The organism is Streptomyces sp. NPDC059002, from assembly GCF_042740435.1.
Classification (GTDB): domain Bacteria; phylum Actinomycetota; class Actinomycetes; order Streptomycetales; family Streptomycetaceae; genus Streptomyces.
Genome location: NZ_JBHYJI010000018.1, coordinates 1 through 53,075, shown reverse-complemented (window position 1 = coordinate 53,075; position 53,075 = coordinate 1). Strand labels below are relative to the sequence as shown.

Here is a 53,075-nt window from a genome sequence, read left to right as displayed (position 1 = left end):
CGTCAGTCCGCAGCCGTCGTCAGACCGCACCGCCATCGGGCGCAGTCGCCGTCAGGCGCAGTGACCGCCAGCCCGCAGCCACTGCCGGGCCGCGCCGCTGCCGGGGCGCGACGCCGTCAGCCCGCACCGCCGCTAAGCCGCAGTCGCCGTCGGTCCGCACCTGCCGCCAGACCACGCCGCTGCTAAGCCGCAGTCGTCGTCAGTCCGCAGCCGTCGTCAGACCGCACCGCCATCGGGCGCAGTCGCCGTCAGGCCTCAGCCGCCGCTGAGTCCAGTTGCCATCAGCCCGCAGTCGTCGTCAGACCGCACCGCCGTCGAGCGCAGTCGCCGTCGACCGCAGTCGCCCTCAGCCCGCACCGCCATCGGCCGCAGTCGCCCTCAGCCCGCGCAGTCGTCGAGCGCAGTCGTCGTCAGCCCAAAGCTGCTGCGAGTCCGCGCCGCCGCCAGGCCTCAGCCGCCGTCAGGCGCAGCCGCCAGCCCGCAGCCACTGCCGGGCCGCGCCGCTGCAGGGGCGCGTCGCCGTCAGTCCGCAGCTGCCGCTAGGCCGCGCCGCCGCTAAGCCGCAGCCGCCGTCAGTCGCAGCCGTTCGCGAGGGCCGCGCCGCCGCCAGCCCGCAGCCGCCGCCAGGCACCCCCTCACCGCCCACCCCGCACCCGATCCAGCAGCAGTACCGCCACGTCGTCCGTCAGGTCGCCGCCGTTGAGGTCGCGTACTTCGTTGACCGCGGCTTCGAGGAGTTCGTCGCCCTGGAGGCCCGTGGCGATCTGGCGGCGGATCATTTCCACCATGCCCTCTTGGCCGAGGCGCTGATTGCCCTGGCCGATGCGGCCCTCGATCAGGCCGTCCGTGTAGAGCATGAGGCTCCATTTCCCGCCGAGTTCCACCTGCCTGCGCGGCCAGCGGGCGCGGGGCAGGAGTCCGAGGGCGGGGCCGCTGTCCTCGTACGGCAGGAGTTCCGCGAGCCGCCCCTCGCGGGCGATCAGCGGCGAGGGGTGTCCGGCCAGGCAGAGCCCGGCCCTGCGGCCGTCGGGCGCGATGTCGACCGTGCAGAGCGTCGCGAAGATCTCGTCGTCCGCGCGTTCGTGCTCCAGGACCTTCTGGAGCGTGGAGAGCAGTTCGTCGCCGCACAGGCCCGCGAAGGTCAGCGCCCGCCAGGCGATCCGCAGCTCGACGCCGAGCGCGGCCTCGTCGGGGCCGTGGCCGCAGACGTCGCCGATCATGACGTGCACGGAGCCGTCGGGGGTGCGCACGGTGTCGTAGAAGTCGCCGCCGAGCAGCGCACGCGAGCGCCCGGGCCGGTAGCAGGCGGCGAACCGCAGCGGCGAGCCCTCCAGGAGCGGCGTCGGGAGCAGCCCGCGCTCCAGGCGGGCGTTCTCCTGGGCGCGCAGCCGCGACTCGGTGAGCTGGCGCTGGGCGGCGTCCGCGCGCTTGCGTTCCACCGCGTACCGGATGGCGCGGCTCAGGAGCCGCCCGTCCAGCTCGTCGCGGAAGAGATAGTCCTGCGCGCCGACCCGCACGGCCTCGGCGCCCCGCTCGGCGTCGCCGTCGCCGGTGAGCGCGAGGACGGCGTGCCGGGGCGCGAGGCGCAGCACGTGCCGGAGGGCGCCCAGCTCGTCCTCGTCCGTCTCGGCGGAGCCGGGCGCGGTGAGGGCCAGGTCGAGCAGGATGCAGTGCACGTCGTCGGTGAGCAGCCGCTCGGCCTCGGTGAGGTTGCGGGCGGTGCGGATGCGGATGGGCTTGCCCGCGGAGTCGAGCAGTTCGGGAACGCTCAGGGATCCCGCGGGATCGTCCTCGATCACCAGGAGGGTGAGTCCGGAGCCGGAGCCGGAGCCGGAGACGGAGCCATTGCCGCTGCCGTTGCCTTGGCCGGTCGTGTCATGGGCGGGCGCCGCCGCATCGTGCGGGGGCGCCGCATGAGCCTGACCGCCTTCCGCGGCCGGGACTGCTCTCTGCCGCGGTATGGGTACGGGCATCGCTTGGTTCCTTCCCTCCCCCCGAGGGCGTGGTGCCACGCAGGTCGTCGCAGCACCGACGGGGACCTTAGCGGTAGCCGCGCCTCCATTGGAATGCCGCGCGGCAAACGGCCACCGTCATATGCCGCATCAAGGAACGCAATTGGGCACGGCACGGTCCCGTCAGGGATGACGAACATCACGTCGTGAGGGTTGAGCGGCCGACCGGGGCGTGCGCTGGGTCACATGGGCGCGGGCGCCCCGATCGCGCGGGGCTACTTGTCGGGCCGTACGACCCCGAGGATCTGCATGGATCCCGCTCCCGCGATGGTCACGTCGCGGCCGGGACGGGGCGCGTGCACGATCGCGCCGTCGCCCAGATACATCCCGACGTGGCTCGCGTCCGAGTGGTAAATGATCAGGTCACCGGGGCGCATGTTCTTGATGTCGACGCGCGGCAGCTGCTTCCACTGCTCCTGCGACGTCCGCGGAATGCCCTTGCCGGCCGCGGCCCAGGCCTTGGAGGTGAGCCCCGAGCAGTCGTACGACCCCGGGCCCTCGGCGCCCCACACATACGGCTTGCCGATCTGCGCGGTGGCGAACTCGATGGCCTTCTTGCCCTGCGGGGACGCCTTGCCGTTGATGTCCTTCAGGACGCCCGAACTCACCCACGCCGACTGCTTCTTGAGGGCGGCCGCCTCCTCCAGCTTGCGCAGCCGCTCCCGCTCGTCCTTCTCCAGGCGCGACTCGAGCTTCTCGGCGTCCGCGATCTTCTTCTTGATCTTCTTCTTCGACGCGGCCTTCGCCTTGCGGTTGGCCTCCAGCTCCTTCCAGCGCGATGTGGCGTCCTTGGCGTAGATCCGCAGGTCTTCCTCGGTCCGCTCCAGCTCGGTCAGCATCCCCTTGGTGGCCTTCTGGCCCTGGCGCATGCGGCCCGCGCCGTCCAGGAACTGGCTCGGACTGTCGCTGAGCATCAGCCGGGCCTCGGGCGGCATGCCGCCGCTGCGGTACTGGGCGCGGGCCTCGGCGCCCGCGCGGGACTTCAACTCCCGCAGTTTCGCCTGGGCCTTGGTGATGTCCTTGGCCAGCTTCACGATCTGCTTCGACTGCTTGTCGGCCTGCTCCTCGGCGGCGTTGTACGCATCCGTGGCCACGCCCGCGTCGTGGTAGAGGTCCTCGATCTCCTTGCGCACCCGCTCCAGGGACTTGCTGTCGCCGGGCGTCGGCTTCTCCGGCGGGCGCTTGGCGGCACTGCCCGCCGACTGCGCGAAGGCCGTCCCCGGTGCGGCGAGCACCGTCGCCGCGCAGATCAGCGCCACGGCCGTCGCCGTCGAGTATCGCTTGCCAGTCACGCCCCGCCACCCCCAAAGCTGATTTACCGTCAGTAACTTGCGGTCGCTTTCGGGATGGTGCCACGTCGGCGCCCAATGCGACAGAGCCCGACGACAACTCCGATCCCCCCACCCTTCCCCTGTGACGTACGGCATGCGGAGATCGTTCCCCGCAGGTCACAGCGATGCGTTCCATGCGGGCCCGGTGGAATCACGGCAGCCGCCGGGGCACATGTGTTCAACACCCGGGTGGCGCAGGGGAGTAGAGAGGGTCGAGGGGGAGACTCGGTCCGCCCGCGGCGAGGGGGAGACTCGGTCCGCCCGCGGCGAGCGGGGCGACTCACCCCACCCGCGGCGAGGGGACGACTCACCCCACCCGCGGCGCCAACGCCCCCCACCGCACCGTCACTTCCCCCTGCCGCCACCGCGAAGTCCCGTCAAGGACCGGCCAGTCGGCGGTCAGATCCCGCACCGCCCTGATCCACCGCTGCCGCGCCCCGTACGAGGCGTACGGCGCCGCGGCCGCCCAGGCCCGGTCGAAGTCCCGCAGGAACGCGTGCACCGGCTCGCCCGGCACGTTCCGGTGGATCAGCGCCTTCGGCAGCCGCTCGGCGAGGTCGGAAGGGCGCTCCAGCGAGCCGAGCCGCGTCGCGAACGTCACCGTGCGCGGCCCCTCGGGCCCGAGCGCGACCCATACGTGCCGCCGCCCGATCTCGTCGCAGGTGCCCTCGACGAGCAGTCCGCCGGGCGCCAGCCGCCCGCACAGCCGTTCCCATACGGCGGCGACCTGCTCCTCGTCGTACTGCCGCAGCACGTTCGCGGCGCGGATCAGCGCGGGCCTGCCCGGCAGCGGCACCTCGAAGCCGCCGTGCCGGAAGGAGAGCCCCTCGCGCTCGTACGGCCCGGCCGCCGCGACCCGCGCCGGATCGATCTCGACACCGACCACGCGCGCGTGCGGCGCGACGGTGCGCAGCCGGAGCAGCAGCTCGACGGCGGTCCAGGGGGAGGCGCCGTAGCCGAGGTCGACGGCGACGGGGTCGGCGGAGCGCCGCAGCTCCGCGCCGTGGACGGCGGCGATCCAGCGGTCCATGCGGCGCAGCCGGTTGGGATTGGTGGTTCCGCGCGTCACCGATCCCACGGGGCGGGACGAGATGCGTGGGGCCATGGGGGAAAGGGTATGCGCGCGTGGCGGTTGAGAAGTGCTGGGTAACGCTTTGGCAAAAAGGGGCGGAAAGGAAATGGAGGCGAGGCTTCCGGTGTTCCCCCTCTGGAGGACCCGTACGCCCTCCGTGTAGTCATGCCCGTACGCAAGGAGGACCGCCACGTGAGCCAGTACGTGTCCAGGCTCGGGCGTCGCTCCCCGGCGGCACCCTCACGGCTCCGTATACCCGGCACCCACCGGCGCCCGCGCCGCGTCGCCATGCTCAGCGTGCACACCTCGCCGCTCCACCAGCCCGGCACGGGCGACGCGGGCGGCATGAACGTCTACATCGTCGAGCTCGCCAAGCGCCTCGCCGCGATCAACGTCGAGGTCGAGATCTTCACCCGCGCCACCACCGGCGCACTCCCGCCCACCGTGGAACTGGCGCCGGGCGTCCTCGTGCGCCACGTCGACGCGGGCCCCTACGAAGGCCTCGCCAAGGAAGAGCTGCCCGCCCAGCTCTGCGCCTTCACGCACGGCGTCATGCAGGCCTGGGCAGGCCACCGCCCCGGCTACTACGACCTGGTCCACTCCCACTACTGGCTCTCCGGCCACGTCGGCTGGCTCGCCGCCGAACGCTGGGGCGCCCCCCTCGTCCACGCCATGCACACCATGGCCAAGGTCAAGAATGCCGCGCTGGCCGCCGGCGACACCCCCGAACCCGCCGCCCGCGTCATCGGCGAGACCCAGATCGTGCGCGCCGCCGACCGCCTCATCGCCAACACCTCCGAAGAGGCCGACGAGCTCGTACGCCACTACGAAGCCGACCCCGGCAAGGTCGCCGTCGTCCACCCCGGCGTGAACCTCGACCGGTTCCGCCCGGCCGACGGACGCGCCGCGGCCCGCCGCCGCCTCGGCCTCCCGCAGGACGCCCTGATCCCGCTCTTCGCGGGCCGCATCCAGCCCCTCAAGGCCCCGGACGTGCTGCTCCGCGCGGTCGCCGTCCTCCTCGACGAGCGCCCCGCGCTGCGCTCCAACATCGTCGTCCCCATCGTCGGCGGCCCCAGCGGCAGCGGCCTCGCCAAGCCCGAGGGCCTGCAGAAGCTGGCCGCGAAGCTGGGCATCGCCGACGTGGTCCGCTTCCAGCCGCCGGTGGGCCAGGAGCAGCTTGCGGACTGGTTCAGGGCGGCATCGGTCCTCGTCATGCCCTCCTACAGCGAGTCGTTCGGCCTGGTGGCCATCGAGGCGCAGGCCGCGGGCACCCCGGTGCTCGCCGCTTCGGTGGGCGGTCTGCCCGTCGCCGTGCGCGACGAGGTCACCGGCTTCCTGATCTCCGGCCACGAACCGGCCCACTACGCGCGCGTGCTGCGCGATTTCGCCGACCACCCCCACCTCGTGGACCGGATGGGGACGGCCGCGGCCCGGCACGCGCAGTCCTTCGGCTGGGACACCGCGGCGTCCGCCACGGCGGACGTCTACACCGGAGCCATGCACGACTTCCGCCGTCACGTACGCTCGCACCATGGCTGAGCGGGCAGACACCCCAGACACGGCGTCCACCATCGAGCGGACCCTGGACGACGCCGAGCTCGAATGGGAGTCCCCCGAGCCCGGCTCGTACGTGGTGAAGCTCCCCGGCACCCGCAAGCTCTCCACGACGCTCTCCATGATCGTCGGCAAGCACTCGCTCTCCCTGAACGCCTTCGTGATCCGTCACCCCGACGAGAACCACGAGGCCGTGCACCGCTGGCTCCTGGAGCGCAACCTCCGCCTGTACGGCGTGAGTTACGCGATCGACTCGCTGGGCGACATCTACCTCGCGGGCAAACTCCCCCTCACCGCGGTCACCCCCACCGAACTGGACCGCCTCCTCGGCGCGGTCCTCTCCGCCTCGGACGACTCCTTCAACACCCTCCTGGAACTCGGCTTCGCATCGGCGATCCGCAAGGAATACGAGTGGCGCGTCTCGCGCGGCGAATCCACACGAAACCTGGAAGCGTTCACCCACCTGACTCAGCCACGAGGCTAGCCCCGCGCGGTCCGCGGGGCGGGGCTACCGGGCTGGCCCCCGGCGGGCAGAGGCAGCGGCTGACCGCGCGGTCCGCGGGGCAGGGGCAGGGGCAGGGGCAGCGGCTGGTCCCACGTTCCGCGGGGCAGGGGCAGGGGCAGCGGCTGGTCCCACGTTCCGCCGAACACGGACGCCCTGACCAGCGCCCCACCCGGCCCCACCACTCCGCGGCGGCGTTCCCCGCGCACCTGCCCCCTTCTTCGGGGCTGCGCGCCGCTACTGGCCGCACTCGCCCTGGACCCATTGCTCCACGGTGGCTTTCCCGCCCGCTCGTGCCCGTTTCTTCGGGGCTGCGCGCTGCAATTGGCCGCACTCGCTCCGGTCCGATCGCCTCGCGCCGGCTTTCCCGCCCGCTCGTGCCCGCTTCTTCGGGGCTGCGCGCTGCAATTGGCCGCACTCGCCCCGGTCCGATCGCCTCGCGCCGGCTTTCCCGCCCACTCGTGCCCGCTTCTTCGGGGCTGCGCGCCGCAACTGACCGCGCCCACCCCGGACGCACCGCCCCGCGCCAACTTCCCCGTCGGCCAGCCCTCCCGTCCGCTCCTACTGGACGGCCCGGTGCAGAGCAATCGGGTGGGTGGGTGGGAAGGCATCCGCCGCGAAGCGGCGGTCCAGAAACCCCCAACGCGCACCCTTCCGCCGAACGCACCGCCATGCCATGCTCCCGCCCACCGCAAGCATGAACTCAGTTCACATACATGCACGGCGAAAGGCGGCGACACATGCCTCACCCCACCAGACGCGACGTACTGGCCGGCGCGATAGCCGTCACGGCGACCGCCACCATCACCGGCACCGGCACCGGCGGCACCACCGGCACCGCACACGCAGCCCAGCCCCGCACCCAGCCCCGCACCCAGCCCCGGACCCAACCCCTCACCCAGCCCCGCACCCAACCCCCCACCCTCTGGCGAGAGTTCACCGCGACCCCCTACACCCACCCCCAAATCCCCTACGTGGCCCGCGCGGGAGCCGACTCCGGCGCCCGCCACTTCCCCCGCCGCAAGTCCGAGTTCGACGCCACCCACTACGGAGCAAGCCCGGACGGCACGTCCGACGCGGCCCCCGCGATCAACCGCGCCCTCACCGCCGCCGGAACATCCGGCGGCGGCACGGTCCTGATCCCACCCGGCACCTACCGCATCGACGACATCATCCGGATCGCCCACGACAACGTCACCCTGCGCGGCGCGGGCAGCACCCGCACCACCCTCCTCGCCACGAAGAACCTCACCGAACTGATCGGCCCCTACGGCTCCCGCTACGGCGGCGACAAGTCCAGCTGGTCCTGGGCCGGAGGCCTCATCTGGCTCTGCCCGCAGGCCCGTTGGGACACCCTCACCACCGCCATCAAGGCCAAGGCGTGGCCCTTCGAAGGCTGGACCGGCAACAAGCGCGACGAGTGGGAGACCCTCACCACCGTCGCCCCCGCCCGCCGCGGCTCCTGGTCGGCGGAGGTCACCGACGCCTCCCGCCTCCGCAAGGGCGACCTCGTCCTGCTCCGCCTCGCCGACGACGCCGACCACACGCTCCTCGAACACATGGCGGGCGGCGGCCCCGGCCCCGAGGCGTACACCTGGGACGACAAGACCAAGCTCACCTCGTACGTCCCCTACGAGTGGCCCGTACGGATCGCCGCCGTCGACCGCGCCAAGCGCCGGGTCGCCTTCGAACGGCCGCTCCCCCTCGACGTACGCCCGGAATGGGACCCCCGACTCACCACCCACGTAAGGGAATTGACCGGTTCCGGAGTCGAGGCCCTGACCCTCGAAGCGATCGAGACCCCGCAGTCCCCGCACCTCCTCGACAAGGGTTACAACGGCGTCACGTTCCAGTGCGCGTACGACTGCTGGGCCGACGACGTCGTCGTACGCCACGTGGACAACGGCTTCGGCCTGGTCGGCGCCTCCGCCTGCACCCTGCGCCGCACCCGCGTGGCAGGCCGCGGCTCGCACCACCCGTACTTCTGCCGCGAGGGCTCGCACGACAACCTCATCGAGGACTTCGCGATCGAGGAGCGCACCACACCCGCCCCCGCGGGCACCCAGCTCCACGGCATCAACGTCGAGGGCCTCTCCTCGTACAACGTCTGGTCGCGCGGCCGCATGGAGATGGGCACCTTCGACTCGCACCGCGGCATGCCGTTCGCGAACGTACGCACGGACATCACCGTCGACAACAACGGCCGGCACGGCGGCGACGCGAGCGCGGGCCCCCTCTTCGGAGCCCGCTTCACGCACTGGAACATCCGCGTCACCAACGAGCGCGCGGGCCTGATGAAGATCGACGAACTCGCGCCCTACAGCGCGACGGTGGGCATCAACAGGGTCCGCGAGTTCGACCAGATCGACGTCCCCGACTTCACCGGCGAGCTCCACGCGCGCGTGGAGCTGTACGGAACTACGGACGCGGTGCGGCCACGGAATCTGTACGAGGCGCAGCGGAACCTGAGCCACTGACGCCGGAGTCGTCCTCGACAGCCACCGCCTCACCCCCGACAGCCTCCACCTCAGCCTCCGCCTGGGCCCCCACCTTGGAGACCTCCCCGTCCCCCTCCGGAAGCCCCCGCATCAACCCCCAGTACCCCAGCGCGGCCACCATCCCGAGCACCGCGCACACGCCCCACAGCCACTCCGCGCCGAACCGGTCGATCATGAAGCCGGACATCAGGGGCGCCACCAGGGCGGCCACCGACCACGACAGCGTGTACATGCCCTGGTAGCGCCCGCGTCCATGGACGGGGGAGAGCCGCACCACGAGCCCGGTCTGCGTGGGCGCGTTGACGATCTCGGCGAGCGTCCACACGCACACCGTCAGGGCGAACACCCCGACCGACCCGGCGAACGCGGTGAGCCCGAAGCCGTACCCCGCGACCACCGAGGAGATCACCAACAGCCGCCGCGGATCCCGGTGTTCGATGAACCGCGTGACGGGAATCTGCAGGGCCACGATCAGCACGCCGTTCACGGCGATCGCGAGGCCGTAGTCGGCGGGCGTGAACCCCGCCTCGCCCATGGCGACGGGCAGCCCCACGGACCCCTGCTGGAAGATCAGCGCGACGAGGAACGACAGCCCCACCACACCCATGAACCGCCCGTCCCGCAGCACGGTCCCGAGCCCGACCGCGGGCTCCGTCGCCTTCTCCAGGGCGCTGCGCACGGGCCGCGACTCGGGCAGCTTCACGAAGACGACGATCGCGCAGACCATGGTCATGGCGGCCTCGATCAGGAAGCCCGCGAGATAGCTGTACGAGGCGATGAACCCGGCGCCCGTCGACGAGATCGCGAACCCCAGGTTGATCGCCCAGTAGTTGAGCGAGAACGCCCGCACCCGGTCCTCGGGCTTCACGATGTCCGCCATCATCGCCTGCACGGCGGGCCGGGACGCGTTGCTCGCCATGCCCACCATGAAGGCGACGCCCGCGATGGCGACCGGGTGCTCCATGAACCCGAGCACCGCCACGGAGACGGCCGTCGAGGACTGCGCGATCAGCAGCGTGGGCCGCCGCCCTAGCCGGTCGGTCATCACACCGGCGCCGATCGAGGAGACGACACCGCCGAGCCCGTGCAGAGCGGCGACGAGCCCCGCGTACGAGGCCGAGTAGCCCCGTTCCAAGGTCAGGTACAAGGCCATGAAAGTCGCGACGAAGGCCCCGAGCCGATTGACCAGAGTGCTCGTCCACAGCCACCAGAAGGCGCGGGGAAGACCCGACACGCTCTCGTGCAGGGCGCGTCTCATGGCGGTGATCGACATCGGTGTTCCCCCGGTACGTACGTGAAGATGTAAGTGTCTCAACCAGCAGGCACAACTTACGGGTCGTACGTCCCGCCCCGCCACTCAATTGACGAGAGCCGTCAACTGTCCCTCCGCTGCCCCTCCCGCGCCCGCGCGCGCGAGGCCCCCCGGGGTTCGATTACGCTCGGAGTCATGGCCGACGCACCGTACAAGCTGATCCTCCTCCGCCACGGCGAGAGCGAATGGAACGCGAAGAACCTGTTCACCGGCTGGGTGGACGTCAACCTCAACGAGAAGGGCGAGAAGGAGGCGGTCCGCGGCGGTGAGCTGCTCAAGGACGCCGGCCTGCTCCCCGACGTGGTCCACACGTCGCTCCAGAAGCGCGCGATCCGCACGGCCCAGCTGGCCCTCGAATCCGCGGACCGCCACTGGATCCCGGTCCACCGCAGCTGGCGCCTGAACGAGCGCCACTACGGCGCCCTCCAGGGCAAGGACAAGGCCCAGACCCTGGCCGAGTTCGGCGAGGAGCAGTTCATGCTCTGGCGCCGCTCGTACGACACCCCGCCCCCGGCCCTCGACCGCGACGCGGAGTACTCCCAGTTCTCCGACCCCCGCTACGCGACCCTCCCGCCCGAGCTGCGCCCCCAGACGGAATGCCTCAAGGACGTCGTCGTCCGCATGCTCCCGTACTGGTTCGACGGCATCGTCCCCGACCTCCTCACCGGCAAGACGGTCCTGGTAGCAGCCCACGGCAACTCGCTCCGCGCCCTCGTCAAGCACCTCGACGGCATCTCCGACGCCGACATCGCGGGCCTGAACATCCCCACCGGCATCCCGCTCTCCTACGAACTGGACGCCAACTTCAAGCCCCTCACCCCGGGCGGCACCTACCTCGACCCGGACGCCGCGAAGGCGGCGATCGAGGCGGTCAAGAACCAGGGCAAGAAGAAGTAGCTATCGCGATCATGCCTCTGAGTCGTGCATGCGGCGCGGCTCAGCGGCATTTTCATGTCTTGGGCTCACCGAGGGCCCGGTCCCGAGCCTTGCGGCCAGAACGCTGGCCCGAGAGCCATCCGGGCAAGTCCTGGCTACTCGAAATGAGGCGGGCGTGCACCTCCAGCGTCAGTGCTCTGCCGGAGAGCGTCTGATTGGAGCTCCAGGAGTCCCGCAGCAAGTGAATAGGCCGCGCCGTACCTGTCACGGACGGGAGAGTCGCCACAGGTCGGTCTGTGCTCGCGCCTGTGACGGCGGCATCTCACGGACCAGGTGGTAGAGGTTCTCAAAGTACTCCTGCCAGCGGTTTGGGTCCGGCAGGGCGTGCTGCGCCCGCTTGGCTCGTTCCACTCTCACTAGTGGCTCCATCTGTTCCCACACAGAGATCACTGATCCACCCAGGTATCCGGAGACGGGTTCGATGTCCACCACACCGTGCGTGATCAGAGCGCCGAGATTGTCGTAGTACCAGGCCAGCTCACGTATCAGGTTCCGCTCGGTCTCCGGGAGCGCCTCCATCCCATTGGACAGATCCCAGGTGGGCAGTTGCTCGAACACGACTTGCCGAGCCCGGGCCAAGCGCACGCTGCGATGTTCACGGAAAAGGTCCACCACGACCGGGAGCGTGTTCGCGTGTTCCGTCAGCCGCAGCTGCCGTACGGACACGAGGCCGGAAACACCCAGCGCCATCACCGACACCACCAACGCCGCAATTTCCATCACGCCGCCCCTCGACGCAGCTCGTTTGCCCCTCCGTACCCCTGATAGTGAGCCTCTTAAGCCAGAGAGCCCCGCGTGTGGACAGAGCTGGCAAGGGAAACCCATGCGTGGTCCAGGGCGATGGCAAGCGCCTCGTGTTCCCTCGGCCAAGCCGGGCCCACTTGGGGCTCTTCGAGGGGTATCGATGATGACCCCATACGGTCAACAGCATCCGTCCACAGGCCAGTTGAGGTACGCCCCCTTGCCAGGGATGACGTCGCCCGGCCGAGTGATCAGGTGGCCGGGAGTTGGTAGGACAGGACGTATGCGTCCGCCGCCATGACGGTGTCGCAGACCTCTACCGCCCGACCCTCTGTGTCGTACGCGGTGCGGATCAGGTGAATGACCGGCACCCCGGAAGCCAGCCGCAGCGTCCGCACTTCAGCGGGCGAAGGCATTCGGGCGCGGATCTCCTCGTCGAAGTGGTCGAGGTGGTGGCCGAGTTCTTCGAGGCGGGCGTAGATGCCGCCGGGGCCGGGGTTGGGCTCGGCGATCTGCGTAGCCCGTGCGATGTCGAGCGGAAGGTAGGAGGTGGCGAATTCTACCGGCCGCCCGTCGAGCAGATACCGACGCCTGCGGGTGAGAACCCGCCGCGTGGAACCGAGCCGTGTGGCGATGTCCTGGTCGGCCTTCTCCTCCTTGACCTCCAGACTGTCCACCTCAGGGTGGCCGCCAGCGGCGTCGGCCTCGACGAGGAAGGCGGACTTGCCCTGCTCACGGTGGCGCCGGGCGAACCGGTCGGAGGCGAGGCGTCGTACAGGCGGCCGGGGACGTACGAAGACACCCCTGCCGTGCTCGGCGTGGACCAGACCTTCTCCTTGGAGTACGGAGAAGGAGTTCCGGACGGTCATCCGGGAGACCCCGTAGTGCTCGACGAGTTCGGCCTCGGAGGGCAGCTTCTCGCCCTCCGTGAACCGTCCGCGGTCGATGGCCTCGCGCAGCTGGTCGGCGATCTGCCGGAAGACCGCACGGTCACTGGTGGGATCCACGGCGCCGAGCCGCCCCGGAAGTGAGCTCACGAGTACTCCTTTAGATATCTAGACAAGTGCATGAGTCGCGTTGCTACGGTGTGGAGCCTAGCCATCCGAGGGCATGTCGAGGGAGCCGAGAAGGACCGTGAGCACCGACCGTCCGCACTCCGTGAGCGTTGCCGGAGTCATCGTCGACGACCAGGACAGGGCCCTCCTCATCAAGCGCCGCGACAACGGCCACTGGGAACCCCCGGGCGGCATCCTCGAACGCGAGGAAACCATCCCCGAAGCCCTGCAACGCGAAGTCCTCGAAGAAACCGGCATCAAGATCACACTTCCCGCGACCCTCACCGGCATCTACAAGAACATGACGGGCTTGATCGTCTCCATGGTCTTCCGCTGCGAGACTGCCGACGGCACGCCCACCACCGGCGACGAGACCCGCGCCCTGCGCTGGGCCACCCGCGACGAAGTCACCGAACTCGCCGACGAGGCCTACGCGATCCGTGTCCTTGACGCACTCGACGCCACTTCCCCGCCAGCGATCCGTGCCCACGACGGCGTGAAACTCGTCTAGCTCGAACCCGCTGCACATGGCGGCCCACCAGCACAAAGGAACTTGTATGCACGAGTATACGAGCACCGCCCGAGTCTGGGGCCTCACTTGCCCAGGTTTCCCTGAAGAGGTCAGCAGAGCCCGCCGCTGGACCCGCGACATCCTCGCGGGCTCGCCCCTGGCCGAGGACGCCGAACTGATCGTGAGCGAACTGAGCGCGAACGCGATCCTCCACACGGCGAGCGGCAAGAAGTCCGGCAGCTTCCACCTGGCAGTAGCGGTCTCACCACAGGTGGTTGCCCTGTCGGTCACAGACGACGGCGGCACGGAGACGGCCCCGAAGACCGGGCACCCGGGCGAGGAGGCGGCACACGGCAGAGGCCTGGGCATCGTCGGCTTCATCGCCCACCGGGTCGTGGTCCACGACAGCCTCGGCGGCCACACGGTCACGGCGGAACTCTTCGTGGAGGCACCACCAGGAGAGCCGCCATGCTGAGCGACGAACTCACCCACGGATTCTGGTGCGAATGCTGGACGGAGGACGTGCCGACGAAGGGCCGGCCAACGCTCACGACATGCTTCAGCGCACACTCCCCGGCTCAGGCCGATGGCAGGCTGTCGATCACCCTGCAGTGCATCGCAGCACTCAACTCACCAACAGCACTGGAGAATTGGGACAACCTCTACGAGGCCCGCATCAACACAAGAAGAGCCCTACTCCGAGCCGAGCCCTGCACGGCATCGATCACCGACGCCCGCACCCGCATCACATGGACGCTCCGCCCAGTGCGCTTCCTGCCGCTAGCGATCCACAACGAGGCCGAACACCCAGCCTGCGTAGACGACTTGGACGACTTCAAGCCCCACACAACCGACTGAGTTACAACTTTCTCTACTGGTTTCAAGGCGGCTCGCTCCGCTCCCCGCGCGCGGCCCGGCTCCCCGGGCCGCCGCTCCTGTCTCCGCCCCGCTCCGGCCCGGACCACCAGGCCGCGCGACACGAGCTAGCAGCCAACTGACCTCAGAGAATGGGTACATCGTGGGCTGGGGCGGCCGGCTCCACGGCTTTACGCAGCCACTTTGGGGCGAGCCTCTAAGATCATGGCCCCAACGTCGTGCTTTACCGGGCAAGTCCACGACTGCCCGACACGCCGGAACCATACGGGGCCATGATCCCCGCCCCAAAGCAGCTCCGAGCCAAGGCCGCTCAATTGACTTCTTCTTGCCCACGGGCGGATCCACTGAAGGTAGTCCGAACGCTGCTTAATTATCAAGTGGAACGGCACCGGATATTTTTGCTAGTCGTCTACCTTGTTCCCGATGGAACGCGCAGTGCGCTCCCAGGCGTCAATGCTTGCCATCGCCTTGCGCATATTAGCGATAGCGTTACCAATTTTTTTTCCAGGTCCCCGAAGCTGTCGACTGAGAGAACCCATCCCTTCGGCGGCTTCGCCGAAGGAGTTCAGCCCCTCCATTCCGTCCCGAGATGATTCCGCCATGGCAATCAGTTGATCTAGGAAGTCATCGGAGCCTTCAGGGCGATCTTCAGGTGTCGAACTTTGAATTACTTGCAGCATGGCCAGAACACCATCATTGATGGATTCCATATGACTGGCGAAGTCGTTGGATGATGTCTCCAGTTTTTCGACTGGGTCCTTGATCTCGGATGCGTATTTGGCTACGAGTGCAAGGCGCGTGCTATTTGCGGCGCCTGATTGAGATGCCTTCGTCATCTCGGAACCTGCCGATTCGGTGACCATTCCGATTTCTTCGATGGCTTCCGTAATTCGATTGGCATCCTCAGTCATTGAGGTCATGCCGGTTTCGACTTCATCCATTCTCTCCAAGAGGCCAGGTGTTTCCTCCTCGACCTCACCCTCCATGGCGACTTCTAGGCTCGGGAGGGTGACATCCGACTTCCCGCTCCGCACCTCCTGGAGGACCCGAGTGGCCGTCAGCGGGTCCTGGCCATCGTGCATCCCTGCCTGCAGTGCTCTCTCAAGTTGCGTTCGAGCGTCAATCAATCCACGAGGAGATCGAGAGAATTGGATTGTGCGGATAGTATTCACATCGAAAGGCAGCTGGCCGAACTCGCCAATCTGGATGGTGAGTTTCCCTGTTGTGTGCCGAAGTCCAAGCTCGTACAGTACATTGGGGTTACCCCCGCTGACGTCGGCAATCACCACGTCATCTTCGTAGATGTGGCGAAATACCTGTTCTGTAATCTCTCCCGCCACGGCGATCTGATCGGCTCGAATGGGGTCGATTCCAACCTGTTGGCAGGCGGCCTGGATGACCTCTTCGAATACCTGAAGGGAATCTTCGTAGACCTGTCGGCCCAGGTCTCCGATTGGTGCGAACTTGTTCCCGATGGGGCCGATCACGAAACACCTGGTCATTGAACTCTAGCTCCGCCCATCATTGATCACGTTTTACCCAAGTCTTCATGAAGTCAATTAATCTTTCTGCCTGCTTGTAGGTGTCCTCGGCCTCTTTCCTTCGGCAGCGCGCGGGCGAATATTGCGCTTTCGATTTCAATTTCAAAATCTTTTGTAGATGGCGTGACACGGATGTGCCTGCAACTCCGCATCTGCGTAGTAGCGAGAGGGCTTCATCATGACTTTTCCCAGTGGAGTACCTTCCTAGCATCTCGATGCATAGGACGTCGGAGCCATTAATGGCTGCCGAGACTGAAAGGCTAACGGCGGCGTCAAAAAATTCGCATGCCAGTGCGGTGTCAGCAACGGTCAGAAACTCTTCTGCCTTCTGGAGCTTCGCCAGCCCGTCTGACTGCATAGAAGGAGGTTACCGGGACTGAGCCCGAGATGGGGTGAGAAGAGGGAAAACGTGCGCATGCTTGGGATCAGGCTGCGGACCGGGACCCCTGGAGGGCCGGCGACGGGCAGTAGGTTCAGCATGCGAGTCCATCCACTCCGGTCGACTCCGGGGGCGCCTGACATGGGATCAGCAAGGAGCATCCCAGGTCCGTGTCAGATCTAGAGGGAGTCCAGGGCGGACGCCGCATCCGTCCGGCCGTAAGCCATAGCGGTAGACGCCGGTAGATTACCCAAGCTTCCCAAGCCGAGAGCGTGAGTTGTCGACTCGGTACGGGGTCAATGGCTCTTCTCGGACGCCACTTCAGCTTAAGTGCCAGGTCAGCGCTGTCCTGGAAGCCGAAGGCCAAGGTGTCGAGGCGACGGAGATCGACGGCCGCGATCGACTGGACGAAGAGGCCGAGCACCGAGCACGATATATGCCGTTCCTCGGCTCCAGTTCGTTCCGCTGACTTCGTGTCAGGAACCAGATGCCTCCACGAGTGACTCGGCGCCGTTGCCATGCCCGTTGCCGGTCTTGAGGCGCGACATCAGCGAGGCCTGGCAATCGAAGATGATGCGCGTCGCCTGGGTGCTGGCCAGTATTGTTGAGCCCTCGATCCAGCTCTCCCATAATCCCGGGGCTGTCTCGGGTCCGTTCGAGGACGCTCAGCAGTGATCAACTGCGACCAGCGACACAGGTACTGCAGAGCACCGCACGGGCCATGGAAACGCTGCCCTCCCCGAGCCCCCAATAAGAACCAGGGCAAGAAGAAGTAGCCCCCACCGAACAACACACCCACCCCCTGACCCGCACGCCTGGTGCGGGTCAGGGGGTGGCTGCTTCTGTGACGCCCTGGGCGAGCTGGCCCGTGGTCTCCAAGATCCACTGCCCAAACCCCGTAGGAGCGATCAGTACGCCGAAGACCAGCACGATGACCACGGTCAGTTGTTCGTCGGTTCGTTTTCTGGCCTGGGTGCGCCTGCGCAGGCGCAGGACGATGATCACAGCCAGTAGAACCGCCACATTGATCGTCAGGATCACCGCGACCAGCCCTCCCATCAGGCGCGACGGAACGTTCTGGCCTTCCTGTGTAGCGTGAACGCACTGTTCAGGAAGGCCAGTTGTCGCTGGTTGGCGGCAAAACGTTCATCCCGGGCCGGAACGGCCATCTGGCTCAGCGCGTGAAGTTCAGGTACTTCCACGCCCCGTGTGTCGTCGAGTTGACGGTGTCGCCGGACGAGGCGTTCACGTAGGAGGAGCGGATGCGGGCGCGGATGCCTGATTGGCCGGGGGCGTCGAGGCGGACCGCGGAGTAGCCGTCGGGGGCGAGTTTGAAGTACTCGGAGCCGGCGGAGTGCCACTTGCGGTCGGGGCCGTAGACCTGGACCTCGAAGCGCTGCTTGCGGCCCTTGTAGTAGGTCATCGTGGTGGTGAGGACCGGCTCGGTGTTCTTGTGGAAGTAGTGGTACTTGGTGGAGCCGATCTTGGCCGTCTTGTAGTGCTGGGAGACGGCGCTGGAGATCTTGACCTTGGCGTACGCCGTGGACTTGGCCTTCTTGGAGGCGTGGCGGGCGTCTCCGGAGAAGACGACCGTGACCGTCGTGTCCCGCTTCATGTCGACCGTCGCCGACAGGTCGCCGCGGGAGTTGACCTTGCCCTTCTTGATGAGCTTGTTGGGCTTGTCGCCGCCGTAGGGGTCGGCCCAGATCTCGACGGTGCGGTTCTTGTACGTGCTGCCGAGGTGCGCGGTGAAGGAGACGTCGGCGCCGTAGGAGTAGACGTTGCCGTTCTTGTTCAGGGTCAGCTTCGTCGCGGAGCGGGAGACCTCGACCGTGTCCGACGCCGACGTCGCGGCGTGCGTGGCGTCACCGGCGTACGCGACCTTGTACGTCACCTTGCCGCCCGCGGGCGGGGTGTCCTTGAAGGAGAAGGATCCGTCCGCCTTGGTCTTCGCCGGGGGCAGAGCCTTGCCGGGGGAGGGGGATTCGATGTCCGTGCGGGTGACCGTCAGGGGGGTTCCGGCGGGCAGTCCCGCCCCGGTGAGCTTGCCCTTGACGGTGAGCGACTTGGCCCGCGACGCCTTCTCGGGGGCGGTGACCGTGAGCTTCGGCAGGGACTTGGCGGGGTCGTTCAGGACCCGCAGCGAGTAGACGCCCTCGCTGTTGGAGGAGACCGCGAAGAGCCTGCTGCCGTCCGGCGCCCATGCGAGGCCGCCCTCGGCGAGGGTGTCGCCGCCGCTGGTGTTGCCGGTGTTCGGGAACTCGTACTCCCGCACCTTGGCCCACTGGCCCTGCCGGTAGATGTGCACGTCGGGGCGGTACCAGGAGTCGGTGCCCGCCGCCACGGTGCCGTCGGGCGCGATGTCCACGGCGGCGCCGTAGTCCCCGGAGTCGTAACGGCCCAGGGGCGACAGGTCCTTGGTGGAGTACACCGGGTGGTAGTACGGGGAGCCGCTGGCCGTCACGACCTGCGTCCCGTCGGGGGAGACCGCGATGTCGTCGAAGGAGCCGCCCTCCACCGACTTGCTGGCGACCGTCGTCGGCTTCGGCCCCGACACGTCGTACACGGTCAGGGTGTCGTTGCTGGTGTCCTGCTCACCGGCGACCAGGACCCCCGAGTCGGGGTCGGAGCCGAGCTTGGGGGCGGAGTAGAAGCTCGCGTCGCCGTCCTGGCCGAGCGCGACGACCGGCTCGGCGCCGGAGAGGTCGAGCGAGCCGATGCCGCCCGCGGCGGCGGGCCCGTAGCCGAACCACAGCTTGCCGCTCGCGAGTGCCAGCGTGCGCGGCTTCTCCGCGCCGTCCAGCGCGTAGCTCGCGCTCTGTGTGTACGTGGACGTCTCCACGGAGACGATCCGGTTGAGCCCGGAGACCGCCGCGTACACCTGGCGGGAGTCCGGCGAAAGCGCCAGCCCGTCGACGTCCGGCAGCCCGTCGACGGTCGCCTTGACGGTGCCCGTGTAGTCCGTGACGACGATCTTGCCGCCACGCGGATCGGACACGTAGACGCGCCGGTGCTCCCCGTCCACCAGCACGTCACCCGTCGACTTCACGTTCAGGAGCTTGGCCGAGTCGGCGGCGGCCGGACCCGACGTCACCGCGACGAGAGCCGCGGAACTGAAGAGGACCGCGAGCGCCGTCGCGGTCGAGATGGTGCGCGTACGCACGATATGTGACCCCCACATATGAAGAACCCAGGTCAGACGCCCGGGACTTGAACCCCCGTCACAGCACGCTCACATTAAGGCATTCCTGTGAAGGGCGTGGAAGGGGTTTTGCGTGGGGCGCACGGGCGTCGCGGGGTCGCGTGGTGCGCCGCGGCACTCCCCCTTCCCCCGCGCGCGTGTGCGCCGTTGACGCGCCCCTCGATGCTGGGCATGGAATGGGCATCAGGCAGTACGCCAGTACGCCTTCGAGGAGGAGACCATGGCCGTGTCCCCCATGCCCGAATCCGTCCCCGAGCCGCCGGCCGACGTGCAGCACCTGCCCGTGCTCGCCCTGCTCGGCTCCTGCGGCTGCGGCCCCGGCTGCCAGTGCGGCTGCCAGTCCGGTGGTTCCTGCCAGTGCGGTGGCGGCTGCGGCTGACCCCGGACACAGGTGTGCCCCGCACGCCGAGGATCGTGGTCGTGCGGGGCACACGCGCGTGTGAAGCCTGCTCAGGAAGGACCTAGGCCCCTTCCACGGGCGCCCCCGTCGGCTGGATCTCGTCCGCGTGCTCGCCCGTGACCAGGTACACGACCCGCTTGGCGACCGACACCGCGTGGTCCGCGAAGCGCTCGTAGTAGCGGCCGAGCAGCGTGACGTCGACGGCCGTCTCGATGCCGTGCTTCCAGCGGTCGTCCATCAGGTGCTGGAAGAGCGTGCGGTGCAGCTGGTCCATCTCGTCGTCGTCCTGCTCCAGCTGGAGCGCGAGGTCGACGTCCTTGGTGATGATGACCTCCGCCGCCTTCGCCATCAGGCGCTGCGCGAGCTGGCCCATCTCCAGGATCGTGGCGTGCAGGTCCCGCGGCACCGCCGAGTCGGGGAAGCGCAGCCGGGCCAGCTTGGCGACGTGCTGGGCGAGGTCGCCGGAGCGCTCCAGGTCGGCGCTCATCCGCAGGGAGGTGACGACGATGCGCAGGTCCGTGGCGACCGGCTGCTGCCGCGCGAGCAGGGCTATCGCGCGCGCCTCCAGGTCGTGCTGCAGGTCGTCGACCTTCTGGTCGGCGGCGATCACGCTCTCCGCCATCTTCAGATCGGCGTCGAGCATGGCCGTCGTGGCGCGCCCGATCGCGGACCCGACAAGGCGGGCCATTTCGACCAGGCCCTCGCCGATCGAGTCAAGTTCCTCGTGGTACGCGTCCCGCATGTGGCTGTCCCTCTCTAGTACGTCTCAGGGGGCTGGCCCCTACGCTCCCACGGTGTGGCCCGGACGCGTCCGTTTCCGGCACCCCAAATGAACCACCACCGTCATCAAGGTGAACTGTGGGCGACGGGGGACGGCGGTCCCGCCGGAGCCCGACCCGGCCCGATCGGAGGAAATGAACCGGATCCGTCCCCTCGGTGAACTCTGGGCGACGAGTGTTCGAGGCGGCACTCGTATGGCTGTGACCGGCGCTCAATGGGCGCATAACCTGGATGCATGGACGTGAACGCGGCGGTCGCCGCAGCGGCAGCGATCGCCGGGGTGTGCACCGGCGTGATCGCCATGCTGGCGTTTCGCTGGAGCGAGCGCGACCAGAAACGCCCCACCCGGACCTCCCTGCACACGGACCCCGTCCTGCCGCCCGGCGTCGACACCGTCCTCTCCGTACTGCGCTCCTCCGCCGTCGTCCTCGACGAGGCGGACAGCGTGGTCAAGGCGAGCTCCGCGGCGTACGCGCTGGGCCTGGTCCGCGGCGGCAAGCTCGCCGTGGACCCGATGCTGCAGATGGCCCGCGACACCCGCCGCGACGGAGAGATACGCCAGGTCGAACTGGACCTGCCCCGGCGCGGCACCGGCCGCGGCGAGGCCCTCGCGGTCTCCGCGCGCGTGGCGCCGCTCGGCTCCCGGCTCGTGCTCCTCCTCGTCGAGGACCTCACGGAGGCCCGCCGCATCGAGGCGGTCCGCCGTGACTTCGTCGCGAACGTGAGCCACGAGCTGAAGACCCCGGTGGGCGCCCTGAGTCTCCTCTCCGAAGCCGTCATGGACGCCTCCGACGACCCCGAGGCCGTCGAGCGCTTCGCGGGCCGCATGCAGATCGAGGCGACCCGCCTGACCAGCCTCGTACAGGAGCTGATCGACCTCTCCCGGGTGCAGAACGACGATCCCCTGGAGGACGCCGAACCCGTCCGTGTCGACGAACTGGTGGCGGAGGCGATCGACCGCAGCCGTCACCAGGCATCCCACAAGCAGATCACCATGGCCGCCGGAGGCACCGCGGACCTCCAGATCTGGGGCAACCGCGGCCAGCTCGCAGCGGCGCTCGGCAACCTCGTCGAGAACGCCGTGAACTACAGCCCCGCCCGCACCCGAGTGGGCATAGCCGCCCGCCGGGTCACCGTGCCCGGCGGAGACCTCATCGAGGTCGCGGTCACCGACCAGGGCATCGGCATCTCCGACAAGGACAAGGAGCGCATCTTCGAGCGCTTCTACCGCGTCGACCCGGCCCGCTCCCGGGCCACCGGCGGTACCGGCCTCGGCCTCGCCATCGTCAAGCACGTGGCCGCCTCGCACGGCGGGGAGGTCACCGTGTGGAGCTCCGAGGGTCAGGGCTCCACCTTCACCCTGCGGCTGCCCGAGGCGGCCGCGCACCGCGACCGCGGACCAGGTCACGGCGGCGGGGCCGGTGCCGATGACACCGACGCCGCGCCGTCCGACGAGACCACTACGTACGAACCCATTCCTGCCCCGGAGGTCCTTCCGTGACCCGAGTGCTCGTCGTCGAGGACGAGGAATCCTTCAGCGACGCTCTGTCCTACATGCTCCGCAAGGAGGGCTTCGAAGTCGCCATCGCGGCGACAGGCCCGGACGGACTCGACGAATTCGAGCGCAACGGCGCCGACCTCGTCCTGCTCGACCTGATGCTGCCCGGCCTGCCCGGCACCGAGGTCTGCCGCCAGCTGCGCAGCCGCTCCAACGTCCCGGTGATCATGGTCACCGCCAAGGACAGCGAGATCGACAAGGTGGTCGGCCTCGAAATAGGAGCCGACGACTATGTGACCAAGCCCTTCTCCTCGCGGGAGCTGGTCGCCCGCATCCGCGCCGTGCTGCGCCGCAGGGGCGAGCCGGAGGAGGTGGCACCGCAGGCCCTGGAGGCGGGCCCGGTCCGCATGGACGTGGACCGCCACGTCGTCACGGTCTCCGGCTCCAAGGTCGACCTGCCGCTCAAGGAGTTCGACCTCCTGGAGATGCTCCTGCGCAACGCGGGCCGCGTCCTGACCCGCATGCAGCTCATCGACCGCGTCTGGGGCGCCGACTACGTGGGCGACACCAAAACGCTCGACGTCCACGTCAAGCGCCTCCGCGCCAAGATCGAGCCGGACCCGGGAGCCCCGCGCTACCTGGTGACGGTCCGCGGCCTCGGCTACAAGTTCGAGCCGTAAAGAGCACGCGCACAGCACGTACGACGAAGGAGGGCGGCACCCCGGTGGGGGTGCCGCCCTCCTTCGTACGTGTACGCGTTCGTACGGGTACGTACGTCGGCTCAGTGCTCGGCGCCGGTACCCGTGCCCGCGCCGTGCGAGGCCGCGCCGGACGGGTCCGTGCTCGCGCCGCCGGACGGGTTGGTGTTCGCGCCGTCGACCGCCTCGCCCGAGGGGTTGGTGGACGCGCCGTCGGACGGCTTGCCCGACGGGTTGGTGGAGGCGCCCTCCGACGGCTTGCCGGACTTCGACGGCTTGCCGTCGGGCGCCTGCGGCAGCTCGCTCGGGCCCCACTTGGAGAAGTAGCTCTCGGCGGGCACGACGAACGCCTGGAGCGCCACGTCACCGGTCTCGCTGAAGGCGAAGGTGACCTTCTGCGCGTTGCCGTCCTTGATGGCCTCACGGCTGCTGGGCAGGACGGCGGAGGCGTTGTCCTTGCCGCCGATGACGACGGAACCGCCGGCCGGGATGGTCAGCGGACCCTCCGGCTTGGAGTTCTTGTCGTCCTTGCCGGGCGTGATCTTGGCCTTCTTGGCGGTGCCGTCGACCGTGATCGAGTCCAGGGTCTGGGCGGTGCGGCCGTTGTTGAAGACCGTCGCGGAGACCACGGCAGGGCCCTTGGACTCCAGGTCCGGCTGCGTGATGACCATGGCGTTCTGGATCTTGATGTCACCGACGGAGGTCGCGGCGTTGTCCGGCTTGACCTCCATCGTCTGCGCGTTGTTGCCGGCGCCGCAGGCGGCGAGCGAGGCGAGCGAGAACGCGATGGCGGAAGCGGCGATTGCGCCGCGTCGAAGGCTGCGGCTCACGGCGGCGGCAACTCCTTGAACGTGGGCGGTACGGGAGGGGCGGACGGCCGTAAAGCCGCCCTAAGGGTGTGTCAGCGCGCTTAGGTTACCGAGCCGTTCCCGCGCCACCGCACCCGACCCGCCCCTTGCGCTCCCCGGCGTCGCGCCACCGGGTCCGCGCGGGCCCCGATCTTCCTCTCGCGCCCCGTCCGCCCCATTGCCCTCGGACGTCTCTCGTTCATCATTCACATAAGCGCCGTCAAGCGCTCTCCGGACCCGCCTTGCGGATTTCCCGTAAGGAATGCATGGGGGTTCGGAGAATTGATCTTCGGGCGCCTTGATCAATTCCGGAATCGTCATGGACATCGCTCCGTACGCCTCTCCGTCCACCGAACGGAGTAGCGGAAGTTCACCGCTTGGAACCTGGCAAAACGGGACGTTCGACCTCTTGAGGCGCTCTTGAGGGGTACGTAACGTGGGTGTTTCTGCCTCCCCGGAGAGCCGCTCCGACCTGCGAATACCCCGTTCCGCCACCCCTGCGCAGCACGTTCCTGTTGCTGTTGTCAAGCCCCGAGATATGCCCTGACCTGCGAAAACGCCATTCAGAAGAGGCGGTTCTCGTGTTAGGATGGATAGCCACGGAAGGGGTACCTGTCACATGACGTTCAAGGTTGGCGACACCGTGGTCTATCCCCATCACGGGGCCGCGCTGATCGAGGCCATCGAAACTCGCCAGATCAAAGGCGTGGACAAGACCTACTTGGTGCTGAAGGTCGCCCAGGGCGACCTGACGGTGCGTGTGCCAGCGGACAATGCGGAGTTCGTCGGCGTGCGTGATGTGGTCGGTCAGGATGGACTGGACCGGGTCTTCGAGGTACTGCGCGCGCCGTACGCCGAGGAGCCCACGAACTGGTCTCGTCGCTACAAGGCAAATCTCGAGAAGCTCGCCTCCGGCGATGTCATCAAGGTCGCGGAAGTCGTGCGTGACCTGTGGCGTCGGGAGCGCGAGCGCGGACTGTCCGCCGGCGAGAAGCGCATGCTCGCCAAGGCTCGTCAGATCCTGGTGAGCGAGCTCGCCCTCGCGGAGAACACCAACGAGGACAAGGCCGAGGCCCTGCTGGACGAGGTTCTCGCGTCCTGACTCTCGGCACGGGGAGCATGCCACGAGGTGCATGCCCCGGCCGTCCTGGCGCAATGATGCCGCGGTGCCCGCTGACCCTTTACGGAGTCGCCGGGCGCTGCGGCATGTTCGTACCCAGATTTTTCCCGTAGGTATTTCTCGTACCCAGTGCGCACCGAGTGCCGAGCCGTCCCCAGGCAGACATGTGAGCGGCTCCCGGGGGAGCCGTGTTTGGTGTGCCGGGCCCGGGCAGCTGATTCGACCAGATGTCACGGAAGGGTCCGGTCGAGGTGTCGCACCCGGCACGCTGTGGCCATACCCATGTCGGCCGAGCACACAAACCTGAACGGAACCGATGTCTAGCGAATCCCGCACCGCGGTGGTCATTCCCGCGGCAGGACGGGGCGTGCGCCTCGGCCCTGGCGCCCCCAAAGCACTCCGCGCGCTGAACGGCACCCCGATGCTCATCCACGCCGTGCGCGCCATGGCGGAATCCCGTGCCGTCTCCCTCGTCGTGGTGGTGGCACCGCAGGACGGCGCCCCCGAGGTGAAGACCCTCCTCGACGACCATGCGCTGCCCGAGCGCACCGACTTCCTCGTCGTGCCCGGCGGCGACAGCCGACAGGAGTCCGTGCGGGCCGGTCTTGACGCGCTGCCCGACGGCATCGACATCGTGCTCGTGCACGACGCGGCCCGCCCCCTGGTGCCCGTCGACACGGTCGACGGCGTCATCGAGGCCGTGCGCGACGGCGCCCCCGCCGTCGTGCCCGCGCTGCCGCTCACCGACACCGTCAAGCAGGTCGAGCCGCGCGAGGCCGGGCAGCCCGAGCCCGTCGTGGCCACCCCCGAGCGGGCCAGGCTGCGCGCCGTGCAGACCCCGCAGGGCTTCGACCGCGCCCTTCTGGTGCGCGCCCACGAGAGCGTCACCGAGAACGTCACGGACGACGCGAGCATGGTCGAGCAGCTCGGCGAGACCGTCGTCGTGGTGCCCGGGCACGAGGAGGCGTTCAAGGTGACGCGGCCCCTCGACCTCGTGCTCGCCGAAGCCGTTCTCGCACGCAGGAGGGCCAACGATGGCTTCTGAGACACCCCCGTTCGTGCTGCCGCAGGTCGGCATCGGCACCGACATCCACGCCTTCGAAGAGGGCCGCGAGCTGTGGTGCGCGGGCCTGAAGTGGGAGGACCAGGGGCCCGGGCTCGCCGGGCACTCCGACGCCGACGTCGTCGCGCACGCCGCGTGCAACGCGCTGTTCTCCGCCGCGGGCCTCGGCGACCTCGGCGCGCACTTCGGCACGGGGCGCCCCGAGTGGTCCGGCGCGTCGGGGCTCACGCTGCTCGCCGAGGCCGCCCGGATCGTGCGCGACGCCGGGTTCACCATCGGCAACGTCGCCGTGCAGGTCGTCGGCGACCGCCCCAAGATCGGCAAGCGCCGCGACGAGGCGCAGAAGGTGCTCTCCGAGGCCGCGGGCGCGCCCGTCTCCGTCTCCGGGGCCACCACCGACGGCCTCGGCTTCCCGGGCCGCGGTGAGGGCCTCGCGGCGGTCGCCACCGCCTTGGTCGTACGCACGTCGGCCTGAGGCCGGTAACGGGGTAGTCGTATGGCGCGTACGTGGCGTATGCCTCGTACAGCCAGTCGCCCATGTAAGGAGTGAGGTCCATGTCCGCCGCACTGTCCGACCAGCTCAAGCAGCTTCTCGACGGCCCCGTCTTCATCACCGTGGCCACCATCCAGCCCGACGGCAGCCCCCAGGTGTCCCCGGTCTGGGTCAAGCGGGACGGCGACGACCTGCTGTTCTCGACGACGATCGGCCGTCGCAAGGAGCGGAACCTGCGGCGCGACCCGCGCGTGACGGTGCTGCTCCAGCCCTTCGACGCCCCGTACACGTACGCGGAGATCCGCGGCACCGCGGAGCTGACCACCGAGGGCGGGCAGGAGCTCATCGACGAGCTGTCGCTGAAGTACACCGGGAAGAAGTACGCCGAGTTCAACCCGGGGTCCAAGGACGACGCCGAGCGGGTCGTCGTCCGGGTCTCCGCGCGGAAGGTCGTCGGCAGCATCTGAGCCGCCGCAACGTCACAGTTCCGTGCCCTGTGGCCCTAGGGGTCGCGGGGCACTGTCCTGCGCCCACTACCCTGGAGTGGTGACGATTCGCCTGTACGACACCAGCGCCCGGCAGATCCGTGACTTCAGCCCCCTGACTGACGGCTGTGTCTCGATCTACCTGTGTGGTGCCACCGTGCAGGCGGCCCCGCACATCGGGCACATCAGGTCCGGCCTGAACTTCGACATCATGCGCCGCTGGTTCGCCTACCGCGGCTATGACGTGACGTTCATCCGCAATGTGACCGACATCGACGACAAGATCATCAAGAAGTCGGCCGAGCAGGGCCGCCCCTGGTGGTCGATCGGGTACGAGAACGAGCGCGCGTTCAACGACGGATACGACGCGCTCGGCTGCCTGCCGCCCACCTACGAGCCCCGGGCCACCGGCCACATCACCGAGATGGTCGAGATGATGCGCGGCCTCATCGAGCGCGGCCACGCCTATGAGGCGGACGGCAGCGTCTACTTCGACGTGCGCTCCTGGCCCGAGTACCTGGAGCTCTCCAACCAGGACATCGACGACCTGCGCCAGCCCGACGAGGGCGTCGCGGGCAAGCGCGACCCCCGTGACTTCGCGATGTGGAAGGCCGTCAAGCCGGGCGAGCCCGCCTGGGAGACGCCCTTCGGCCGCGGCCGTCCAGGCTGGCACCTGGAGTGCTCGGCGATGGCCCACAAGTACCTGGGCACCGCCTTCGACATCCACGGCGGCGGGATCGACCTGATCTTCCCGCACCACGAGAACGAGATCGCCCAGGCCAAGGCCTTCGGCGACGAGTTCGCGAAGTACTGGGTGCACAACGCCTGGGTGACCATCGCCGGCGAGAAGATGGCGAAGTCCCTCGGGAACTCGGTCCTCGTCTCCGAGATGGTCAAGCAGTGGCGCCCCATCGTCCTGCGCTACTACCTCGGCACCCCGCACTACCGCTCGATGATCGAGTACAGCCCCGAGGCCCTGCGCGAGGCCGAGTCCGCGTTCGCCCGCATCGAGGGCTTCGTGCAGCGCGTGGTGGAGAAGGCCGGGGGCGCCGTCGAGCCCGCGGCCGAGGTGCCGCCCGCGTTCGCCGAGGCCATGGACGACGACATGGGCGTCCCGCAGGCGCTCGCCATCGTGCACACCACGGTCCGGCAGGGGAACTCCGCCCTCGCCGCCGACGACAAGGAAGCCGCCGTGGCGCGGCTCGCCGAGGTGCGGGCCATGCTGGGCGTCCTCGGCCTCGACCCGCTCGACCCGCACTGGGCCGGTGGCGAGAGCGACCGGGGCGAGACTGGATCTATTAACAGCATGCACGGCGTCGTCGACACCCTGGTGCGCCTGGTCCTCGACCAGCGGGAGGCCGCCCGCGGCCGCAAGGACTGGGGCACCGCCGACGCCATCCGCGACTCGCTCAACCAGTCGGGCCTGGTCATCGAGGACAGCCCGAGCGGTCCGCGCTGGACGCTCGGCCCGCGCTGAGACACCCGCTGATGTGCCGCCCGGCCTTCCGGGCGGCACACTTCATAGACGTACACCTCGTACGCGTACGCACGTGCGCGCACACGCATCACGACAGACAGGTAGGTCATGGCCGCTAACAACCGCCGCATGTCCGGCAAGAAGGGCGCGCAGGTCGGCAGCGGCGGCAATCGGCGCCGCGGCCTCGAGGGCAAGGGCCCGACGCCGCCCGCCGAGATGCGCAAGGGGCATGTGAAGAACCGCATCGCCAACGCCAAGGCCAAGAAGGCCGCGGGCGGCCGCCGTCCCGTGCCCAAGGGGCGCGGCGGCAAGTCGTCGTCCGAGATGGTCGTCGGCCGCAACCCGGTCTTCGAGGCGCTGCGCGACGGCGTGCCCGCCTCCACGCTCTACGTCCAGCAGTTCATCGACAACGACGAGCGGGTCCGCGAGGCGCTGCAGCTTGCGGCCGAGCGCGGCGGCATCCACCTGATGGAGGCCCCGCGGCCCGAGCTGGACCGCATGACGAACGGCCTCAACCACCAGGGGCTCGTCCTCCAGGTCCCGCCGTACGAGTACGCGCACCCCGAGGACCTCGCCGCCGCCGCGTACGACGAGGGCGAGGACCCGCTGATCGTCGCGCTCGACGGCGTGACCGACCCGCGCAACCTCGGCGCGGTCGTCCGCTCCGTCTCCGCCTTCGGGGGCCACGGCGTCGTCGTGCCCGAGCGGCGGGCCGCGGGCATGACGGCCGGTGCCTGGAAGTCGTCCGCCGGTACGGCCGCGCGGACGCCGGTCGCCCGGGCCACGAACCTGACGCGCGCGCTTGAGCAGTACAAGAAGGCGGGCGTCGCCGTCGTCGGCCTCGCGGCGGACGGCGAGCACGCGGTCGGTGACCTGGAGGCCCTCAGCGGTCCCGTCGTCATCGTCGTCGGCAGCGAGGGCAAGGGCCTCTCGCGCCTCGTCGGCGAGACCTGCGACTTCCGCGTGCGGATCCCGATGCCGGGTGGGGCGGAGTCGCTGAACGCCGGTGTCGCGGCGGGGATCGTGCTGTACGAGGCGTCCCGGCGCCGGAGCTAGGACGGTACGGACGTACAGGTGTCCGGGCGGCGTTGATCTCTTGACGCGGCCCGGACATTTCTGCGTGGTCAAGGCAGTGTCCTAAACACACATCACTCGGTTAGATGAGTGTGGACACCAGAACATCCCGCACACCCACGGGGGGAAGCTCGTCGGGCTTCGACGAAGCTCCCGCGCTGAGCATGGTGAAGGTGCCGAGCGACCCGGCGCAGGTCATCGTCAATCACGCGAGTTTCCGCGTGCAGCTCCCCGCCGCTGGGCGCACTCAATCCCCGCGCATCTCACGGCACTTGGGCGCCACCGACGAAACGGTGCGCATCCCGGTCGTGGGCGGCGCCACCAAGCGTCGCGCGCCCGTCGTCTGGAGCGGGAAGTCCGAGCCGGGCGACCCGGGCGCCAGCGGACTGCTGCAGGCCGTGCGCGGCACGGGCGTACGCCGTTCGGGCGAGGCGGCAGGACCGTACGACGACGGGGGCGCCACCCAGGTCATTCCGCGCGTCGACCTCGACGAGGGCCCCGAGACCGTCGCGACGCCCGGCGTCGTCGGACCGCGCAGCCCCGAACCCGAGACCCGGCTGCTGCCGCAGATGCGACTGCCGAGCAGCGACTACGACGAGCAACTCGCCGCGCACGGCGACGAGTTCGACGACTACGACGACGGCGACGAGGGCGAGGACGGCGACGAGCGGGCCCGCAGGCACGGGTCCGACCCCGTCCGGCACGCCTACTACCCCGGCCGCCGGATGAACCTCGGCGTCGTGCTGCTCCCGCTGCGCGTCTTCCTCGGCTTCATCTCCATCTACGCCGGCATGGGCAAGCTCTGCGACCCCGTCTACTTCGACGGCGGCGAGCGCGGCTCCATGGTCAAGTGGCTCAACTCGCTGCACCCTTGGGCGCTCGCCGAGCCACTGCGCGACTTCGCCCTCCAGCACCCGGTGGGCGCCGGACTCTGCATCGCCTTCCTCCAGGTCATCGTCGGCGTGCTCACGGTGCTCGGGCTCTGGCAGCGGGTCGCCGCGTCCATCGGCGTCCTGCTCTCCGCGGCGCTCATCGTCACCGTGAGCTGGAAGACCGTCCCCGCCTACGACGCGCCGGACATCATCTACCTCGCCGCCTGGTCGCCGCTGATCATCGCGGGCGCGCCCGTGTACTCCATCGACGGACGCCTCGCGGGCGAGGCCTGGCGCACGCTCGGCCCGCGGGCCGCCATCTGGGAGCTGCGGCGGCGCGTGCTGCGGCGCGGCGGGCTCGTCGGCACGGTCGTGGTGGGCCTCACGCTGCTCATCGGCTCGATGCTGGGCGGCGCCGTACGGGACGCGGACCGCGTGACGGTGCCGGGGCCCGGCGAGGCGCCGCGCAACGAGCTGCCGGGCTCCCCGCTCCCCGAGGACCCCGCGAAGAAGCAGCGGCGCCACTCGCAGGGCCCCACGGAGTCCACGGGCTCCCCGACGCAGGGCAGCACCGCGAGCCCCTCGCAGAGCGCCACGACGCCGGAGACGGCCAGGGAGACCGGCACCGTCGGCTCGGAGCGGCGGCCCAGTCAGACGCAGGGCAGCACGGCGGGCCAGGCCCCGCCGCAGCAGTCGGCGCCGCAGCAACAGCAGCCGCCGACCACCAGCGCGGGCCCGACGTCCAGCGGCGGTGGCGGCACCACCGGGGGCTCCGGTGGGACGAGCGGTGGTTCCGGTGGTTCGGGCGGGGACGATCCCGGGCTGTTGGGCGGTGTGCTCGGCCGCTGAGGCCCGTGATTCCCGCCGTAGGGCAGAGGGGCCCCGCACAGTCGGTGTGCGGGGCCCCTCGTCGTATGCGTACGAAGTGCTGCTCGGTGCCTCAACGGCGTTGGGCGGCAAGCTCCTTGGCGGCCTCCGTGAGGTCCTTCGCCGTGTCGATGGCGCGCCAGTACGCGCCCTGCGGCAGCGGGAAGCCGGCGAGGCGCTTCTCGCGGGCCAGGCGGGGGAACGTGGTGCGCTCGTGGTCGCCGAGGTCGGGCAGGAGCGCGGTGAAGGAGGCGGCGAAGACGTAGACGCCCGCGTTGATGAGGTACGGGGACGGCGGGGCCTCGATGAAGTCCGTGATGTGGCCGAACGCGTCCGTCTCGACGGCGCCCCACGGGATGCGGGGGCGGGCCAGGGCGAGGGTCGCGGTGGCGTCGCGCTCGGCGTGGAAGGCCGCCATGTCGCGCAGCGAGAAGCGGGTCCAGATGTCGCCGTTCGTCGCGTACCAGGGGCGGTCGGCGTGCGGCAGGTGGCGGGCGGCGTACTTGAGGCCGCCGCCGCGGCCGAGCGGCTCCTTCTCGACGACCGTGGTGACGTTCAGCGGCAGGTCCGCCGAGTCGAGCCACTCCTGGAGGACCTCGGCGAGGTGGCCGCAGGAGACGACGGCGTCGGTCACGCCCTCCTCGGCGAGCCAGGCAAGCTGATGGCCGATGATCGGGGTCCCCGTGCCGGGGATCTCGACCATCGGCTTGGGCCGGTCGTCGGTGTACGGGCGGAGGCGGGAGCCTTGGCCTCCGGCCAGGACTACGGCCTGCGTGGGGTTCGGCGTGGTCATACCGGAAACCCTACGCGGCGGTAGCGGCGGCCCCGCTCAGCCGTTCTGGTGGGCGGCGACGCCCGTCGCGAAGGACGTGTCGCAGACCGGGCGCGCGTACGACTGGGCGCGGGTCGGGCCGTAGGCCTGCACGGCGGCGCGGCCGAGGGCGCGGGCGATGGACATGCAGTGCTTGGCGAGCGACGGGTGGCGGTTCACCTCCTGCTGGAGGTGGGTGAGCGCGACGCCCGGGTTCTTCTCCTGGAGTTCGAGGAGGAGCCGGTCGCGCAGGACGTCCTGCGGGGCGCGGGACTTGGCCGGTACGGAGAGGTCGTCGGCGGATGCGGTGAGCATCGAATCCGAGGAATTCCCCGACCAGTTGACGCTGGTGACCGCGAGGGTCCCGGAAAGCACCAGCATCACGGGCAGGACGAGGGCGAGCGTGCGGCCGATGCGGCGGGCGGGGCCACGGTGGGCTCGGCGCGGCTTCTGGGTGTAGTTGGCGGAATGCGTCACGCGAGTGAGCGTAGCGCTCGGTGATGATTTGGCGACATTTAGTCACTCGGTCGAGCGACAGAGAAGAAGGTTTCGCCTTCGCGGTGTTGACGCCGGATGGGCGAAATGACCGGTGTGCCGGGGTATTTGTCGACAACAGTGAAGTGCCCGGTGAGCGGAGTGTGTGCCGTACGCGGAAGGGGCCCGGCACCGAAGTGCCGGGCCCCTTCCGGGAGTTGACGCGGACGTCGGTCGACGTCAGTCGGAGAGGCGCTCGCCCGTCGACGTCGAGAACACGTGGGTCTCGCCGGGACGCGGCACGACGTGCAGCTGCGCGCCCTTGTCCGGGACCTGGCGGCCGTTCACGCGGACGACGAGGTCCTTCTGCTCGCCGCCGACCTCGGCGGTGCCGTAGACGTAGCCGTCGGCGCCGAGCTCCTCCACGACGTTCACGGAGACGGCGAGGCCCGCGGGGGCGTCCTCGGTCTCCTTCGTGAGGGACTTCGCGGCGGCGCCGTTCTGCTCGACGACGTCGAAGTGCTCGGGGCGGACACCGACGGTGACCGTGCGGTCGCCGCGGTCGGCGGCGGCGCTCAGGGCCTCGCGGTTGACCGGCACCACGGAGTTGCCGAACTTCACGCCGCCGTCGGTGATCGGGACCTCGACGAGGTTCATGGCGGGGGAGCCGATGAAGCCCGCGACGAAGAGGTTCGCCGGGCGGTCGTACATGTTGCGGGGGCTGTCCACCTGCTGGAGGAGGCCGTCCTTGAGGACCGCCACGCGGTCGCCCATGGTCATGGCCTCGACCTGGTCGTGGGTGACGTACACGGTGGTGATGCCGAGGCGGCGCTGGAGGCTCGCGATCTGCGTACGCGTGGAGACGCGCAGCTTGGCGTCGAGGTTCGAGAGCGGCTCGTCCATGAGGAAGACCTGCGGCTCGCGGACGATCGCGCGGCCCATCGCCACACGCTGGCGCTGACCGCCGGAGAGCGCCTTGGGCTTGCGGCCCAGGTACTCGGTGAGGTCCAGGATCTTCGCCGCGTCCTCGACCTTCTGGCGGATCTCGGCCTTGTTGACGCCGGCGATCTTGAGCGCGAAGCCCATGTTGTCGGCGACGGTCATGTGCGGGTAGAGCGCGTAGTTCTGGAACACCATGGCGATGTCCCGGTCCTTCGGCGGCAGGTGCGTGACGTCGCGCTCTCCGATGCGGATCGCGCCGGCGTTCACGTCCTCGAGCCCCGCGAGCATGCGGAGCGAGGTGGACTTGCCGCAGCCGGACGGGCCGACGAGTACGAGGAATTCGCCGTCCTCGATCTCGATGTCGAGGCCGTCGACGGCGGGCTTGTCGGAACCCGGGTAGATGCGGGTCGCCTTGTCGAACGTAACAGTGGCCATGGTGAGGGCCCCCTTCACCGGCAGGAACGTGCCGGACGATCCGAGTAGAGGGAGTGGTGTAGTCCACCTGGGTGAACTGCTCGTGACCGTACCCCGGAGGTCCGCGGTCTGTCAGTAGTCGCGGTGCTGTGACCTTCGCGGAAATTTTCGACGGCTGCCCGGACGGTGTTGGTTACACTGCACGGGCACGCCGGTGCACGCCTCCTTAGCTCAGATGGCCAGAGCAACGCACTTGTAATGCGTAGGTCGTCGGTTCGAATCCGACAGGGGGCTCTTCAGTTCGGAGGGCCGTCAGGTCGGTGGGGCCCGCCTGGCCCGAGTCCTGTTGGACCAGGTCGCGCAGGGTGCGGGCGGCGAGGTTCGCGGTGGCCACTCCGGAGCCGACGTAGCCGCCCGCCCAGCCGAGGCCGGTGGCGCGGTCCAGGGTGACGGTCGCGCACCAGTCGCGGGGGACGCCGAGGACGCCGGACCAGGCGTGGGCGATCCGGGCGCCGGCGAGCTGGGGGAAGAAGCGGACGAGGATCGAGCGGAGCGCCTCGACCGTGGCGGGCTGGGTGCGGCCGTCGTTGTCGGTGCGTGAGCCGTAGCGGTAGGGGACGCCCCGGCCGCCGAGGGCGATGCGGTCGTCCGCCGTGCGCTGCGCGTACATGTACGCGTGGGCCATGTCGCCGAGGGTTTCGCGGCCCTCCCAGCCGATCGACTCCCATTGGGCGGGTGACAGCGGCTCCGTCGCGATCATCGAGGAGTTCATGGGGAGCCAGGTGCGGCGCTGGCCCTTGAGGGAGGCGGTGAAGCCCTCGGTGCAGCGCAGGATGTAGGGGGCACGGACCGTTCCGTACGGGGTGACGGCGTGCTTCGGTTTGATCTCCGTGACCGGGGTCGACTCGTGGAGGGTGACGCCGAGTGCCTCGACCGCCCGCGCCAGGCCCTTGACCAGTTTCACCGGGTGCAGGCGCGCGCCGTGCGGGGTCCAGGTGGAGCCGACGGCGCCGGAGACGCGGATCCGGTCGGCGGTCTCGCGGGCGCCGTGCAGGGTGCGGTCCTTCTCGCCGTACGAGAGCTCCGTCGCGTGGAAGGCCTTGAGGCGCGCCAACTGGGCGGGGGTGTAGGCGACTTCGAGTACGCCGCCGTGGTGGATGTCCGCGTCGATCGACTCCTCGGCGGCGGCGCGGATCACCTCGTCGACCGTCTCGTTCATGGCTTCCTGGAGGCGGACCGCCGCTTCGTGGCCGTGCAGTTCGGCGGAGGGGGTCCCCCCCTGCTCCTTAAGAGCTTGGGGGAGGTCGCGGCCCGCGATGCCGTTGTAGAGCCAGCCGCCGTTGCGGCCGGATGCGCCGTAGCCGCAGAACTTCTGTTCAAGGACGGTGATGGGGAGGAAGGGGGCGGCCTTCTTCAGGTAGTACGCGGTCCACAGGCCGGTGTAGTCGCCGCCGACGATGCAGACGTCCGCCGTGGAGTCGGAGGTCAGGGGTTCGCGGGGCGCGGGGGTGCCGTCGTCCGCGTACCAGAACGCTATGCCGCCGTTGACCGTGCCTGTCGCGTTGGTGCGGCGGCCCTTGGTCCGCTGGGGGCGGGTCCTTCGGCGGACGGGGCGGGGGGTAGATTCCGATACTTTGAACGGTAAGTGTCGAAATCTGGAGGGCTCAACTCATGGCCGTACACAAGGCCGGGCGCAAGGCCGGGCGCGTTGCCACCGCGGTGGCCGCGGCGGCGCTGATCGGGGTGGCCGCGTCCGCCTGTGGTCCCGACGACAACAGCGGCAGCGGCAGTGTCAGCGAGAAGCCCTCGAAGCCGGCTTCGAGTGAGGCGCTCGCGGGTGTGCCCGCCTCCGTGAAGGGCGGCGTGATCACCGTCGGCGACCCGAAGGCCAAGCATACGGTCAAGCTGTACGAGGACCCGCGCTGCCCGATCTGCAAGAAGTTCGAGGAGACCGGGGCGCAGGCGCTGGTGAAGCCGGTGGCCGACGGCAAGGTCAAGCTCGAGTACACGATCGCCTCGTTCCTCGACAAGAACCTCGGCGGCAGCGGCTCGGTGAACGCGGCCAACGCGCTGCGGGCCTCGGTGGAGGCGGGCAAGTTCCCGCAGTACCACGCCGCGGTCTTCGCCGCGCAGCCCGAGGAGGAGACGGACGACGCCTTCACCCCGGCCTACCTCCTGAAGGTCGCCGACAAGGTCGACGGCCTGCGGGGCGCCGCCTTCGACAAGGCGGTGAACAAGGTGACGTACAAGAAGTGGGTCGACGAGGCGATGAAGGCCTTCACCGACGACGGCATGGAGGGCACGCCGACCGTCCTCATCGACGGCAAGAAGCCCGAGGGCAACTCCCTCTACGACCAGGCGGCGTTCACCAAGGAGCTGAAGGCCGCCGGGATCTCCTGACGCCGGACAGGTTCTACCGGGCAGGTTCTGAGGGCCGCCGGGGCTTCGTGCCCCGGCGGCCTTGCGCGTCGGGGCAGTTGGTCCTCACGCGCTGTGCAGCAGGGGCACGCGGGCCGGGAGTTCGGTGTACCGCGCCGCGTCGACGATCATGCGGGTGACGTGGCGGGGCAGGCCGAGGTTGGCGGCGAGCCAGGACGTCCGGTGGCCCTGGCGGGCGAGGACCCAGGCGGCGTGGACCCGCGGGTCGTAGACGGCGCCGGGCGGGGCGTAGAGACCGGCGGGGAGTCTGCCGGGATCCTCCAGGAGATAGACGGCGGTGATGCCGTCCAGCGGGAGCCGGATCGCGGGCAGCGTGAAGGCGTAGGGCACGGTGGCCTCCTCGGGATGAGGCGGCACGCGCCGCGGACGGGCCGCGGGGGTCAGTGCGTGCCGGAATGCGAGGCGATGGTCGGGGTGCGACTCGGACTGTGGTCCATGGACGATCGCCTCCTCTCGGCCGTTCTTCCCGGGCGATGTGCTCAACGTAGGCGGGCCCAGAGGGCCCTCAGTAGAGGCCTTGGGCCTCAGTGGGGCAGGGGCCTAGGTCCCGGTCCGCTCGGTTTCGTCCGGGTCAGGGGGTAGCAGGCCAGGCCGATCAGGACCGAGGTGAAGTGGCCGAGGTCGGTGAAGGTTCTGCCGGTGATCAGCGGGGTGCCGTAGATCGCGAGGACGACGAGGAGATATCCGTACCGCCAGGGCTTCGGTACCCGGTAGGTGAGGACGGCCACCACGCCCGCGAGTGCGTAACTCACCCCTACGTCAAGGGTGTTGACGGAGGAGTGGGGTGCGGCGCCGTGGTGGACGGCGAGAGCGAGGACGCCCTCGCTGATGAGCGTGGCGAGGACGTGGGCGAGCGCGGCCACCGCGAGCCAGCGCCAGGTGCCGAGCCAGCGTTCGGCGGTGGCGTGGAAGACCGTGTAGAGCACGGCGTACGGCAGCCAGCTGCTCCCGTCGATCCAGAACGCGCTGGAGACGAGCACCCGCGTCGGGTTGCGGGACAGCTCGTGGATGTTCGTGGAGCGCTGGCGCAGGAACTCGTCCTCGAACTCGGGGGACATGTGGTGCATCGCGACGGTCGTCACGAAGAGGGCCGCGAGCCAGAGGTACGTTCCCGGGGCGCTGCGCACGTAGGACCAGGTCGTGTGGGCCGCACGCCGGAAAAATGACATGTGCCGATTCACGCACGCCGGTAGGGTCCCGAACGTGATCGACATTCGCGTTCCGGACGAGCTGATCGAGTCGCAGTACATGTACGCGGGGGAGCCGGGGCGGGCCTTCATCGCCGCGCTGCCCGAGCGCATGAACGAGATCGTCGAGCGGTGGGACCTGACGGTCGACGGAGACCCCATGCACGGCATGGCCGCGCTCGTGCTGCCCGTGACGCGCGCCGACGGGACGCCCGCCGCGGTGAAGTTCCAGCTCCTGGACGAGGAGACCGAGGGCGAGCCGGTCGCGCTGCGGGTGTGGGACGGCGACGGGGCGGTCCGCCTCCTCGACTACGACGACGGCACCGGCACGATGCTGCTCGAACGCCTCGACTCCGGGCGGATGTTGTCGACGATGGCCGACACCCGCAAGGCCGTCCTCGTCATCGCCGAACTCCTCGCGCGGCTGACGGCGGGGCCCGCGCCCGCGGGCATGCGGACGCTCGGCGACATCGCCGCCGAGATGGTCGACGACCTGCCCGGCGCGCTGAAGGCGATCGCCGACCCGGCCGAGCGCGCGATCGTCGAGCGGTGCGGGGGCGCGGTGCGCGAGGTCATGGGCGAGGCCGGTGACCGGATGCTGCACTGGGACCTGCACTTCGAGAACGTCCTCGCGAGCGACCGCGAACCGTGGCTCGCCATCGACCCCAAGCCGCTCGCCGGCGACCCGGGCTTCGACCTGTGGCCCGCCATCGACAACCGCTTCGAGGCCGACGAGGTGCTGTGGCGCTTCGACGCGATGACGGAGGTCCTCGGGCTCGACCGGGAGCGGGCGCGCGCCTGGACGCTGGGGCGGGTCCTGCAGAACGCGATCTGGGAGGCCGAGGACGGGCGGCCGATGGTGGCGGACGACATGGAGATCGCGCGGCGGCTGCTCGGCCGGTGAGACGGCGTTGACCCCGGCGGGGCCCGCGTGGCTTGCTGCCCCCATGATTCGTACCGCCACGCCCGCAGACATCCCCGTCATCCACACCCTGGTCCGTGACCTCGCCGCGTACGAGAAGGCGCCCGACGAGGCGAAGGCCACCGAGGAGCAGCTGCGCGAGGCGCTCTTCGGCGAGCGGCCCGCCGCCTTCGCGCACATCGCGCAGGACGACACCTCCGGCGAGGTCGTCGGCTTCTCGCTGTGGTTCCTCAACTTCTCGACGTGGCGCGGCGTGCACGGGATCTACCTGGAGGACCTGTACGTACGCCCCGAGGCGCGCGGCGGCGGATACGGCAAGGCGCTCCTCACCGAGCTCGCGCGCATCTGCGTGGAGCGCGGCTATGAGCGCCTGGAGTGGTCCGTGCTCGACTGGAACGAGCCGTCGATCAACTTCTACCGGTCCCTCGGGGCGGCGCCCCAGGACGAGTGGACGGTGTACCGGCTGACCGACGGCGCGTTGGCCGAGCTGGGCTCGGCCGTGTGAGGGCTCCGCGGGAAGCACGGTCCGCACCTGAACGGCACCGGACTTCCGCACCGGACCTCCACAAGCCCGCTCAGAACTCGTCCACGGTGTGCGGCACCAGAGCCGTGTGCAGGGCGGCGTCCAGTGTCTTCGCCGTGCCCGGGGCGTGTTCCGTGGCCAGGCCCGCGCGGAGCAGGGCGTCGATCTTCGTGCCGCCCAGGTAGCAGGCCGCCAGGTCGCGTACGTCGAGGGTGAGGTCCGCGGGGTCCTCGGTGGGACCGTACGTACAGCCGTCGGGGGACGCCGTCAGGCGGTGGCGGCCGGAGTTGGCGGGGACGTGGTCGTCGCGCACGTCGAGGACCACGTCCACGGGGCTCGCCCAGGAGCGGGACTCCAGCGCCTTGCGCACGTCGATCAGGCGGACCCACAGCGCGGGGAACTCGCCCGTGACGCGCACCTGGTCGCGGTCGGCGGCGAAGAGGTGCAGCGGGTCGTCGACGGGGCGGCCCCAGGCGCGGATCAGGCCCGTCAGGTCGATCGAGGCGAGATAGCGCCAGAGCGCGGCCGCCGCGGCCGGGGTGTCCGCCTCCAGCTCGTCGAGGCGGACCAGGCCGGGGGCGTCGTCGCGGGTCTTGGTGCGGTAGATCGCGTAACCGGCGACCGGTCCCGCGGGGTCGCCGATGACGACCACGCGGGGCGGCGACAGCTCGTCGTCCTCCTCGTCCTCCTCCACCAGCCACTCCTCGCGCCACCACGCGTCGCCGCGGGCGATGCGGCCCGCGCGCTCGGTGCGGGTGCGGTCGTAGTACTCGCCGAGCAGGCCGGGGGCGTCGGACGGGTCGACCAGGCGCAGCGGGCGGTCGTCCGGGGTGATGCGCAGGGCGAGCGGGCGCCGGGAGTCGATCTCCACGGTGTGGCCGTGGGTGGCGGGGCCGAAGCCGAACCTGCCGTAGATCGCGTCCTCCGACGCCCAGAGCGAGGCGATCGGCGCGCCGTCGGCCCCGGCCTTCGCGAACAGCTCCGCGATCATGCCGGAGAGCACGCCGCGGCGCCGGTGCGTCGGCGCCACGGACACGAACGTCAGGCAGGGGCAGGCGAGTTCGCCGCCGGGGACCGACACGGTGAAGGGGAACGCGGCGACGAATCCCACCAGTTCGTCGTTGTCGTACGCCCCGATGCGGGTGCAGTCGAGCAGCAGGTCGTGGTGGTGCTTGCGCTTCTCCTCCTCCGGGCTCTCGTGGAAGGCGAGATAGGAGAGGGAGAGGGCGCGGTCGATGCCCGTCTCGGGGATATCGCGGAACTGGATGGAGTCCATACCCATATAACGGACGGTAGTTCCCTTATGCCGGTGTGGGCATCTGGATTTCTCCCGGGCCAGGGGCTCGAGGGATCAGCGGCCCAGCGGATCAGCGGCTCAAGGAATGAGGACGACCTTGCCCATCGTGCCGCGGTTCTCCAGCGCGCGGTGTGCCGCTGCCGCGTCCGCGAGGGGGAAACGCTGCACGGCCGGGGTGAAGTGGCCCGTCGCGGCCTCGGCGAGCGCGGCGAGTTCCAGGGTCCGTACCGGGTTGTCGCCGCCCGCCTTCTGCATCATGGTCGGGCCGAGGACGTTGACCTGCGAGATGCCGCGCTCGGCCAGCTCCTCTTCGGTGAACGTCAGCGCCTCGCCGTCGTGCAGGCCCTTGCCGGACCAGCCGAAGACGACGTGGGTGCCGCCGGGGCCGAGCAGGTCGACGGCGGCGAGTCCCGCGTCGCCGCCCACGCCGTCGAAGACGACGGTGGCTCGGCGGTCGTCCCGCTGCTCCTTCAGGTAGGTGCGGACCTCGTCGGGCCATGCCGGGTTCTTGTAGTCCACCGCGAGGTCCGCGCCGTTCGCCCGGACGCGGGCCACCTTCTCGGGGCCGCCCGCGAGGCCGATCACCGTGGCGCCGCGCCGCTTGGCGTACTGCGTGAGGAGGGTGCCTATGCCGCCCGCGGCCGCGGGGACGATGACCACGGATTCGGGGGTGAGGTCGGTGAACTGGAGGATCCCCATCGTCGTACGGCCCGTGCCGATCAGGGCGACGGCCTCGGCGAAGTCCAGGTCGGCGGGGAGTTCGTGCAGGCGGGACGCCTCGGTGACGGTCTGCTCGGCGTAGCCGCCGGGGGCGAAGCCGATGTGGGCGACGACGCGCTTGCCGAGCCAGTGGGCGGGGACTCCCTCGCCGAGCTTGTCGACCGTGCCCGCGACCTCGCGGCCGGGAACGGTGGGCAGGGAAGGGAGTTCGGGCAGCGGGCCCTGCATGCCCTCGCGGAGCGCGGTGTCCAGGAGGTGCACGCCGGCCGCGGCGACGGCCACGCGGACCTGGCCCTGCGCGGGTTCGGGGGCCGCCGTCTCCTCGTACGTCAGGTTCTCGGCGGGGCCGAAGGCGTGGAGGCGGATGGCGTGCATGGTGGACATGGCGGGCTCCTCGGATGTGCTCTCGGCTTGGCTGTCGTCCGTACGCCCCTCACCTTTCAACCTGAAGCAGACTTGAGGTCAAGCCTCGACCTGGTCAGTGCCAGCGACACCGCGCCCACCGCGCTGTTGAACGACACCTCGGAGAGCAGTCCGGGCGCCGCCACCTGGTCGCCCACGTCGTGAAGTCCTGGTCCACGGGCGCCTGTTCGGTCTTGCGGTGCAGCAGCTTGAGCGGGGCGAGGGGCGGGGTGCGGCGCAGGGTGCCGTGGTGGTGGAAGCGCAGGCGGGCGCCTTCGGCGGGCGGGACGGGGGCGAGCGGGCCGATGAGGTCGCGCTGTTTGAGCCAGGTCCAGTGGGGGCCGCCGTTGTAGAGGGCGTGCGGTCCCTCGTTCGTCTTGTACGCGCCTTCGGCGGTGCGGGCGCGGCCGCCGAGGGTGGATGGGGTCTCCCCTGCTCCTTAAGAGCTTGGGGAAGGGCCTCGTGGAGGGTGACGCGGGGTGCGGTGGGCCTGGGCCTGTTCGAGGCGTTGCGCAGGGAACGGGCTCCCTTGAGGTCGGTGTTGGGGGGGGGCTCGTTCCTTGGAAGGCCGGGGGTGCGTGGATGTGAGATCGCGGCGTTGTCAGTGGGGGCGTGCACGATGGGGGGATGGCGGAGAAGGAGAAGGCGAGTACAGCGAGGGCGCCGCGGGCGTCGAAGGCGGCGCAGGTGGTCAAGGCGGCTCGGCGGGCCGAGGTGCGGTTGCCGCCGCTCCGGCCCTTCGACGGAGGGGAGTTGGCGCCGGACGGTGATTACGACGGGGTGGAGTTCCGGGGGCTCGACCTGCGGGGGCAGGACGGCGGCGGGGCGCTGTTCATGGACTCGGCGCTGGTGGGGTGCGCGGTCGACGAGGCCAGGCTGACCCGTGCGCGGTTCGTGGACTCCGTCCTCACGGAGCTGCGGGGGGTGGGGACGGACCTCGTGGAGGCGTCGCTGCGGGACGTCGAGGTGGTGGACGCGCGGCTCGGCGGCGTGCAGTTGCACGGGAGCGTGCTGGAGCGGGTGGTGATCAGGGGCGGGAAGATCGACTATCTGAACGTGCGGAAGGCGCGGTTGCGGGACGTGATCTTCGACGGGTGCGTGCTGGCGGAGCCGGACTTCGGCCTCGCGTCCTTGGAGCGGGTGGAGTTCAGGGACTGCGCGGTGCGGGGCGCCGACTTCAGCGGGACGCGGATGAAGGACGTGGACCTGCGGGCCGCCGGGGAGCTGGAGATCACCCGCGGGATCGACTGCCTGGCCGGTGCGGTCATCAGCCCCGGCCAGCTGATCGACCTGGCACCGGCGTTCGCGGCGCAGGTGGGGGTGCGGGTGGCCGAGGCCGGGTTCTAGGCGGCCTTGTGGACGTCCGGTGCGGTCGGGTGCGCCCCGAAGGGGCGCGGGGGACTGCGCGACCGGCCACGATGCACCCGCGGATGTGGACCGCACTTCCCGCGGAGCGCTTGGGCGGGTTCGTCGAGGTCCCGTGCGGGATCGTGCGGGATCGTGCCGGATCGTGCCCCGCGGGGCGGGGGCCTCCCCGTCGGGAGGTGCCGTCAGCGTGGGACGCGGGGAAAGCGGGCGAGCAGGGACCAGATCGCCGGGTTGTCCCCGAGGGTGTCGTGCAGGTCGGTGAGGTCCGCCACCAGGTCGTGGAGGAAGTCACGGGCCTCGCGGCGCAGCTCCGTGTGGGAGAAGGTCAGCGCGGGCTCCTCGGCGTCCATCCAGTCCGCCTCGACGTCCACCCAGCCGAAGCGGCGGGCGAACAGCATGCGGTCCGTCGACTCCGTGAAGTCGAGCTCCGCGTACTGGGGGCGGGAGGCCCGGCTGCCGAGCGGGTCCTGGTCGAGGGTCTCGACGATGTCGCACAGCGCCCACGCGAAGTCGAGGACCGGCACCCATCCCCAGGCTGTGGACAACTCCCGGTCCGCCTTGGTGTCCGCCAGGTACACGTCTCCGCAGAAGAGGTCGTGCCGGAGCGTGCGGACGTCCGCCCGGGCGTAGTCCAGCTCCGGGGGGTCAGGGAAGCGGCGGGAGAGCGCGTAGCCGATGTCGAGCACGGGGTCGATGGTGTCACGGGCCGGAGGGTGCGGGCGGCGTCAGGGCAGCAGGCGCTGTTCCTTGGCGACCGACACCGCGCCCGCCCGGGTGTCCACGCCCAGCTTGTCGTAGATGCGGCCCAGGTGGGTCTTGACCGTTGCCTCGCTGATGAACAGGGCGCGGGCGATCTCGCGGTTGCCGAGGCCCTGGGAGAGCTGGCCGAGGATGTCGCGTTCGCGGTCGGTGAGGGTGGGGCGGGGGCTGCGCATGCGGGCCATGACGCGGGACGCGACGGGCGGGGAGAGGGCGGTGCGGCCCTGTGCGGCGGCCTGGATCGCGGAGAAGAGTTCCTCGGGGCGCTCGGCCTTGAGGAGGTAGCCGGTGGCGCCCGCCTCGATGGCCCGGGTGATGTCGGCGTCCGTGTCGTAGGTGGTCAGGACCAGGACGTGGGGCGAGGGGGACTGTGCCGTGATGCGGCGGGTCGCCTCCACGCCGTCGATGCCCTCGCCCAGCTGCAGGTCCATCAGGACCACGTCCGGCGTCAGCTTCGCGGCGAGGGCCACCGCCTCCTCGCCGGTGCCCGCCTCGCCGACCACCTCGATGTCCGGTGCGCTGCCGAGCAGGGCGAGCAGACCCGCGCGTACGACGACGTGGTCGTCGCAGACCAGGAGGCGGACCGGGCGGGCGGGGGCGTCGTTCGTCACTGCGGCTCCAAGGGGGTCGATGGCTCCAGGGGGATCGACACGGACAGGACCGCGCCTTCGCCCGGCGCCGACTCGATCGTCAGTGTGCCGCCGAGCTGCTGGGCCCGCGCGCGGATCGCGGGCAGGCCGTGGCCCCGCACGCCCGTCGGGGTCCCGGCGGCGGGCGGCGGTGTGAAGCCGTGGCCGTCGTCCGCGACGTCGAGGACCACCTGGTCGTCGAGGAGCGTGAGGGTCAGTGCCGCGGTGGTCGCGTCCGCGTGCTCGCGCACGTTCGCGAGGGCGCCCTGGGCGATGCGCAGGAGCGCCGAGCTGACCCGGTCGGGCAGGGGGACCGGCGTGCCCTCCGCGTGGAAGCGCACCGTGAGGCCCGCGTCCGACTCGCGTTCGGCGAGCGCCCGCAGCGCCTGGGTGAGGCCGCCGCCGTCCGCGAGGTCGGCGGGCGCCAGGTCGTGCACGAAGCGGCGTGCCTCGGTGAGGCCGAGTTCGGTGATCGACTCGGCGGTGCGGACGTGGGCGCGGGCCTTGGCCGGGTCCGTGTCCCAGACGCGGTCGGCGGCCTGCAGCAGCATCTGCTGGCTGGACAGGCCCTGCGCGAGGGTGTCGTGGATCTCCATGGAGATGCGCTGGCGTTCGGCGAGGGTGCCCTCGCGCCGTTCGGTGGCGGCCAGTTCGCGGCGGGTGCGGATGAGGTCGTCGATGAGTTCGCGCTGGCGGGCGGCCTGGCGCCGCATGTAGAGGAAGACCGCCGTCGCGATCGCCGAGACGGCGGGGGGCCCGAGGATCAGGTCCGGGTCGTAGCGGCCCGCGAGCCGCAGCTGTGAGGCGATCACGCAGCCGGTCAGGACGACCACCAGGGCGAGGGCCGCGCGCGGCGGCAGCGTCCGCAGGCCGGTGTAGAAGAGCGGCACCGCGCACCAGCCGAAGCTCGGTGCGAGGATGACGAGGACCAGCCAGACCGCGATGACCAGGGTGAGCCAGGTGAGGCGGGCCGGGGTGGGCAGGGTGCCGGGTGCCGGTTCGGCGGAGTAGGGCGCGGAGCGTCTGCCCAGGAGGCGGCCCGCGAGCGGCGGGAGGGCGTACAGCAGGGCGAGGACCAGCGAGAGCGCGATGATCCACGGGACGCGTGCGCCGCCGGGGTGGCGCAGCAGGAAGCGGGCCAGCGAGGTGACGAGGAGCAGGTAGAACGTGGCGTGCATGACGGCCGCGAGCCAGCGCGCGTCGGGGTCGGGGGTGCGGGGGTCGGGGCCCGGCGTGCGCTGTCCCACGGGGGCGTCTCCCTTTCGTACCGATGGCTCGTGTCGTGCCGATGGCTCGTATCGGTAGCTCGTACCGACAGCCCGTACCGATGGCTCGTACCGACGTCTCGTACTGCCGTGAAGCAGTCGCTGAACTGGGCAGACACGATCATTGTGACCCGTCGGGGCCACCGTGGGGTCAACCGATCGGCTGACCCTGGTGTCGGCCGAGTCGCGCGCCGGTCCCAGCCGGTACGTCGAGGGGTGGGCCCCGGATCCGGCCGGAGCATTGAGGGCAGAGGCGAACACCTTCGACTCGACCCCCTCCCGACGCACCTCACCTCAGGAGCCCCTGATGAAGAAGCTCTCCCGCCGCACCCGTGTCCTGACCGTCGCCGCCACCGCCGCCGTCCTCGGCGCCGGTACCTTCGGCGCCGTCTCCGCCACCGCCGGCACCCCGGACGCCGCCGCCAAGGCCGCCGTCACCGCCGACGCGGGCAACAAGAACCTCACGCAGTCGACGCACCTGACCGTCGCCGCCGCCACCAAGGCCGCGCAGGCCACCCTCGACGCCGCGAAGAAGGAGAACCAGCGCGTCTCCGTCGCCGTCGTCGACCGCAACGGCAACACCATCGTCACGCTGCGCGGCGACGGCGCGGGCCCGCAGTCCTACGAGTCGGCCGAGAAGAAGGCGTACACCGCCGTCTCCTGGAACACCCCCACCTCCGAGCTGACCAAGCGCCTGGAGCAGGCCCCGACCCTGAAGGACATCCCCGGCACGCTGTTCCTCGCGGGCGGCGCCCCGGTGACCGCCAAGGGCGCACCCGTCGCGGGCATCGGTGTCGCGGGCGCCCCGAGCGGCGACCTGGACGAGAAGTTCGCCAAGGCGGGCGTGGCGGCGCTCAACCGCTGACCCGCGCCCGACCGCCGATCGCATGCTGCTGAGGCTGTTCCCGGTCCCCGCGCCCGTCCGCGCGGGGGCCCGTACGACGAGGAGATCCGCCATGAACACCACCGCTGCCGACCGGCGGCTGCTCGACGCCGCGCGGGCCGGGAACGCCGCAGAAGTGACCGCGGCCCTCGACGCGGGGGCCCGCGTCGAGACCCGTGACACCGAGCTGCGCACCCCGCTGCTGCTCGCCGCCGTCGGCGATCACGTCGAGGCCGCCAAGGTGCTGGTCGCCGCGGGCGCCGACGTCAACGCGCAGGACCACCGCGCCGACAGCCCCTGGTTGGTCACCGGGGTGACGGGCAGCGTCGCCATGCTGCACGTCCTGCTGCCCGCGGGCCCCGACCTCAAGCTGCGCAACCGGTTCGGCGGGATCTCCGTGATCCCGGCGTCGGAGCGCGGTCATGTCGCGTACGTACGTGAGGTCCTGCGCGCCACCGACATCGACGTCGACCACGTCAACGACCTCGGCTGGACCGCCCTGTTGGAGGCGGTGATCCTCGGCGACGGCGGCCGCGCGCACCAGGAGATCGTGGAGCTGCTCCTCGCCGCGGGCGCGACGCCGGACCTCGCCGACCGGGACGGTGTCACGCCGCTCGGGCACGCCGAGCGGCGGGGCTTCGCGGACCTGGCCGAGCTGCTGCGGGGCGCGTCGTGACGGCGCGCCGGGCGCCCGGGGTCCTGCTGGGCGGGACCGCGGCCCTGCTCGCCGCCGCCGTCCTCGCGGGCTGCGGCGCGGGCCAGGACGGGCCCGCCGCTTCCGGGCCCGAACCCGCCCGCGCGACCGCCACGACCACCATCCCCGCCGGGACGGAGACCCCCGAAGGCACCCTCCTGGTCGCCGACTTCGGCTCCGACACGGTGACCTTCGTCGACCCCGAGAAGGGCCCTCTCGACTCGGTGAAGGTCGGCAAGGCCCCCTACGGGCTGACCGTCGGGGACGACGGCCGCGCCTGGGTGGCCACCGCGGAAGGCGTCGCCGTGGTCGACACCGGGAGCCGCGAACGCGTCGACCTCGTCCCGTACGAGACGGAGACGGGCCCCGCCACGACCGGCGAGTACCGCGGCGGCGGCATGGGAATCGCCCTCGCACCCGACGGCGAACACGTCTACGTCGGCGTCAACGTCCCCGGTGGTAAAGGGACGTTGGAGGTCATCGACGCCGACAAGCGCGAGGTGACCGACACCGTCCCCGTCGGCCGCCGCCCCTTCGACGTCGACGTGTCCAAGGACGGCCGCGAGGTCTACGCCACCGATCACGACTCCTTCGACGTGACGGTCGTGCGCGCCGACTCGCTGGAGCCGCGCCGCATCGAGGTCGCCCCGTACGGGACGGAGGGCGGCCTCGGCTCCTGGCTCAAGCCGCACTACACGGCCGTACGACCCTCCGACGGCAGGCTGCTCCTGCCCTTCGAGGGCGAGCGGCTCGTCGTGCTCGACCCGCGCACCGGCGAGTACGACGTCGAGAAGATGACCGCCAACACGCACCAGCACGGCGCGACGGTCACCGACGACGGCACGCTCTTCGCGGTCGGCACCGGGCCCATCGACCCGGACGCCGACAAGGGGCCCTCGCTGACCATGCGGACGAAGGACGGCAAGGAGCGGGTGTTCCCGCTGGAGGGCCCGCACGAGGACGTCGCCGTGTCGCGGGACGGCCGTACCGCGTACGTCACCGGCGGCTTCACGCGCGACGGCTACTGGAACGGCATCTCGGTCGTCGACACGGAGGACGGCTCGGTGCGCCGACTCCCGGCGGGCGAGCGGCCGTTGGGCATCGCGGTGCTCTGACCTGCGGGCGGGGCACGGGGCGGAGGGCCATACCGCCCCCGCCCCGAACATTTGCCGCATAAGATCGCCAGCGTGGAACTGCGATCACCGGCCGTCCGAGCCGCCACCGTCACCTGCGCCCTCGCCCTGCTCGCCGCCGTCAGCGCCTGCAGCGGCGCGGGCGTCGACGGAACCCCGGGCGCGGACGGCGTGCGCGACCCGTACTTCCCCAAGCAGGGCAACGGCGGCTACGACGTGGCGCACTACGGACTGACCCTCGGCTACGACCCCGACTCCCGGCATCTGACGGGCACCGCCGAGATCACCGCCCGCGCCACCAAGAACCTCAGCTCCTTCAACCTCGACCTCAAGGGCCTCGACGTCTCCGCCATCACCGTCGAGGGCAAGCCGGCCCGGTTCCAGCGCGCGGGCCAGGAGCTGAAGGTCCGCCCCGCCGACGACCTCGACAGGGGCGAGACGTTCCGCGCGACCGTCCGCTACTCCGGCACCCCCGAGACCGTCACGGACGGGGACGGCGCCAAGGAGGGCTGGCTGGAGACGGCGGACGGCGCGGTCGCCCTCGGCGAGCCGAACGGCTCGATGGCGTGGTTCCCCGGCAACCACCACCCCAGCGACAAGGCCTCGTACGACATACAGGTCACCGTCCCCAAGGGACTCAAGGCCGTGTCCAACGGCGAGTTGACCCGCGAGTCGACCAAGAACGGCCGCACCACCTTCGCCTGGCACAGCGCCGAACCGATGGCGAGCTATCTGGCGACCGTGGCCGTCGGCGACTTCGAGATGAAGACCTCCACGACGGAGTCGGGGCTGCCCGTCGTCACCGCGGTCACCCGGGACGAGGTCAAGGCGAGCAAGAAGGTCCTCGCGAAGATCCCGGACATCATCGACTGGGAGGAGTACAACTTCGGGCCCTACCCGTTCTCCTCGACCGGCGCGATCGTCCTCCGCGAAGGCGAGGCCGAGTACGCCCTGGAGACCCAGACCCGCCCCACCTTCCCCATCGAGAGCTTCGACACCGAGACCCTCGTCCACGAGCTGGCCCACCAGTGGTTCGGCGACTCCGTCACGCCCAGGACGTGGCGGGACATGTGGCTCAACGAGGGCTTCGCGACGTACGCGGAGTGGCTCTACGAGGAGGACCACGGCGGCGACAGCGCGCAGGACACCTTCGACGCGCTCTACGAGGGCGACTACTACGAGGACGACGAGGACAACGAAGCCATCTGGGACTTCCCGCCCGCCAAGCCCACGGACGCCGAGCACATCTCGGACCCGCCCGTGTACGAGCGCGGCGCGATGGTCGTCCACAAGATCCGCCAGGCCGTGGGCGACGACACGTTCTACGACATCGTGCAGGGCTGGACGAAGACCCACCGGCACGGCAACGCGGACACCAAGGACTTCACGGAGTACGTCGAGAAGCACGCGGGCGGCGACAAGGAGCGCGAGAAGGTCGCCGCGATCTGGGGCGACTGGCTGTACGGGGACGGAAAGCCGGACAAGCGGTAGCCGCGCGGCCGCGGTCCTAGAGCGGCTTGCGCAGGACCGCGCAGGGGCGGTGCAGCTCGATGTCCTCGCGGTGCCCGATGACGAGATAGCCGAGCGCGGCCCAGAACCGCAGCGCCTTCGGGTTGTTCTCCAGGACGGCGAGGCGCACGGCATCCCGCCCCGCGTCCCGCAACCGCTGCTCGACGAGGCCCGCCAGCTCCCGCCCGAGCCCCGAGCGCTGCCGCCGCGCGTCCACCATGAGCAGCCCGATCCAGGGATCCGGGTCCGTCGGGTCGGGATGCCGGGCGAGCGTGCTGGCGATGCCCACCAGCTCCCCGCGCGAGCGCGCGAGCAGCACCTCCGCTCCCGGGTGGGCTAGTTCGTCCGCGAGGGCCTTGGCGACCTGCTCGATACGGATGTCGTCGGGGGCGGGGAACTCGCCGCCGAGCGCGAAGAACTCCCGGTTCGACGCGTACAGGCCGGTCACCTCGGTGAGGAGGTGACCGGGCAGGGCCCCGTCGACGACGGTGAGCGGTTCAAGGTTCATGCGCCGCACACTAGGTGCTCCGCTGGTGGTGCGGTCCTGAACCTGCGGGCCGGTGGGGGCCGGCCGCGCCCACGCGGCGGAGCCGCATATCGAAACAGCCCCCGTGCCTCTTACGGGGCGGACTCAGCCTTGCGCAGGGTGCGCCATTCCTTGAGCACGCTGCGGATCCAGTAGACCGCCACGGCTGCCCAGAGCAGCGTCCAGGGGGAGGTCCGGTCCTGGGGGTCGAGCAGGTGGTCGGAGAGGAGGGTCAGGATGATCACGGCCATCGCGGCGTTGGCGTACAACTTCCGTCGGGCGACCCGCTGTTGCCTGCGGGGTCCCTCGGACAGGCGCAGCGCGTAGACCTCGACGTCGCCGAAGACGTCCTCGGCGTGGGTGCCGTCCCCGAGGGAGGCCAGGTGCTGGCGGACCTCGCTGACGTGGTCGCGGGCCTCCGCCGCCTTCATGGCGTGCCGTCCGCGCAGGAGTCCCGCAAGACGGGCCAGCCAGCGCTCGTCGTCGGTGCCGCCGGGCCGCTCGGCGGGTGTGAACCAGCGGTCGAGCGTGGCGTCGGGAAACAGATAGGCGCCGACGACCCATGCCGCACCGGCGAGCGCGAGCACGGGCGCGGGCACGTGGAACAGCCGCTCACCGGGTACGGCCGCGGCGACCGCGGACCCGCCGGCCACCGCGGCGACGGTGCCCGCGGCGAACCCCCACATGCCCCGGATCCGCCCCGCGGCGCGCGCGACGAACGCGACGGCGACGAGCAGCGCGGCGAGCACGACGGTCGCACAGCCCGCGACCGAGGCCCAGCTCACCCCGATCCACAGGCCGTCCTCGATCCAGCGCAGGACGCAGAGGACGACGCCGATGAAGCCGAGCGTGCAGAGCGCGGCGGAGACGCGTTCGCCGGGCGTCATGCCGTCCGTGCCGACCCGGGCGCGGTACTTCTCGCTGATGCGCTCGGCGGCGACGGCGCGGGCGTAGGCCTCCGGGGCGCCGAGCACCTCGTGCGCGGGCAGTCCGGCCTCCGTCACGATCTCGTGCGCCTCGGCGAGCACCTCGTCGGCGAGGCCGGCGGGCGCGTCGTGGTCGAGGACGAGCCGCAGCTCGACGACGGCGGCCCACTCCTCGTCCGCCTCACGCGCCCAACTCGGCTCGCTCTTGCGGGTCTTCGTCATGCGTCCCCCTGGCCTTCCTGTGCGCCGCTCGCGACGGTCGCGTCGCGAGGGCCGGTGAGGGCGGCGACGGTCCGGGAGAAGTCCTCCCAGGCGGCCCGGTCGCGCCGCAGCCGTGCCCGCCCCTCCGCGGTGATCCGGTAGTACTTCCGTCCGGGCCCGCCCTCGCCCGCGCCCCACTCGACCGCGACGGCCCCCTCTTCTTCGAGGCGGGCGAGCGCGGGGTACAGGGTCGCGGCCCGTACGCCGTCGAGGCCCGCGTCGGCGAGCCGGCCGAGCAGGGCGTACCCGTAGCTCTTCGGCTCGCCGTCGAGGATGCCGAGCAGGCACAGGGGCAGCGCGGCGCGCGTCCATGAGGTGGGTGCGGCGGCCACGACGCCCTCTCTTCGAAGTTCCGGACTATTTCGGTTTTCAGAATAGTAGGAGAGGGGTGGGCTCTGGCAAGAGAGGGGTGGGCCCCGGCAAGAGACGGGCGGGACCCGGCAAGAGCCGGAGCGTGACATGGCGGAGCCCCCGCGGGAACTGCTCCCGCGGGGGCTCCGTCAACTGGCCTGCTGAACTCAGACGTTGACGCCGAAGTCCTGCGCGATGCCCACGAGGCCGGACGCGTAGCCCTGGCCCACGGCGCGGAACTTCCACTCCGCGCCGTTGCGGTACAGCTCACCGAAGACCATGGCGGTTTCGGTGGCGGCGTCCTCGGAGAGGTCGTAGCGCGCGATCTCCGTGCCACCCGCCTGGTTGATGATGCGGATGAACGCGTTGCGAACCTGGCCGAAGTTCTGCGAGCGGTTCTCGGCGTCGTAGATCGAGACCGGGAAGACGATCTTCTCGATGTCGGCCGGCAGGCCCGCGAGGTTCACGTTGATCTGCTCGTCGTCGCCCTCGCCCGCGCCCGTGACGTTGTCACCGGTGTGCACGATGGTCTGGTCCGGCGTCGACTTGTTGTTGAAGAAGACGAAGTGACCGTCTGAGTAGACCTTGCCCTGCGTGTTCACCGCGATCGCGGAGGCGTCCAGGTCGAAGTCGGTGCCGGTGGTGGTGCGGACGTCCCAGCCGAGGCCCACGGTGACGGCGGTCAGGCCCGGAGCCTCCTTGGTGAGCGAGACGTTGCCACCCTTGGACAGGCTTACTGCCATTGTTGGGAGTCCCTTCCCTCGTTACGTACGCACAGTGCGTATGTGCTTCGTACTGGGGACGAAGCTACTTCACTGGTACCAACGCCGAGCGGGGTCCCCAAGGTTCCACTTCGCTTTACTTTCTTTACCCGGCCGATTCCGGCGCCCCGCGGAAAACGGCGTGACGTGCGCCCGACAGACGCGGGACCATGGGAGACATGTCCGGTTCCCCTGTCATCCGCGGCTCCGTCTCCCTGCCCGAGGCCGAGCTCATGTGGCGTTTCTCGCGGTCGTCGGGACCGGGTGGGCAGCACGTGAACACCAGCGACTCCCAGGTCGAGCTGCGGTTCGACCTCGCGAACACCGACGCGCTGCCCGAGGTCTGGAAGGCGCGCGCCCTGGAGCGCCTCGCGTCCCGGCTCGTCGACGGCGTCGTCTCCGTACGAGCCAGTGAGCACCGCTCGCAGTGGCGCAACAGGGAGATGGCGATGACCCGGCTCGCCGCCCTCCTCGCGGAGGCGACGGCGCCGCCGCCGAAGCCGCGTCGTGCCACGAAGATTCCCCGTGGCATCAATGAGCGGCGGCTCCGCAACAAGAAGCAGCGCAGTGAGACCAAGCGGGGCCGCTCGGGCCAGGGTTGGGGCTGACGTGCCCCGTCAGGGGCGAGCCCCGTAAGGGGCGCGGGGAACTGCGCGCTCAGCGCGCGAAAAGCCGCAGTCGC

52 protein-coding genes, 1 tRNA gene and 2 pseudogenes are annotated in these 53,075 nt (G+C 70.3%); 27 read left to right on the top strand and 28 right to left on the bottom strand.

What is annotated here, in order from left to right; all coding sequences use genetic code 11:
• Nucleotides 1–635: 635 nt before the first annotated feature.
• The 3 genes from ACFWZ2_RS18515 to ACFWZ2_RS18505 all read right to left on the bottom strand — a co-directional run bounded on the left by ACFWZ2_RS18515 (nt 636) and on the right by ACFWZ2_RS18505 (nt 4,448).
• Nucleotides 636–1,973, bottom strand: a complete 1,338-nt coding sequence (locus ACFWZ2_RS18515; protein ID WP_384546854.1) for a PP2C family protein-serine/threonine phosphatase — start codon at nt 1,971–1,973, stop codon at nt 636–638.
• Between the two features lie 254 nt (nt 1,974–2,227).
• Entirely contained in the window at nt 2,228–3,304 is a 1,077-nt protein-coding gene (locus ACFWZ2_RS18510) for an NlpC/P60 family protein (protein WP_384546852.1), read from the bottom strand.
• A 346-nt stretch (nt 3,305–3,650) separates the two neighbouring features.
• A complete protein-coding gene (locus ACFWZ2_RS18505) occupies nt 3,651–4,448 on the bottom strand; it encodes a class I SAM-dependent methyltransferase (protein ID WP_384546850.1) in 798 nt (265 codons plus the stop codon).
• A 159-nt stretch (nt 4,449–4,607) separates the two neighbouring features.
• On the opposite strand from ACFWZ2_RS18505, the gene mshA reads away from it, so the two are divergent.
• The 3 genes from mshA to ACFWZ2_RS18490 all read left to right on the top strand — a co-directional run bounded on the left by mshA (nt 4,608) and on the right by ACFWZ2_RS18490 (nt 8,948).
• Nucleotides 4,608–5,954 carry a D-inositol-3-phosphate glycosyltransferase gene (mshA, locus tag ACFWZ2_RS18500; protein WP_384546848.1) on the top strand — a complete coding sequence of 449 codons (1,347 nt, stop codon included), beginning with the start codon at nt 4,608–4,610 and terminating at the stop codon, nt 5,952–5,954.
• On the top strand, nt 5,947–6,453 hold the full coding sequence (locus ACFWZ2_RS18495) for a YbjN domain-containing protein (protein WP_384546846.1): 507 nt from the start codon (nt 5,947–5,949) through the stop codon (nt 6,451–6,453). Before mshA ends, ACFWZ2_RS18495 begins: the two co-directional genes overlap by 8 nt.
• A 758-nt stretch (nt 6,454–7,211) precedes the next feature.
• The gene (locus ACFWZ2_RS18490) at nt 7,212–8,948 is read left to right on the top strand and encodes a glycoside hydrolase family 55 protein (protein WP_384546844.1); all 1,737 of its coding nucleotides are present in this window, start codon (nt 7,212–7,214) and stop codon (nt 8,946–8,948) included.
• Here ACFWZ2_RS18490 and ACFWZ2_RS18485 read toward each other — a convergent pair.
• On the bottom strand, nt 8,890–10,242 hold the full coding sequence (locus ACFWZ2_RS18485; protein ID WP_384546842.1) for an MDR family MFS transporter: 1,353 nt from the start codon (nt 10,240–10,242) through the stop codon (nt 8,890–8,892). The two genes, ACFWZ2_RS18490 and ACFWZ2_RS18485, sit on opposite strands and share 59 nt — an antisense overlap.
• A gap of 174 nt (nt 10,243–10,416) precedes the next feature.
• On the opposite strand from ACFWZ2_RS18485, the gene ACFWZ2_RS18480 reads away from it, so the two are divergent.
• Complete coding sequence (locus tag ACFWZ2_RS18480; RefSeq protein ID WP_384546840.1) at nt 10,417–11,178, top strand: phosphoglyceromutase; 762 nt, start codon at nt 10,417–10,419, stop codon at nt 11,176–11,178.
• A 243-nt stretch (nt 11,179–11,421) separates the two neighbouring features.
• Here ACFWZ2_RS18480 and ACFWZ2_RS18475 read toward each other — a convergent pair whose 3' ends face one another.
• Entirely contained in the window at nt 11,422–11,937 is a 516-nt protein-coding gene (locus ACFWZ2_RS18475; RefSeq protein ID WP_384546838.1) for a hypothetical protein, read from the bottom strand.
• A 272-nt stretch (nt 11,938–12,209) separates the two neighbouring features.
• On the bottom strand, nt 12,210–12,995 hold the full coding sequence (locus ACFWZ2_RS18470) for a GntR family transcriptional regulator (protein WP_384546836.1): 786 nt from the start codon (nt 12,993–12,995) through the stop codon (nt 12,210–12,212).
• 121 nt (nt 12,996–13,116) lie between these two features.
• Here ACFWZ2_RS18470 and ACFWZ2_RS18465 point away from each other — a divergent pair, with 121 nt between their 5' ends.
• Genes ACFWZ2_RS18465 through ACFWZ2_RS18455 form a run of 3 tightly spaced genes read left to right on the top strand, consistent with a single transcriptional unit; the run spans nt 13,117 to nt 14,382 of the window.
• On the top strand, nt 13,117–13,524 hold the full coding sequence (locus ACFWZ2_RS18465) for an NUDIX hydrolase (protein ID WP_384547048.1): 408 nt from the start codon (nt 13,117–13,119) through the stop codon (nt 13,522–13,524).
• A 46-nt stretch (nt 13,525–13,570) separates the two neighbouring features.
• A complete protein-coding gene (locus ACFWZ2_RS18460) occupies nt 13,571–13,999 on the top strand; it encodes an ATP-binding protein (protein WP_384546834.1) in 429 nt (142 codons plus the stop codon).
• Nucleotides 13,993–14,382: a hypothetical protein gene (locus tag ACFWZ2_RS18455; RefSeq protein ID WP_384546832.1), complete on the top strand. Its 390-nt coding sequence runs from the start codon at nt 13,993–13,995 to the stop codon at nt 14,380–14,382. The genes ACFWZ2_RS18460 and ACFWZ2_RS18455 overlap by 7 nt, the downstream gene beginning before the upstream one ends.
• Nucleotides 14,383–14,801: 419 nt before the next feature.
• On the opposite strand, the gene ACFWZ2_RS18450 is transcribed toward ACFWZ2_RS18455, so the two are convergent.
• The 4 genes from ACFWZ2_RS18450 to ACFWZ2_RS18435 form a co-directional block, all read right to left on the bottom strand.
• Nucleotides 14,802–15,887: a hypothetical protein gene (locus ACFWZ2_RS18450; protein WP_384546830.1), complete on the bottom strand. Its 1,086-nt coding sequence runs from the start codon at nt 15,885–15,887 to the stop codon at nt 14,802–14,804.
• A gap of 34 nt (nt 15,888–15,921) precedes the next feature.
• Nucleotides 15,922–16,299 (bottom strand): HEPN domain-containing protein, encoded by a 378-nt coding sequence (locus ACFWZ2_RS18445; RefSeq protein ID WP_384546828.1) that lies wholly within the window; start codon nt 16,297–16,299, stop codon nt 15,922–15,924.
• Nucleotides 16,300–17,145: 846 nt separating this feature from the next.
• Nucleotides 17,146–17,379: a hypothetical protein gene (locus ACFWZ2_RS18440; protein ID WP_384546826.1), complete on the bottom strand. Its 234-nt coding sequence runs from the start codon at nt 17,377–17,379 to the stop codon at nt 17,146–17,148.
• Between the two features lie 115 nt (nt 17,380–17,494).
• Complete coding sequence (locus tag ACFWZ2_RS18435) at nt 17,495–19,483, bottom strand: WD40 repeat domain-containing protein (RefSeq protein WP_384546824.1); 1,989 nt, start codon at nt 19,481–19,483, stop codon at nt 17,495–17,497.
• 259 nt (nt 19,484–19,742) lie between these two features.
• Here ACFWZ2_RS18435 and ACFWZ2_RS18430 point away from each other — a divergent pair, with 259 nt between their 5' ends.
• Complete coding sequence (locus tag ACFWZ2_RS18430) at nt 19,743–19,901, top strand: hypothetical protein (RefSeq protein ID WP_384546822.1); 159 nt, start codon at nt 19,743–19,745, stop codon at nt 19,899–19,901.
• Nucleotides 19,902–19,983: 82 nt separating this feature from the next.
• On the opposite strand, the gene phoU is transcribed toward ACFWZ2_RS18430, so the two are convergent.
• On the bottom strand, nt 19,984–20,664 hold the full coding sequence (gene phoU / locus ACFWZ2_RS18425; protein WP_384546820.1) for a phosphate signaling complex protein PhoU: 681 nt from the start codon (nt 20,662–20,664) through the stop codon (nt 19,984–19,986).
• 273 nt (nt 20,665–20,937) lie between these two features.
• Here phoU and ACFWZ2_RS18420 point away from each other — a divergent pair, with 273 nt between their 5' ends.
• Together ACFWZ2_RS18420 and ACFWZ2_RS18415 are read left to right on the top strand one after the other, a co-directional pair.
• Complete coding sequence (locus ACFWZ2_RS18420) at nt 20,938–22,203, top strand: sensor histidine kinase (RefSeq protein WP_384546818.1); 1,266 nt, start codon at nt 20,938–20,940, stop codon at nt 22,201–22,203.
• A complete protein-coding gene (locus tag ACFWZ2_RS18415) occupies nt 22,200–22,880 on the top strand; it encodes a response regulator transcription factor (RefSeq protein WP_030362171.1) in 681 nt (226 codons plus the stop codon). The genes ACFWZ2_RS18420 and ACFWZ2_RS18415 overlap by 4 nt, the downstream gene beginning before the upstream one ends.
• A 101-nt stretch (nt 22,881–22,981) precedes the next feature.
• On the opposite strand, the gene ACFWZ2_RS18410 is transcribed toward ACFWZ2_RS18415, so the two are convergent.
• Nucleotides 22,982–23,728, bottom strand: a complete 747-nt coding sequence (locus ACFWZ2_RS18410) for a DUF461 domain-containing protein (RefSeq protein WP_384546817.1) — start codon at nt 23,726–23,728, stop codon at nt 22,982–22,984.
• Between the two features lie 637 nt (nt 23,729–24,365).
• On the opposite strand from ACFWZ2_RS18410, the gene ACFWZ2_RS18405 reads away from it, so the two are divergent.
• The 7 genes from ACFWZ2_RS18405 to ACFWZ2_RS18375 all read left to right on the top strand — a co-directional run bounded on the left by ACFWZ2_RS18405 (nt 24,366) and on the right by ACFWZ2_RS18375 (nt 31,179).
• A complete protein-coding gene (locus ACFWZ2_RS18405; protein WP_003953493.1) occupies nt 24,366–24,848 on the top strand; it encodes a CarD family transcriptional regulator in 483 nt (160 codons plus the stop codon).
• Nucleotides 24,849–25,182: 334 nt separating this feature from the next.
• Nucleotides 25,183–25,911 carry a 2-C-methyl-D-erythritol 4-phosphate cytidylyltransferase gene (gene ispD / locus ACFWZ2_RS18400; RefSeq protein ID WP_384546815.1) on the top strand — a complete coding sequence of 243 codons (729 nt, stop codon included), beginning with the start codon at nt 25,183–25,185 and terminating at the stop codon, nt 25,909–25,911.
• Nucleotides 25,901–26,404 carry a 2-C-methyl-D-erythritol 2,4-cyclodiphosphate synthase gene (gene ispF / locus ACFWZ2_RS18395; RefSeq protein WP_384546813.1) on the top strand — a complete coding sequence of 168 codons (504 nt, stop codon included), beginning with the start codon at nt 25,901–25,903 and terminating at the stop codon, nt 26,402–26,404. Before ispD ends, ispF begins: the two co-directional genes overlap by 11 nt.
• Before the next feature lie 80 nt (nt 26,405–26,484).
• Complete coding sequence (locus tag ACFWZ2_RS18390; RefSeq protein WP_384546811.1) at nt 26,485–26,889, top strand: PPOX class F420-dependent oxidoreductase; 405 nt, start codon at nt 26,485–26,487, stop codon at nt 26,887–26,889.
• Nucleotides 26,890–26,968: 79 nt separating this feature from the next.
• Nucleotides 26,969–28,384 (top strand): cysteine--tRNA ligase, encoded by a 1,416-nt coding sequence (cysS, locus tag ACFWZ2_RS18385; protein WP_384546809.1) that lies wholly within the window; start codon nt 26,969–26,971, stop codon nt 28,382–28,384.
• 108 nt (nt 28,385–28,492) lie between these two features.
• A complete protein-coding gene (gene rlmB / locus ACFWZ2_RS18380) occupies nt 28,493–29,440 on the top strand; it encodes a 23S rRNA (guanosine(2251)-2'-O)-methyltransferase RlmB (RefSeq protein WP_384546808.1) in 948 nt (315 codons plus the stop codon).
• 104 nt (nt 29,441–29,544) lie between these two features.
• Nucleotides 29,545–31,179: a DoxX family protein gene (locus ACFWZ2_RS18375; protein WP_384546807.1), complete on the top strand. Its 1,635-nt coding sequence runs from the start codon at nt 29,545–29,547 to the stop codon at nt 31,177–31,179.
• Between the two features lie 91 nt (nt 31,180–31,270).
• Here the strand turns inward: ACFWZ2_RS18375 and ACFWZ2_RS18370 are convergent, their stop codons facing one another.
• From ACFWZ2_RS18370 to ACFWZ2_RS18360, 3 genes are all read right to left on the bottom strand, one after another.
• A complete protein-coding gene (locus ACFWZ2_RS18370) occupies nt 31,271–31,990 on the bottom strand; it encodes an NDP-sugar synthase (RefSeq protein ID WP_384546805.1) in 720 nt (239 codons plus the stop codon).
• A 36-nt stretch (nt 31,991–32,026) separates the two neighbouring features.
• Nucleotides 32,027–32,485, bottom strand: coding sequence for a hypothetical protein (locus ACFWZ2_RS18365; RefSeq protein ID WP_384546803.1), 459 nt, complete (start codon nt 32,483–32,485; stop codon nt 32,027–32,029).
• A 237-nt stretch (nt 32,486–32,722) separates the two neighbouring features.
• Nucleotides 32,723–33,859 carry an ABC transporter ATP-binding protein gene (locus ACFWZ2_RS18360; RefSeq protein WP_384546801.1) on the bottom strand — a complete coding sequence of 379 codons (1,137 nt, stop codon included), beginning with the start codon at nt 33,857–33,859 and terminating at the stop codon, nt 32,723–32,725.
• A 199-nt stretch (nt 33,860–34,058) separates the two neighbouring features.
• Here ACFWZ2_RS18360 and ACFWZ2_RS18355 point away from each other — a divergent pair.
• A tRNA-Thr gene (locus ACFWZ2_RS18355) sits at nt 34,059–34,132 on the top strand.
• 10 nt (nt 34,133–34,142) lie between these two features.
• Here ACFWZ2_RS18355 and ACFWZ2_RS18350 read toward each other — a convergent pair.
• A pseudogene (locus tag ACFWZ2_RS18350) lies at nt 34,143–35,375 on the bottom strand (NAD(P)/FAD-dependent oxidoreductase); the annotation flags it as partial.
• A gap of 134 nt (nt 35,376–35,509) precedes the next feature.
• On the opposite strand from ACFWZ2_RS18350, the gene ACFWZ2_RS18345 reads away from it, so the two are divergent.
• The gene (locus ACFWZ2_RS18345) at nt 35,510–36,238 is read left to right on the top strand and encodes a DsbA family protein (RefSeq protein WP_384546799.1); all 729 of its coding nucleotides are present in this window, start codon (nt 35,510–35,512) and stop codon (nt 36,236–36,238) included.
• A gap of 84 nt (nt 36,239–36,322) precedes the next feature.
• On the opposite strand, the gene ACFWZ2_RS18340 is transcribed toward ACFWZ2_RS18345, so the two are convergent.
• Together ACFWZ2_RS18340 and ACFWZ2_RS18335 are read right to left on the bottom strand one after the other, a co-directional pair.
• Nucleotides 36,323–36,607, bottom strand: a complete 285-nt coding sequence (locus ACFWZ2_RS18340; protein ID WP_384546797.1) for a hypothetical protein — start codon at nt 36,605–36,607, stop codon at nt 36,323–36,325.
• A 194-nt stretch (nt 36,608–36,801) separates the two neighbouring features.
• Nucleotides 36,802–37,446: a rhomboid-like protein gene (locus ACFWZ2_RS18335; protein WP_384546795.1), complete on the bottom strand. Its 645-nt coding sequence runs from the start codon at nt 37,444–37,446 to the stop codon at nt 36,802–36,804.
• Here ACFWZ2_RS18335 and ACFWZ2_RS18330 point away from each other — a divergent pair.
• Both ACFWZ2_RS18330 and ACFWZ2_RS18325 read left to right on the top strand, forming a co-directional pair.
• Nucleotides 37,445–38,368 (top strand): aminoglycoside phosphotransferase family protein, encoded by a 924-nt coding sequence (locus ACFWZ2_RS18330; RefSeq protein WP_384546793.1) that lies wholly within the window; start codon nt 37,445–37,447, stop codon nt 38,366–38,368. The two genes, ACFWZ2_RS18335 and ACFWZ2_RS18330, sit on opposite strands and share 2 nt — an antisense overlap.
• 43 nt (nt 38,369–38,411) lie before the next feature.
• Nucleotides 38,412–38,891, top strand: a complete 480-nt coding sequence (locus ACFWZ2_RS18325; protein WP_384546791.1) for a GNAT family N-acetyltransferase — start codon at nt 38,412–38,414, stop codon at nt 38,889–38,891.
• 70 nt (nt 38,892–38,961) lie between these two features.
• Here the strand turns inward: ACFWZ2_RS18325 and ACFWZ2_RS18320 are convergent, their stop codons facing one another.
• The 3 genes and pseudogenes from ACFWZ2_RS18320 to ACFWZ2_RS18310 form a co-directional block, all read right to left on the bottom strand.
• Nucleotides 38,962–40,185 (bottom strand): GNAT family N-acetyltransferase, encoded by a 1,224-nt coding sequence (locus ACFWZ2_RS18320; protein WP_384547046.1) that lies wholly within the window; start codon nt 40,183–40,185, stop codon nt 38,962–38,964.
• Between the two features lie 99 nt (nt 40,186–40,284).
• Complete coding sequence (locus ACFWZ2_RS18315; protein ID WP_384547044.1) at nt 40,285–41,301, bottom strand: zinc-binding dehydrogenase; 1,017 nt, start codon at nt 41,299–41,301, stop codon at nt 40,285–40,287.
• 175 nt (nt 41,302–41,476) lie between these two features.
• A pseudogene (locus ACFWZ2_RS18310) lies at nt 41,477–41,758 on the bottom strand (FAD-dependent oxidoreductase); the annotation flags it as partial.
• 197 nt (nt 41,759–41,955) lie between these two features.
• Here ACFWZ2_RS18310 and ACFWZ2_RS18305 point away from each other — a divergent pair.
• Nucleotides 41,956–42,675 (top strand): pentapeptide repeat-containing protein, encoded by a 720-nt coding sequence (locus tag ACFWZ2_RS18305; protein ID WP_384546789.1) that lies wholly within the window; start codon nt 41,956–41,958, stop codon nt 42,673–42,675.
• 203 nt (nt 42,676–42,878) lie between these two features.
• On the opposite strand, the gene ACFWZ2_RS18300 is transcribed toward ACFWZ2_RS18305, so the two are convergent.
• The 3 genes from ACFWZ2_RS18300 to ACFWZ2_RS18290 are packed head-to-tail and all read right to left on the bottom strand — an operon-like array spanning nt 42,879 to nt 45,262.
• A complete protein-coding gene (locus ACFWZ2_RS18300) occupies nt 42,879–43,382 on the bottom strand; it encodes a hypothetical protein (protein WP_384546787.1) in 504 nt (167 codons plus the stop codon).
• A 39-nt stretch (nt 43,383–43,421) separates the two neighbouring features.
• Nucleotides 43,422–44,066 carry a response regulator gene (locus tag ACFWZ2_RS18295; protein WP_384546785.1) on the bottom strand — a complete coding sequence of 215 codons (645 nt, stop codon included), beginning with the start codon at nt 44,064–44,066 and terminating at the stop codon, nt 43,422–43,424.
• Nucleotides 44,063–45,262, bottom strand: coding sequence for a sensor histidine kinase (locus tag ACFWZ2_RS18290; RefSeq protein WP_384547042.1), 1,200 nt, complete (start codon nt 45,260–45,262; stop codon nt 44,063–44,065). Before ACFWZ2_RS18290 ends, ACFWZ2_RS18295 begins: the two co-directional genes overlap by 4 nt.
• Nucleotides 45,263–45,656: 394 nt before the next feature.
• Here ACFWZ2_RS18290 and ACFWZ2_RS18285 point away from each other — a divergent pair, with 394 nt between their 5' ends.
• From ACFWZ2_RS18285 to ACFWZ2_RS18270, 4 genes are all read left to right on the top strand, one after another.
• Nucleotides 45,657–46,214, top strand: a complete 558-nt coding sequence (locus ACFWZ2_RS18285) for a heme-binding protein (RefSeq protein ID WP_384546783.1) — start codon at nt 45,657–45,659, stop codon at nt 46,212–46,214.
• Nucleotides 46,215–46,305: 91 nt separating this feature from the next.
• Nucleotides 46,306–46,908, top strand: coding sequence for an ankyrin repeat domain-containing protein (locus ACFWZ2_RS18280; protein ID WP_384546781.1), 603 nt, complete (start codon nt 46,306–46,308; stop codon nt 46,906–46,908).
• The gene (locus tag ACFWZ2_RS18275; RefSeq protein WP_384546779.1) at nt 46,905–48,041 is read left to right on the top strand and encodes a hypothetical protein; all 1,137 of its coding nucleotides are present in this window, start codon (nt 46,905–46,907) and stop codon (nt 48,039–48,041) included. Before ACFWZ2_RS18280 ends, ACFWZ2_RS18275 begins: the two co-directional genes overlap by 4 nt.
• A gap of 78 nt (nt 48,042–48,119) precedes the next feature.
• The gene (locus ACFWZ2_RS18270) at nt 48,120–49,550 is read left to right on the top strand and encodes a M1 family metallopeptidase (protein ID WP_384547039.1); all 1,431 of its coding nucleotides are present in this window, start codon (nt 48,120–48,122) and stop codon (nt 49,548–49,550) included.
• A gap of 16 nt (nt 49,551–49,566) precedes the next feature.
• On the opposite strand, the gene ACFWZ2_RS18265 is transcribed toward ACFWZ2_RS18270, so the two are convergent.
• The 4 genes from ACFWZ2_RS18265 to ACFWZ2_RS18250 form a co-directional block, all read right to left on the bottom strand.
• Nucleotides 49,567–50,076, bottom strand: coding sequence for a GNAT family N-acetyltransferase (locus tag ACFWZ2_RS18265; RefSeq protein ID WP_384546777.1), 510 nt, complete (start codon nt 50,074–50,076; stop codon nt 49,567–49,569).
• A 110-nt stretch (nt 50,077–50,186) separates the two neighbouring features.
• Nucleotides 50,187–51,242: a hypothetical protein gene (locus tag ACFWZ2_RS18260; RefSeq protein ID WP_384546775.1), complete on the bottom strand. Its 1,056-nt coding sequence runs from the start codon at nt 51,240–51,242 to the stop codon at nt 50,187–50,189.
• Complete coding sequence (locus ACFWZ2_RS18255; protein ID WP_384546773.1) at nt 51,239–51,613, bottom strand: PadR family transcriptional regulator; 375 nt, start codon at nt 51,611–51,613, stop codon at nt 51,239–51,241. The genes ACFWZ2_RS18260 and ACFWZ2_RS18255 overlap by 4 nt, the downstream gene beginning before the upstream one ends.
• A gap of 186 nt (nt 51,614–51,799) precedes the next feature.
• Nucleotides 51,800–52,375 (bottom strand): TerD family protein, encoded by a 576-nt coding sequence (locus ACFWZ2_RS18250; protein ID WP_384546771.1) that lies wholly within the window; start codon nt 52,373–52,375, stop codon nt 51,800–51,802.
• Nucleotides 52,376–52,563: 188 nt separating this feature from the next.
• On the opposite strand from ACFWZ2_RS18250, the gene arfB reads away from it, so the two are divergent.
• Nucleotides 52,564–53,001 carry an alternative ribosome rescue aminoacyl-tRNA hydrolase ArfB gene (gene arfB / locus ACFWZ2_RS18245; protein ID WP_384546768.1) on the top strand — a complete coding sequence of 146 codons (438 nt, stop codon included), beginning with the start codon at nt 52,564–52,566 and terminating at the stop codon, nt 52,999–53,001.
• Nucleotides 53,002–53,075: the final 74 nt, after the last annotated feature.

What these genes read in the sequence shown, in the direction of transcription:
- ACFWZ2_RS18515 (WP_384546854.1), bottom strand. Translation starts at nt 1,973, where the DNA reads ATGCCCGTACCCATACCGCGGCAGAGAGCAGTCCCGGCCGCGGAAGGC.
- ACFWZ2_RS18505 (WP_384546850.1), bottom strand. Translation starts at nt 4,448, where the DNA reads ATGGCCCCACGCATCTCGTCCCGCCCCGTGGGATCGGTGACGCGCGGA.
- ACFWZ2_RS18495 (WP_384546846.1), top strand. Translation starts at nt 5,947, where the DNA reads ATGGCTGAGCGGGCAGACACCCCAGACACGGCGTCCACCATCGAGCGG.
- ACFWZ2_RS18490 (WP_384546844.1), top strand. Translation starts at nt 7,212, where the DNA reads ATGCCTCACCCCACCAGACGCGACGTACTGGCCGGCGCGATAGCCGTC.
- ACFWZ2_RS18485 (WP_384546842.1), bottom strand. Translation starts at nt 10,242, where the DNA reads ATGTCGATCACCGCCATGAGACGCGCCCTGCACGAGAGCGTGTCGGGT.
- ACFWZ2_RS18480 (WP_384546840.1), top strand. Translation starts at nt 10,417, where the DNA reads ATGGCCGACGCACCGTACAAGCTGATCCTCCTCCGCCACGGCGAGAGC.
- ACFWZ2_RS18475 (WP_384546838.1), bottom strand. Translation starts at nt 11,937, where the DNA reads ATGGAAATTGCGGCGTTGGTGGTGTCGGTGATGGCGCTGGGTGTTTCC.
- ACFWZ2_RS18460 (WP_384546834.1), top strand. Translation starts at nt 13,571, where the DNA reads ATGCACGAGTATACGAGCACCGCCCGAGTCTGGGGCCTCACTTGCCCA.
- ACFWZ2_RS18455 (WP_384546832.1), top strand. Translation starts at nt 13,993, where the DNA reads ATGCTGAGCGACGAACTCACCCACGGATTCTGGTGCGAATGCTGGACG.
- ACFWZ2_RS18445 (WP_384546828.1), bottom strand. Translation starts at nt 16,299, where the DNA reads ATGCAGTCAGACGGGCTGGCGAAGCTCCAGAAGGCAGAAGAGTTTCTG.
- ACFWZ2_RS18440 (WP_384546826.1), bottom strand. Translation starts at nt 17,379, where the DNA reads ATGGGAGGGCTGGTCGCGGTGATCCTGACGATCAATGTGGCGGTTCTA.
- ACFWZ2_RS18430 (WP_384546822.1), top strand. Translation starts at nt 19,743, where the DNA reads ATGGCCGTGTCCCCCATGCCCGAATCCGTCCCCGAGCCGCCGGCCGAC.
- phoU (WP_384546820.1), bottom strand. Translation starts at nt 20,664, where the DNA reads ATGCGGGACGCGTACCACGAGGAACTTGACTCGATCGGCGAGGGCCTG.
- ACFWZ2_RS18420 (WP_384546818.1), top strand. Translation starts at nt 20,938, where the DNA reads ATGGACGTGAACGCGGCGGTCGCCGCAGCGGCAGCGATCGCCGGGGTG.
- ACFWZ2_RS18405 (WP_003953493.1), top strand. Translation starts at nt 24,366, where the DNA reads ATGACGTTCAAGGTTGGCGACACCGTGGTCTATCCCCATCACGGGGCC.
- ispD (WP_384546815.1), top strand. Translation starts at nt 25,183, where the DNA reads ATGTCTAGCGAATCCCGCACCGCGGTGGTCATTCCCGCGGCAGGACGG.
- ispF (WP_384546813.1), top strand. Translation starts at nt 25,901, where the DNA reads ATGGCTTCTGAGACACCCCCGTTCGTGCTGCCGCAGGTCGGCATCGGC.
- ACFWZ2_RS18390 (WP_384546811.1), top strand. Translation starts at nt 26,485, where the DNA reads ATGTCCGCCGCACTGTCCGACCAGCTCAAGCAGCTTCTCGACGGCCCC.
- rlmB (WP_384546808.1), top strand. Translation starts at nt 28,493, where the DNA reads ATGGCCGCTAACAACCGCCGCATGTCCGGCAAGAAGGGCGCGCAGGTC.
- ACFWZ2_RS18375 (WP_384546807.1), top strand. Translation starts at nt 29,545, where the DNA reads ATGAGTGTGGACACCAGAACATCCCGCACACCCACGGGGGGAAGCTCG.
- ACFWZ2_RS18370 (WP_384546805.1), bottom strand. Translation starts at nt 31,990, where the DNA reads ATGACCACGCCGAACCCCACGCAGGCCGTAGTCCTGGCCGGAGGCCAA.
- ACFWZ2_RS18360 (WP_384546801.1), bottom strand. Translation starts at nt 33,859, where the DNA reads ATGGCCACTGTTACGTTCGACAAGGCGACCCGCATCTACCCGGGTTCC.
- ACFWZ2_RS18345 (WP_384546799.1), top strand. Translation starts at nt 35,510, where the DNA reads ATGGCCGTACACAAGGCCGGGCGCAAGGCCGGGCGCGTTGCCACCGCG.
- ACFWZ2_RS18330 (WP_384546793.1), top strand. Translation starts at nt 37,445, where the DNA reads ATGTGCCGATTCACGCACGCCGGTAGGGTCCCGAACGTGATCGACATT.
- ACFWZ2_RS18335 (WP_384546795.1), bottom strand. Translation starts at nt 37,446, where the DNA reads ATGTCATTTTTCCGGCGTGCGGCCCACACGACCTGGTCCTACGTGCGC.
- ACFWZ2_RS18325 (WP_384546791.1), top strand. Translation starts at nt 38,412, where the DNA reads ATGATTCGTACCGCCACGCCCGCAGACATCCCCGTCATCCACACCCTG.
- ACFWZ2_RS18320 (WP_384547046.1), bottom strand. Translation starts at nt 40,185, where the DNA reads ATGGACTCCATCCAGTTCCGCGATATCCCCGAGACGGGCATCGACCGC.
- ACFWZ2_RS18315 (WP_384547044.1), bottom strand. Translation starts at nt 41,301, where the DNA reads ATGCACGCCATCCGCCTCCACGCCTTCGGCCCCGCCGAGAACCTGACG.
- ACFWZ2_RS18305 (WP_384546789.1), top strand. Translation starts at nt 41,956, where the DNA reads ATGGCGGAGAAGGAGAAGGCGAGTACAGCGAGGGCGCCGCGGGCGTCG.
- ACFWZ2_RS18290 (WP_384547042.1), bottom strand. Translation starts at nt 45,262, where the DNA reads ATGCACGCCACGTTCTACCTGCTCCTCGTCACCTCGCTGGCCCGCTTC.
- ACFWZ2_RS18285 (WP_384546783.1), top strand. Translation starts at nt 45,657, where the DNA reads ATGAAGAAGCTCTCCCGCCGCACCCGTGTCCTGACCGTCGCCGCCACC.
- ACFWZ2_RS18280 (WP_384546781.1), top strand. Translation starts at nt 46,306, where the DNA reads ATGAACACCACCGCTGCCGACCGGCGGCTGCTCGACGCCGCGCGGGCC.
- ACFWZ2_RS18265 (WP_384546777.1), bottom strand. Translation starts at nt 50,076, where the DNA reads ATGAACCTTGAACCGCTCACCGTCGTCGACGGGGCCCTGCCCGGTCAC.
- ACFWZ2_RS18260 (WP_384546775.1), bottom strand. Translation starts at nt 51,242, where the DNA reads ATGACGAAGACCCGCAAGAGCGAGCCGAGTTGGGCGCGTGAGGCGGAC.
- ACFWZ2_RS18250 (WP_384546771.1), bottom strand. Translation starts at nt 52,375, where the DNA reads ATGGCAGTAAGCCTGTCCAAGGGTGGCAACGTCTCGCTCACCAAGGAG.
- arfB (WP_384546768.1), top strand. Translation starts at nt 52,564, where the DNA reads ATGGGAGACATGTCCGGTTCCCCTGTCATCCGCGGCTCCGTCTCCCTG.